This window comes from Arcobacter thermotolerans, from assembly GCF_983172305.1.
Genome location: NZ_CFAFZJ010000006.1, coordinates 57672 through 115342, shown reverse-complemented (window position 1 = coordinate 115342; position 57671 = coordinate 57672). Strand labels below are relative to the sequence as shown.

Annotated in this window: 58 protein-coding genes (2 of these 58 cut by a window edge); 20 read left to right on the top strand and 38 right to left on the bottom strand. The window is 26.6% G+C overall.

All coding sequences use genetic code 11. From position 1 onward, the window contains the following. The 5 genes from yidC to AC5LG6_RS06565 form a co-directional block, all read right to left on the bottom strand. On the bottom strand, window positions 1–663 hold the start of the coding sequence (gene yidC, locus AC5LG6_RS06585; RefSeq protein ID WP_498586021.1) for a membrane protein insertase YidC. It extends 918 nt beyond the left edge of the window; only the first 663 of its 1581 coding nucleotides appear in the window; its start codon is at window positions 661–663; the stop codon falls past the left edge of the window. A gap of 1 nt (window position 664) precedes the next feature. Then, window positions 665–991 (bottom strand): membrane protein insertion efficiency factor YidD, encoded by a 327-nt coding sequence (gene yidD / locus AC5LG6_RS06580; protein ID WP_066219336.1) that lies wholly within the window; start codon window positions 989–991, stop codon window positions 665–667. Continuing rightward, window positions 988–1323 carry a ribonuclease P protein component gene (gene rnpA, locus AC5LG6_RS06575; RefSeq protein WP_082746786.1) on the bottom strand — a complete coding sequence of 112 codons (336 nt, stop codon included), beginning with the start codon at window positions 1321–1323 and terminating at the stop codon, window positions 988–990. Before rnpA ends, yidD begins: the two co-directional genes overlap by 4 nt. Beyond that, a complete protein-coding gene (rpmH, locus tag AC5LG6_RS06570) occupies window positions 1311–1445 on the bottom strand; it encodes a 50S ribosomal protein L34 (protein ID WP_024775877.1) in 135 nt (44 codons plus the stop codon). Before rpmH ends, rnpA begins: the two co-directional genes overlap by 13 nt. A gap of 76 nt (window positions 1446–1521) precedes the next feature. Further along, on the bottom strand, window positions 1522–4101 hold the full coding sequence (locus tag AC5LG6_RS06565) for an ATP-dependent Clp protease ATP-binding subunit (RefSeq protein WP_498586020.1): 2580 nt from the start codon (window positions 4099–4101) through the stop codon (window positions 1522–1524). A 121-nt stretch (window positions 4102–4222) separates the two neighbouring features. On the opposite strand from AC5LG6_RS06565, the gene rnhB reads away from it, so the two are divergent. Next, on the top strand, window positions 4223–4801 hold the full coding sequence (rnhB, locus tag AC5LG6_RS06560) for a ribonuclease HII (RefSeq protein WP_498586019.1): 579 nt from the start codon (window positions 4223–4225) through the stop codon (window positions 4799–4801). A 7-nt stretch (window positions 4802–4808) separates the two neighbouring features. On the opposite strand, the gene AC5LG6_RS06555 is transcribed toward rnhB, so the two are convergent. The 4 genes from AC5LG6_RS06555 to AC5LG6_RS06540 are packed head-to-tail and all read right to left on the bottom strand — an operon-like array spanning window position 4809 to window position 9230. Further along, a complete protein-coding gene (locus AC5LG6_RS06555) occupies window positions 4809–6020 on the bottom strand; it encodes an ABC transporter permease (RefSeq protein WP_434242327.1) in 1212 nt (403 codons plus the stop codon). After that, window positions 6020–6724, bottom strand: coding sequence for an ABC transporter ATP-binding protein (locus tag AC5LG6_RS06550; protein WP_066404911.1), 705 nt, complete (start codon window positions 6722–6724; stop codon window positions 6020–6022). Before AC5LG6_RS06550 ends, AC5LG6_RS06555 begins: the two co-directional genes overlap by 1 nt. A 6-nt stretch (window positions 6725–6730) precedes the next feature. Then, window positions 6731–7984, bottom strand: a complete 1254-nt coding sequence (locus AC5LG6_RS06545; protein ID WP_498586018.1) for an efflux RND transporter periplasmic adaptor subunit — start codon at window positions 7982–7984, stop codon at window positions 6731–6733. A 13-nt stretch (window positions 7985–7997) separates the two neighbouring features. Further along, window positions 7998–9230 carry a TolC family protein gene (locus tag AC5LG6_RS06540; RefSeq protein ID WP_498586017.1) on the bottom strand — a complete coding sequence of 411 codons (1233 nt, stop codon included), beginning with the start codon at window positions 9228–9230 and terminating at the stop codon, window positions 7998–8000. A gap of 145 nt (window positions 9231–9375) precedes the next feature. Between AC5LG6_RS06540 and exbB the strand changes: the two genes are divergently transcribed. The 3 genes from exbB to AC5LG6_RS06525 are packed head-to-tail and all read left to right on the top strand — an operon-like array spanning window position 9376 to window position 10906. Next, window positions 9376–9807, top strand: a complete 432-nt coding sequence (gene exbB / locus AC5LG6_RS06535) for a TonB-system energizer ExbB (protein ID WP_066219319.1) — start codon at window positions 9376–9378, stop codon at window positions 9805–9807. Next, the gene (exbD, locus tag AC5LG6_RS06530) at window positions 9788–10165 is read left to right on the top strand and encodes a TonB system transport protein ExbD (RefSeq protein ID WP_066156159.1); all 378 of its coding nucleotides are present in this window, start codon (window positions 9788–9790) and stop codon (window positions 10163–10165) included. Before exbB ends, exbD begins: the two co-directional genes overlap by 20 nt. Window positions 10166–10174: 9 nt before the next feature. Next, window positions 10175–10906 (top strand): energy transducer TonB, encoded by a 732-nt coding sequence (locus AC5LG6_RS06525; protein WP_187472178.1) that lies wholly within the window; start codon window positions 10175–10177, stop codon window positions 10904–10906. Here AC5LG6_RS06525 and AC5LG6_RS06520 read toward each other — a convergent pair. From AC5LG6_RS06520 to panD, 7 genes are all read right to left on the bottom strand, one after another. After that, entirely contained in the window at window positions 10903–13164 is a 2262-nt protein-coding gene (locus AC5LG6_RS06520) for a diguanylate cyclase (protein WP_498586016.1), read from the bottom strand. The genes AC5LG6_RS06525 and AC5LG6_RS06520 overlap by 4 nt on opposite strands. A 36-nt stretch (window positions 13165–13200) precedes the next feature. Then, complete coding sequence (locus AC5LG6_RS06515; RefSeq protein ID WP_498586015.1) at window positions 13201–13965, bottom strand: D-alanyl-D-alanine carboxypeptidase family protein; 765 nt, start codon at window positions 13963–13965, stop codon at window positions 13201–13203. A gap of 272 nt (window positions 13966–14237) precedes the next feature. Beyond that, window positions 14238–15875 carry a chaperonin GroEL gene (gene groL / locus AC5LG6_RS06510; protein ID WP_498586014.1) on the bottom strand — a complete coding sequence of 546 codons (1638 nt, stop codon included), beginning with the start codon at window positions 15873–15875 and terminating at the stop codon, window positions 14238–14240. 70 nt (window positions 15876–15945) lie between these two features. Next, window positions 15946–16203 carry a co-chaperone GroES gene (gene groES, locus AC5LG6_RS06505; RefSeq protein WP_066219304.1) on the bottom strand — a complete coding sequence of 86 codons (258 nt, stop codon included), beginning with the start codon at window positions 16201–16203 and terminating at the stop codon, window positions 15946–15948. A 124-nt stretch (window positions 16204–16327) separates the two neighbouring features. Next, window positions 16328–17200 (bottom strand): polyprenyl synthetase family protein, encoded by an 873-nt coding sequence (locus tag AC5LG6_RS06500; protein ID WP_498586013.1) that lies wholly within the window; start codon window positions 17198–17200, stop codon window positions 16328–16330. After that, on the bottom strand, window positions 17201–17530 hold the full coding sequence (locus tag AC5LG6_RS06495; RefSeq protein ID WP_066156179.1) for a YbaB/EbfC family nucleoid-associated protein: 330 nt from the start codon (window positions 17528–17530) through the stop codon (window positions 17201–17203). After that, the gene (gene panD, locus AC5LG6_RS06490; RefSeq protein WP_066156182.1) at window positions 17523–17906 is read right to left on the bottom strand and encodes an aspartate 1-decarboxylase; all 384 of its coding nucleotides are present in this window, start codon (window positions 17904–17906) and stop codon (window positions 17523–17525) included. The genes AC5LG6_RS06495 and panD overlap by 8 nt, the downstream gene beginning before the upstream one ends. 78 nt (window positions 17907–17984) lie before the next feature. On the opposite strand from panD, the gene AC5LG6_RS06485 reads away from it, so the two are divergent. Then, window positions 17985–18533, top strand: a complete 549-nt coding sequence (locus AC5LG6_RS06485; protein WP_498586012.1) for a peptidylprolyl isomerase — start codon at window positions 17985–17987, stop codon at window positions 18531–18533. Between the two features lie 25 nt (window positions 18534–18558). Here AC5LG6_RS06485 and AC5LG6_RS06480 read toward each other — a convergent pair whose 3' ends face one another. The 14 genes from AC5LG6_RS06480 to AC5LG6_RS06415 are packed head-to-tail and all read right to left on the bottom strand — an operon-like array spanning window position 18559 to window position 32662. Further along, entirely contained in the window at window positions 18559–19035 is a 477-nt protein-coding gene (locus AC5LG6_RS06480; RefSeq protein WP_066156187.1) for a chemotaxis protein CheW, read from the bottom strand. A 42-nt stretch (window positions 19036–19077) separates the two neighbouring features. After that, window positions 19078–20271, bottom strand: coding sequence for an exodeoxyribonuclease VII large subunit (xseA, locus tag AC5LG6_RS06475; RefSeq protein ID WP_498586011.1), 1194 nt, complete (start codon window positions 20269–20271; stop codon window positions 19078–19080). Beyond that, window positions 20272–20982, bottom strand: a complete 711-nt coding sequence (gene ubiE, locus AC5LG6_RS06470; RefSeq protein ID WP_066219286.1) for a bifunctional demethylmenaquinone methyltransferase/2-methoxy-6-polyprenyl-1,4-benzoquinol methylase UbiE — start codon at window positions 20980–20982, stop codon at window positions 20272–20274. Between the two features lie 39 nt (window positions 20983–21021). Continuing rightward, a complete protein-coding gene (locus AC5LG6_RS06465; protein ID WP_105912941.1) occupies window positions 21022–21270 on the bottom strand; it encodes a hypothetical protein in 249 nt (82 codons plus the stop codon). Further along, entirely contained in the window at window positions 21267–22058 is a 792-nt protein-coding gene (locus AC5LG6_RS06460) for a P-loop NTPase family protein (RefSeq protein ID WP_066219283.1), read from the bottom strand. Before AC5LG6_RS06460 ends, AC5LG6_RS06465 begins: the two co-directional genes overlap by 4 nt. Window positions 22059–22108: 50 nt before the next feature. Next, window positions 22109–22933: a TIGR00282 family metallophosphoesterase gene (locus AC5LG6_RS06455; protein ID WP_498586010.1), complete on the bottom strand. Its 825-nt coding sequence runs from the start codon at window positions 22931–22933 to the stop codon at window positions 22109–22111. Further along, window positions 22930–25353: a PAS domain-containing sensor histidine kinase gene (locus AC5LG6_RS06450; RefSeq protein ID WP_498586009.1), complete on the bottom strand. Its 2424-nt coding sequence runs from the start codon at window positions 25351–25353 to the stop codon at window positions 22930–22932. The genes AC5LG6_RS06455 and AC5LG6_RS06450 overlap by 4 nt, the downstream gene beginning before the upstream one ends. Beyond that, window positions 25350–27284 (bottom strand): PAS domain-containing protein, encoded by a 1935-nt coding sequence (locus AC5LG6_RS06445; protein WP_498586008.1) that lies wholly within the window; start codon window positions 27282–27284, stop codon window positions 25350–25352. Before AC5LG6_RS06445 ends, AC5LG6_RS06450 begins: the two co-directional genes overlap by 4 nt. Window positions 27285–27286: 2 nt before the next feature. Further along, window positions 27287–27664: a response regulator gene (locus AC5LG6_RS06440; RefSeq protein WP_066156214.1), complete on the bottom strand. Its 378-nt coding sequence runs from the start codon at window positions 27662–27664 to the stop codon at window positions 27287–27289. A 1-nt stretch (window position 27665) separates the two neighbouring features. Then, window positions 27666–29069, bottom strand: a complete 1404-nt coding sequence (locus AC5LG6_RS06435) for a methyl-accepting chemotaxis protein (RefSeq protein WP_498586007.1) — start codon at window positions 29067–29069, stop codon at window positions 27666–27668. A 51-nt stretch (window positions 29070–29120) separates the two neighbouring features. Further along, window positions 29121–30263 carry a BaiN/RdsA family NAD(P)/FAD-dependent oxidoreductase gene (locus AC5LG6_RS06430; RefSeq protein ID WP_498586032.1) on the bottom strand — a complete coding sequence of 381 codons (1143 nt, stop codon included), beginning with the start codon at window positions 30261–30263 and terminating at the stop codon, window positions 29121–29123. Window positions 30264–30284: 21 nt separating this feature from the next. After that, complete coding sequence (locus AC5LG6_RS06425; protein ID WP_498586006.1) at window positions 30285–31505, bottom strand: ArsS family sensor histidine kinase; 1221 nt, start codon at window positions 31503–31505, stop codon at window positions 30285–30287. Continuing rightward, on the bottom strand, window positions 31502–32182 hold the full coding sequence (locus tag AC5LG6_RS06420) for a response regulator transcription factor (RefSeq protein WP_141055018.1): 681 nt from the start codon (window positions 32180–32182) through the stop codon (window positions 31502–31504). The genes AC5LG6_RS06425 and AC5LG6_RS06420 overlap by 4 nt, the downstream gene beginning before the upstream one ends. Window positions 32183–32212: 30 nt before the next feature. After that, window positions 32213–32662 carry a Spy/CpxP family protein refolding chaperone gene (locus tag AC5LG6_RS06415; protein ID WP_260925100.1) on the bottom strand — a complete coding sequence of 150 codons (450 nt, stop codon included), beginning with the start codon at window positions 32660–32662 and terminating at the stop codon, window positions 32213–32215. 148 nt (window positions 32663–32810) lie between these two features. Between AC5LG6_RS06415 and AC5LG6_RS06410 the strand changes: the two genes are divergently transcribed. Together AC5LG6_RS06410 and AC5LG6_RS06405 are read left to right on the top strand one after the other, a co-directional pair. Continuing rightward, window positions 32811–34916, top strand: a complete 2106-nt coding sequence (locus tag AC5LG6_RS06410) for a cache domain-containing protein (protein ID WP_498586005.1) — start codon at window positions 32811–32813, stop codon at window positions 34914–34916. Continuing rightward, window positions 34917–35861, top strand: a complete 945-nt coding sequence (locus tag AC5LG6_RS06405; protein ID WP_498586004.1) for an endonuclease/exonuclease/phosphatase family protein — start codon at window positions 34917–34919, stop codon at window positions 35859–35861. It begins immediately after the preceding gene. Window positions 35862–35866: 5 nt separating this feature from the next. Here the strand turns inward: AC5LG6_RS06405 and AC5LG6_RS06400 are convergent, their stop codons facing one another. Then, a complete protein-coding gene (locus AC5LG6_RS06400; RefSeq protein WP_498586003.1) occupies window positions 35867–36547 on the bottom strand; it encodes a response regulator transcription factor in 681 nt (226 codons plus the stop codon). 67 nt (window positions 36548–36614) lie between these two features. Here AC5LG6_RS06400 and AC5LG6_RS06395 point away from each other — a divergent pair, with 67 nt between their 5' ends. Further along, window positions 36615–38081 (top strand): cache domain-containing protein, encoded by a 1467-nt coding sequence (locus AC5LG6_RS06395; RefSeq protein WP_141048579.1) that lies wholly within the window; start codon window positions 36615–36617, stop codon window positions 38079–38081. Window positions 38082–38140: 59 nt separating this feature from the next. On the opposite strand, the gene AC5LG6_RS06390 is transcribed toward AC5LG6_RS06395, so the two are convergent. The 3 genes from AC5LG6_RS06390 to AC5LG6_RS06380 are packed head-to-tail and all read right to left on the bottom strand — an operon-like array spanning window position 38141 to window position 40978. Further along, window positions 38141–39424: a TRAP transporter large permease gene (locus AC5LG6_RS06390; RefSeq protein WP_066156241.1), complete on the bottom strand. Its 1284-nt coding sequence runs from the start codon at window positions 39422–39424 to the stop codon at window positions 38141–38143. Then, entirely contained in the window at window positions 39424–39972 is a 549-nt protein-coding gene (locus AC5LG6_RS06385; RefSeq protein ID WP_066220119.1) for a TRAP transporter small permease, read from the bottom strand. The genes AC5LG6_RS06390 and AC5LG6_RS06385 overlap by 1 nt, the downstream gene beginning before the upstream one ends. Before the next feature lie 13 nt (window positions 39973–39985). After that, complete coding sequence (locus AC5LG6_RS06380; RefSeq protein WP_066220122.1) at window positions 39986–40978, bottom strand: DctP family TRAP transporter solute-binding subunit; 993 nt, start codon at window positions 40976–40978, stop codon at window positions 39986–39988. Between the two features lie 210 nt (window positions 40979–41188). Between AC5LG6_RS06380 and AC5LG6_RS06375 the strand changes: the two genes are divergently transcribed. The 4 genes from AC5LG6_RS06375 to AC5LG6_RS06360 are packed head-to-tail and all read left to right on the top strand — an operon-like array spanning window position 41189 to window position 44929. After that, a complete protein-coding gene (locus tag AC5LG6_RS06375; protein WP_066347731.1) occupies window positions 41189–41971 on the top strand; it encodes an ABC transporter permease in 783 nt (260 codons plus the stop codon). After that, on the top strand, window positions 41959–42726 hold the full coding sequence (locus AC5LG6_RS06370) for an ABC transporter ATP-binding protein (RefSeq protein ID WP_498586002.1): 768 nt from the start codon (window positions 41959–41961) through the stop codon (window positions 42724–42726). The genes AC5LG6_RS06375 and AC5LG6_RS06370 overlap by 13 nt, the downstream gene beginning before the upstream one ends. Further along, on the top strand, window positions 42723–43934 hold the full coding sequence (locus AC5LG6_RS06365) for an NnrS family protein (protein WP_498586001.1): 1212 nt from the start codon (window positions 42723–42725) through the stop codon (window positions 43932–43934). Before AC5LG6_RS06370 ends, AC5LG6_RS06365 begins: the two co-directional genes overlap by 4 nt. A 26-nt stretch (window positions 43935–43960) precedes the next feature. Beyond that, window positions 43961–44929, top strand: coding sequence for an ABC transporter substrate-binding protein (locus AC5LG6_RS06360; protein WP_260953511.1), 969 nt, complete (start codon window positions 43961–43963; stop codon window positions 44927–44929). A 63-nt stretch (window positions 44930–44992) separates the two neighbouring features. On the opposite strand, the gene AC5LG6_RS06355 is transcribed toward AC5LG6_RS06360, so the two are convergent. Further along, window positions 44993–45307: a F0F1 ATP synthase subunit C gene (locus tag AC5LG6_RS06355; RefSeq protein WP_066156262.1), complete on the bottom strand. Its 315-nt coding sequence runs from the start codon at window positions 45305–45307 to the stop codon at window positions 44993–44995. Between the two features lie 130 nt (window positions 45308–45437). On the opposite strand from AC5LG6_RS06355, the gene AC5LG6_RS06350 reads away from it, so the two are divergent. From AC5LG6_RS06350 to AC5LG6_RS06325, 6 genes are all read left to right on the top strand, one after another. After that, on the top strand, window positions 45438–46952 hold the full coding sequence (locus AC5LG6_RS06350) for a hypothetical protein (RefSeq protein WP_498586000.1): 1515 nt from the start codon (window positions 45438–45440) through the stop codon (window positions 46950–46952). 88 nt (window positions 46953–47040) lie between these two features. Next, window positions 47041–48390 carry an imelysin family protein gene (locus tag AC5LG6_RS06345; RefSeq protein WP_498585999.1) on the top strand — a complete coding sequence of 450 codons (1350 nt, stop codon included), beginning with the start codon at window positions 47041–47043 and terminating at the stop codon, window positions 48388–48390. Continuing rightward, a complete protein-coding gene (locus tag AC5LG6_RS06340) occupies window positions 48391–49761 on the top strand; it encodes a di-heme oxidoredictase family protein (protein WP_498585998.1) in 1371 nt (456 codons plus the stop codon). It begins immediately after the preceding gene. Then, a complete protein-coding gene (locus tag AC5LG6_RS06335; protein ID WP_498585997.1) occupies window positions 49761–50699 on the top strand; it encodes an imelysin family protein in 939 nt (312 codons plus the stop codon). The genes AC5LG6_RS06340 and AC5LG6_RS06335 overlap by 1 nt, the downstream gene beginning before the upstream one ends. A 3-nt stretch (window positions 50700–50702) precedes the next feature. Continuing rightward, window positions 50703–51659 carry a sterol desaturase family protein gene (locus tag AC5LG6_RS06330; protein ID WP_498585996.1) on the top strand — a complete coding sequence of 319 codons (957 nt, stop codon included), beginning with the start codon at window positions 50703–50705 and terminating at the stop codon, window positions 51657–51659. Continuing rightward, the gene (locus AC5LG6_RS06325; RefSeq protein WP_498585995.1) at window positions 51604–52719 is read left to right on the top strand and encodes a cytochrome-c peroxidase; all 1116 of its coding nucleotides are present in this window, start codon (window positions 51604–51606) and stop codon (window positions 52717–52719) included. Before AC5LG6_RS06330 ends, AC5LG6_RS06325 begins: the two co-directional genes overlap by 56 nt. 42 nt (window positions 52720–52761) lie before the next feature. On the opposite strand, the gene AC5LG6_RS06320 is transcribed toward AC5LG6_RS06325, so the two are convergent. Further along, complete coding sequence (locus AC5LG6_RS06320; protein WP_066347705.1) at window positions 52762–53274, bottom strand: peptidylprolyl isomerase; 513 nt, start codon at window positions 53272–53274, stop codon at window positions 52762–52764. Window positions 53275–53288: 14 nt separating this feature from the next. Further along, entirely contained in the window at window positions 53289–55142 is a 1854-nt protein-coding gene (locus AC5LG6_RS06315) for a peptidoglycan D,D-transpeptidase FtsI family protein (protein WP_498585994.1), read from the bottom strand. Window positions 55143–55184: 42 nt separating this feature from the next. Here AC5LG6_RS06315 and AC5LG6_RS06310 point away from each other — a divergent pair, with 42 nt between their 5' ends. Together AC5LG6_RS06310 and AC5LG6_RS06305 are read left to right on the top strand one after the other, a co-directional pair. Beyond that, a complete protein-coding gene (locus tag AC5LG6_RS06310) occupies window positions 55185–56453 on the top strand; it encodes an FtsW/RodA/SpoVE family cell cycle protein (RefSeq protein ID WP_141047083.1) in 1269 nt (422 codons plus the stop codon). Continuing rightward, complete coding sequence (locus AC5LG6_RS06305) at window positions 56450–57472, top strand: UDP-N-acetylglucosamine--N-acetylmuramyl-(pentapeptide) pyrophosphoryl-undecaprenol N-acetylglucosamine transferase (protein ID WP_498585993.1); 1023 nt, start codon at window positions 56450–56452, stop codon at window positions 57470–57472. Before AC5LG6_RS06310 ends, AC5LG6_RS06305 begins: the two co-directional genes overlap by 4 nt. Here AC5LG6_RS06305 and AC5LG6_RS06300 read toward each other — a convergent pair. After that, on the bottom strand, window positions 57469–57671 hold the end of the coding sequence (locus AC5LG6_RS06300; RefSeq protein ID WP_141047085.1) for an undecaprenyl-diphosphate phosphatase. It continues 565 nt past the right edge of the window; 203 of the gene's 768 nt are visible here — the last part of the coding sequence; its start codon lies beyond the right edge, outside the window; its stop codon occupies window positions 57469–57471. The genes AC5LG6_RS06305 and AC5LG6_RS06300 overlap by 4 nt on opposite strands.

The window sequence follows — 57671 nt, the reverse complement described above, 5'->3', positions numbered from 1 at the left end:
ATTTAATTTTGCAATAAAACCATGAACAGCGTACATATCTGCAATTACATTTGGTCTAAATCCATTTGTAATAAAAAACTGCTCATTGTTTGTAGAGCTAACAGATAAATCATAGTGTCCATCTGGATAGAATGTAAACTTTTTTGTTAAAGTTGTACCGCTTAAAGTTTGAGTTAAAGTTAATTCTTGATTATTTGTTGTAGCATCAATATTTGAAGAACTAGCTACTACATCAACTTTAAAAGCTTCATCATTTAAAACTCTATTTGAAAATCTAACTTCTAATGGTCTCAACTGATTTGCAGCAAAAAGTTTAATTCGATTATTTTTATCATCTTTATACTTCTCTTCAAGCAAAGTAACTTGATATATTCGACCTAGATTATCTATTTCTATTATATTTTTCTCAGTTTTGATTGTAGCAACAATATTTTTACTCTCATTTACTACTGGTGCTAAAGAGCTTGTATTAGAATTTATCTGCTCTTTTATCTCTGGAGCAGCATTTGCTTTTTGCTCTTGCTCAATTTTTTGTTGTTCCATTTTCTCAATCTGTTTTGGCTTTAATACCAAAAATTCATAAGCTATAAAAAATACAAAAACCAATACTGTCATTATTATGAGTCGTTTTTGTAAACCATTGTTTTGATTATTACTATTCATCCTACTTCTTCCACTCCCTGTTTTTAACTACTAAAAATTTTCCATTTTTTAAAGGCACATACCAATATACTATTTTGATTTTATTATATTTGATATTTTGATTTTTTTTTAACCTATTTATTACTGGATAGTCAAAACCACCATCAAAAAGTTGGTTACACTTTAAAATGCGTACTATTGTATAAAAAATAGCCTTAAAAAAACCATTATTATCAAGTTGCCAAAGTGCATATTGTGAACATGTTGGATAGTATCTACACGAACCATATGATAAAACTGTTAAATATTTTTGATAAAACCTTATAAAAAGTTTCGAGATGGCTTTCATTTAAAAACTTCTAGCCTTTTAAAAGCAAAGTTAAAATCTCTTTTTAAATCTTGAAAATTCTTATCATGTATAAGATTTTTAGCTACAAAAATATAACTTCCTTCTTTTAATCTATCTTCATAGTCCAAAATACAAGCTCTTAATCTTCTTTTTGCCTTTGCTCTTAAAACTGCATTTCCAATCTTTTTTGAAGCAACAAAAGCCAATTTTAAATCATTTTTTGGCATAAAAAAAGCGACAAAAGTCGGCGTATGCCAACTTTTACCGCTTTTATAAAGTTTGTTGAACTCTTTTTGGCTATTAAGCCTAAAGTCCTTACTTAAACAGCTAATCTTTTTCTACCTTTAGCTCTTCTTGCATTAATTACTCTTCTACCATTTTTTGTAGCCATTCTTACTCTAAACCCGTGAGTTCTTTTCTTAGGAGTGTTATGTGGTTGATATGTTCTTTTCATCTTACTCTTACCCTTTTATATTTTTCAAAATTAAGTTGTGGATTATAGGTAAATTTTACTTAAACTATTCTTTTCTTTAAGATACGTTTACAACTATCTCATCATTTTTAATATCAAATTCAACACTACTTCCATCACCTATACTATCTTCTAGTATCAACTCAGCAAGCTTATCTTCAACTATCTCATAAATAGCTCTTTTAAGCGGTCTAGCTCCATATACAGGATCAAAACCAACTTTTGCAATATAATCTTTTGCTTCATTTGTTAAAGATATTTTTATACCTTTTTCTTCAACTTTTTTCTTAATATTATTAAATAGTATATCAACAATATTTGAAATTGCATCAATTCCTAATTGTTCAAAGATAACAATATCATCAAGTCGATTTAAAAATTCAGGTCTAAAATGAGATTTTAGCTCATCTAAAACAGCTTTTCTTCTTTGCTCTTTATCATTTATTTCAATAATTCTAGCACTTCCAATATTTGAAGTTAAAATAATAATTGTATTTTTAAAATCGACTGTAACACCTTTATTATCAGTTAATCTTCCATCATCTAAAACTTGTAAAAGTATATTAAATACATCTGGATGTGCTTTTTCAACCTCATCAAAAAGTATTACACTATAAGGTTTTCTTCGCACAGCTTCTGTTAATTGACCACCCTCTTCATATCCAACATAACCAGGTGCAGCTCCAACTAATCTGGAAACAGCGTGTTTCTCCATATATTCACTCATATCAAATCTAATTAGTGATTTTGGATCATCAAATAAAAATTTAGCTAAAGTTTTTGCACTCTCAGTTTTTCCAACTCCTGTTGGTCCTAAGAATAAGAAGCTTCCTATTGGTCTTGAAGTTTCACTTAATCCTGCTTTATTTCTTTTAATTGCTCTACTAATTGCTTTTATTGCTTCATCTTGACCTATTACATCTTTTTTTAAAACCTCTTCAACTTTTAGAACCTTTTGTTTTTCACTATCCATCATCTTATTTACAGGAATTCCAGTCCACTTTGAAACTATGGAAGCAATACTCTCTTCATCTACACTATTTCGTAAAAGTGTTCCCTCTTTTTGCATTCTATCCCATTTTTCACTATTTTCTTTTATTTTTGCTTCAAGTGCAGGTATTTCACCATACTCTATTTTTGCAGCTTCTTCAAATTTTGACTCACGTTTAGCTATATTTGCTTTCGTTTTTAGTTCATCAATTTTTATTTTTAGCTCACTTGTAGCATTAAAAGTTTGCTTCTCATTTTCAAATCTAGCTTCTAAGTTTTGTTTTTCCTCTTTTTTGTTTGCCAACTCCTTTTCTATCTCTTTAATTCTATCTTCGTTTTTTTGGCTTTTTTCCATCTTTAAAGCCTCTTTTTCTACATTTAGAGTTTGAATCTCTCTTTTAATAGTTGAAAGAGCTATTGGTTCTGACTCAATTTGCATTTTAAGCTCTGCTGCTGCTTCATCTATTAAATCTATTGCTTTATCAGGTAAGAACCTATCAGTTATATATCTATTTGAAAGTTTTGCAGCAGCAACCAATGCACTATCATTTATAGTAACATTATGATGAGTTTCAAGCTTCTCTTTTATACCTCTTAAAATATGTAAAGCTTCATTTACTGTTGGTTCATCTACTTTTATAGGCTGAAATCTTCTTTGCATTGCAGCATCTTTTTCAAAATATTTTCTATACTCTTTTAGTGTTGTTGCACCAATTGTATGAAGTTCACCTCTTGCAAGACTAGGTTTTAAAATATTTGCAGCATCCATACTTCCTTCAGATGCGCCTGCACCAATTATTGTATGAATTTCATCTATAAATAAGATTATATTTCCAGCTTGTTTAACTTCATCAATTACAGATTTTAATCTATCTTCAAACTCTCCTCTATATTTTGCACCTGCTATTAAAGCACTCATATCAAGAGTTACAACTCTTTTATTAAGCAAACTTGTAGGTACATCTTTATTTACAATTCTTTGAGCTAAACCTTCTGCAATTGCTGTTTTTCCAGTTCCTGGTTCTCCTATTAAAATAGGATTGTTTTTTGTTTTTCTAATTAAGATTTGCATCATTCTGTTTATCTGCTCATCTCTTCCAATAACAGGATCAAGCTCTCCATCAATAGCTTTTTTATTTAAATCTATCCCATATTTATTTAAAGCTTCAAGATTATCATCTCCACTTTGGCTATCTATTTGTTTTCCTGCTCTTATAGTTTCTAGCTCTTTTTTTGCTTCTTTTAAATCTATATATTTACCTAAAATATCTTTTATTACTTTATTATCAAAATTTGAAATAAGCCAAGTATCAATAGCTATAAATTTATCTCCATTGCTTGCCATTTGCCCTTGAGCTTTTTGAAAACTTTCATAAAGTTCACGTGAAAGTTTTATACTCTCTTTTGTAACACTACTTACACTTGGAAGTTTACTTGCATTTGATTTTGCTTCAAGCTCAATTGCAGCTTTATTTACATTCATTTTATTTAATAATTGATTTAAAACTGAATTAGTATTTGTAAGTAATGCCCAAATCAAGTGAACTATCTGCACCTCTTGATTTTTATTATGTAAAGCTAAAGCTACACTACTATCTATTGTCTCTCTTAGTTGATTTGTCATTTTTTCAAAAATATTGTCATTCATATTAGCACTCCTAGTATTTAATTGCTAATGTTATTATATAACTTTAGTCAAGTCTTGTCAAGTTTTATATAAAATATATTTTTTATTATAATACTTTTCTAAGAAAAATAAAAGGTTTTTTGTGAAAAATTTATGTGGAATAGATGAAGCAGGACGTGGTCCACTTGCTGGTCCTTTGGTTGTTGCTGGAGTTATTTTGGAAAAAGAGATTTTAGGATTAAATGATTCAAAAGTATTGAGTGAAAAAAAAAGAGAGAAACTTTTTGATGAAATAAAAGAGAAATCAAAATATCATATAGTTTTCAAAAGTGCAAAAGAGATAGATGATTTTGGTATTAGTTTTTGTCTTAAATCTTCAATTTTAGAAATAATGGAAAAATTACAAGAATTTAGCGATAATTTTTTGATGGATGGAAATACAAATTTTGGTATAGAAAATCTTCAAAAAGAGATAAAAGCAGATGCAAAATATGCTAGTGTTAGTGCTGCTTCAATTTTAGCAAAAGTTAGCCGAGATAGATTTATGGATGAGATTTCACCACTTTATGCGAACTATAACTTTCATAAACATAAAGGATATGGAACAAAAGCTCATATTGAAGCTATAAGAGAGTTTGGAAGAAGTGATATTCATAGATTTAGTTTTAAATTAAAAACTTTAGGAGAAACAGAGTCTTTATTACAAAAAACTCTGTTTTGATTCTATTTTACTCATATCTTAAAGCATCTATTGGATTTAATCTTGCTGCTTTTCTTGCAGGAAAATATCCAAAAACAACTCCAATCAAAGTTGAGAATATAAACGATATTAAAATTATTTGAGTATTTATAATATATGGTAATTCAAATATCTGTACAACTCCATAACCAACACCAAGCCCAAGTAAAATTCCAATAATTCCGCCCCAAGTTGAAAGAACTATTGCTTCAATTAGAAATTGCAGTAAAACTTCACTTTGCATAGCACCAATAGCAAGTCTTATTCCAATCTCTCTAGTTCTTTCAGTTACAGAAACAAGCATAATATTCATAATCCCAATTCCACCAACAAGTAAAGAGATAGCAGCAATTGAACCTAGCAAATATGTTAGCATTTTTGTTGTACTTGTCATAGTATTTAATATATCTTTCATATCTCGTATATGAAAATTATCCGCTTCTCCTAATTTTATAGCTCTTCTATCTTGCATTAATGAAATTATTTGTGCTTTTGCATCTTCAATATATTTTTCTTCCATAACTGATACGATTATTGTAGATACATCTAAATTTCCTTGAATCTTTCTTTGATACATTTTAAGAGGTGTTATTACAACCTCATCTTGGTCTCTTCCAAAACTACTAGCTCCTTTTGAAGCTAAAACCCCAATTACACTACAAGGGAAGTTTTTTATTCTAATAGTTGCACCTATTGGATTTTCATCTCCAAAAAGATTTTTAACAACTGTTGTCCCCAAAATACAAACACTTTTTCCACTTGAAAGTTCACCTTCTTCAAAAATTCTTCCTTGTTCAACTTCCCAATCTTTTATAATAAAATAATCATTTGTAGTTCCAACAATTAAAGATGAATTACTTTTATTTCCAAAAACAACATTTGCCATACTAGAGTTTTCTGCTGTTACTCCTTTTAAATTTGCAACTTCATTTTTTATAGCTGTTATATCTTCAATTTTAAAAGGTTTTGCACTATTATCATCTCTTGGAGCTCCTCTTTTTTCTTGTCCAACTCGAACATTTAGCATATTGCTTCCAAGTTTTTCTATATTTGCTGTTACATTTGCTGTTGTTCCATCTCCAATCATAACCATAGCAATAACAGAAGCAACACCAATTACAATTCCCAAAATAGTAAGAATTGATCTTAATATATTTCTTCTTATCTCTTTTATTGCTATTAATAAAGCATTTAACAACATTATTTAAATCCTTTTTTTAAAGAATCTTCTATATTTCCATCTCTAAAATATATAACTCTTGAAGCATAAGCAGCCATCTCTTCTTCATGTGTCACCATAATAATAGTAATATTTAACTCTTCATTTAATTTTTTTAGTAACTCCATAACCTCAATACTTTTAATACTATCAAGATTTCCAGTAGGTTCATCTGCCAAAAGTAAAAGTGGATCTGTAACAATAGCACGTGCTATTGCAACACGTTGTTGCTGACCTCCACTAAGCTCTGCTGGAGTATGTTTAATAACACTTTCAAGCCCAACTTTTTTTAGAGCCTCAACTGCTAGTTCATATCTTTTCTCTTTTGGAACTTTTCTATAAATTAAAGGCAACTCAACATTTTCTAAAGCAGTTGTTCTTCCTAGTAGATTAAATCCTTGAAAAACAAAACCTATATAGTTTCTTCTTAAAATTGCCATTTGATTTAGATTTAAATTCTCTACATTCACACCATCAAACAAATACTCTCCACTACTTGGCTTATCCAAACATCCAATAATATTCATAGAGGTAGATTTTCCACTTCCACTAGCTCCCATAATAGCTACAAATTCACCTTTATGAATCTTTAAATCCACTCCATTTAAGGCAAAAGTCTCATTCGCACCTTTACCATAAATTTTTTTTATATTTTTAAATTCAATTAAAACTTCACTATTTTTCATAAATTTCTAATTTCCAGATTTTTGTGAAATAATTACTTCATCACCAATATTTAAAGTTTCAGAAAAAATAGATGACTGTTTTGAATCACTATCTATAACTTTAACTTTTAACTCTTTTGGTTTTCCAGATTCAAGAATATAAATAGTTGCAAAGCCATCTTTTGCTTTATTATCTTTTGTAACACTTCCTTGAGGTCTAAAATTTGGTGGTGTTCCAAAACTAGCTGGTTTTGTACCTGCTTTTTCAGTACTATTTTTTGGAGTAAATCTTAATGCACTATTTGGAATTAAAACCTGATTTTTTATATTTTTTGTAATAATTTTTGCATTTGCTGTCATTCCTGGTTTTAAAAGAAGTTCACTATTATCAACACTTACAACAGTTTCATAAGTTACTACTCCATTTGTAGTAATTGGGTTTAACCTTACTTGCTTTATTTTCCCTTTGAACTCTTTATTTGGATACGCATCAACTGTAAAAGTTACATCTAAGTTATCTTTAATATCAGCAACATCTGCTTCATCAATACTTACAACCAAATCCATATTTGTCAAATCTTTTGCAAGAGTAAAAAGCTTTGGAGCTTGCATTGTAGCTGCGAGTGTCTGCCCTATTTCTACCTCTTTATTTAAAACTATCCCATCAATAGAAGATTTAACACTAGCTTTTTCTAAATTTTGTAAATCATTTTTTAAATTTGATGAAGCTTGAGCTACTTTTGATTTTGATGCTTCTAAAACTGCAATCGCTGATTCATAAGCAAATTTTGTATCATCAAACTCATTTTGTGATGGATACTTTCCACCAGAATTATCAAACATCTTTTTTGTTCTATCATATAACAATTTTTTATTTTTAAGAGCTACTTCACTCTCTTTTTGATTTGCTTTTGCAATAGCTAAAGCTGCTCTTGAACTTTCAACTTGAGCTTCTAGTTTTGTTGTATCAATTTTTGCTAAAACTTGACCAACCTTAACCTCATCATTAAAATCTACAAAAATCTCTTTTATAGTTCCTGATACCTCAATTCCTATTTCAACACTATTTGTAGGTTTTATATTTCCACTAGCACTAACAACAACCATCAAATCACCAGTTTTTACTTTTGAAGTTATATAATCTACTTTTTGGCTATCACTTTTTGGAAAAAACATATAAATTAAAATAGCAATAACAAAAACAATAATTAACAAACCTATATATTTGTAAGAACTTTTCTTATCTTTATAATTATTTAACTCTTCTTTTAAATTACTCATAATTTTTTAACCTTTAATTTTTTATCTTAAAATATAATTTTGCATATTGTTGCAAAATATTTATCTTATTTATCAAAATATCAAACTCATTTATAGTTTTTGTATTTTCTAAAATCTCTAAATCATACTTTGATGTCATTCCAGCTTCACTTGAAATTTGATTTGCACCTATTAACTCTTCATAAAGTTTTATATTTTTATTTATTGTCTCATTTTGTTTTAAATATGTATCAATTTTTGTAAAAATCTGTTCATACTCAAATGCTGTTTCATTTTTCAAATCATTTACCAGGGCTTTTTGTTTTAAAACCTCTATTTTCGACTCTTGAATTTTTGAAGATTTTGTATAATCATATAAAGGCATAGATAAAATTAAACTTCCGCTAGAAGTTGCATCATCTTTATTTGTATCATTGATCATACTATTAAACTTCTCATCTTGATTTGAGTAACTAGCTTTTGCACTTAAACTTAATTTTGGAAGATATTGACTCTTTTTTATTTTATATTCACTATTTAACATCTCAACTTTTGCATCTGCTTCTAAAATTGAGTAGTTTTTATCCAAAAAAATATCTTTGTTAGTTTCTTGAAAATCTAAAATTTCAATCTCATCATACTTCAAATCTGTATATTTTGCTAACTCTTGCTCTTTCTCTTTTAAGCTATTTTTTAAAGCTATCTCCTCTTTTTGTATTAAATTTTTACTCATAATTGCATTATTGAGTTCTATAATATCAGTTTTTCCAGCTTCATATTGAATTTTTTTAATTATTAACTCAATATCTTTATTTACAATTCTATAATCATTTTGATTTATCTCTAACTTCAATTTTTTAATATCTAATAAAGTATTATAAATTGTATAAATAAGTTGTGAATTTTGATTCTCCCATGACAACATCTCATATTTAAATCTATTATCAGCATAGTCAATTTTAAAACCTATTCCACCTGATTCAAAAATAGATTGAGTAAATCCAATAGATGCACTCTTTGTATTTTTATTATTTAAATTACGACTATTTTCATCAGAAAAAGAGTGATTTCTTCCAATATTTCCACTTAAATCAATAGGACTTATCCAATCATATTTTTGACTTTGTTGTCTTGTTTGTATAGACTCTTTTTCCAAAAGTCTATACTCTTTTTTATCTTTTTGAATAATTTGTAAATCTTTCTCATTCGCATTTAAATGATTTATAAATAGACTCAAAATTAATAAAACTAATAGTAGCTTTTTCAATTCTCTTTCCTTTAAAGTTTATGCAAAATTATATATAATATATTTTAATACTATTTTAACAAAAATTAATTTTATTACAAAATTAAGATAATTATTATCAATATTGTAATATAATTCTAAAAATTTTTAAAAAAGGTTTAATTTTATGGATGATATTGAAACATTAAAACATTTAGTTGATTATGGAGTAATAGCTTTATTAGTAATTATGAGTTTTATTGCTGTTTTTTTCTTTATAGAAAGAGTTTTGTTTTATAAAAAAATTGATGTAAAAAGCTACAAAACAAAAAAAGCTTTAGATGTTGCACTTACAAAACATCTTACAATAATTGGAACTATTGCTTCAAACTCTCCATATATTGGACTTTTAGGAACTGTTTTAGCGATTATGCTTACATTTATGACAATGGGAAATGCAGGAGATATTGATGCTTCAAAAATTATGGAGAGTTTAGCACTAGCTCTTAAAGCAACTGCTGCTGGATTAGTTGTTGCAATTATATCTATGGTTTTTTACAATATATTAAGTAGATTTGCAGAAGTTTTGGAAAGTGATTATGAAGCTACAGAAATATGATTCAATAAATGTTATCCCATTTATAGATGTTTTATTAGTACTTCTAGCAATTGTTCTATTAACTTCTACATTTATAACAAAAGGGATAATTCCTGTAAATTTACCAGATTCTAAAAATGCTAGTAAATTAAAAAGTGATAAAGAGGTAGTAATAGTTATAAATAATCAAGGTGAACTATTTTTAGAAGATATAAACATATCTTTGGAAAATATTGAATTTGAACTTTTAGAAAAATCTAAAGATACACCAATTCATTTAAATACTGATAAAGAGACAAAATTTGAACATTTTGTAAATGTTTTAGATATGTTGAAGAAAAATGAATTCTCGAATGTATCAATAGTAACAAAGAAGTAAAGGTTTAAAATGAAACGATATTTAAACTCTTTTTTTATAACTAGTTTTATATATTTAATTCTTGCCATAATGTTCATTAATGTTATTAGTGAAATAAGCCTTGAAACAAAAAAAGAAGAAGAGAGTATTACAAAAATATCATTAAATAGTGTTGCAATTCAAAAAGTGGAAGAAGTTACAAAAGAGATAGAAAAAGAGATTGTTACTGAACCAATTATTGAAAAAATTGTTGAAAAACCTGCACCAAAAATTATAGAAAAGCCAAAAAAAGTTGAAAAAAAGATTGTAAAACAAGAGAAACAAATTGAAAAAGTTGTTGAAAAAACTCCAGAAAAAATAGTTGAACAAGCAACTGAAAATATTGAAAAAATGCATGTAGCTGAACAAAATGAAACTTCACAAAAGCAACAATCTTCTATTCAAGAAAATTCAAACAACGAAAAAAATAAAAATCTAGAGAGTGAATATTTAGCAAAAGTAAAAAATAAGATAGAGAAGAATAAAGTCTATCCAAAAGTTGCAAAACGATTAAATCAAACTGGAAAGGTGATAGTATCTTTTGATATTTTAAAAGATGGAAAAGTTACAAATATAAAAATTATTAATAAATCAAAATTTGAAAAATTGGATGAAGCAAGCATTGAACTTCTTACAAATATAGGATTTTTTGAAGCCATTCCAAATGAATTAAATAAAACAGTTTGGAATATTCAAATTCCTATAAACTACCAAATAAATTAAGACTCTTCTACCCTATTTCTTCCATTTTCTTTAGCTTTATAAAGTAGATTATCTACGAGTAAAAGAGTATCTTCTACACTTTTACTCTTTGAAAACTCTGTTACTCCTATGCTAATTGTTATTTTTCTATTCATCTTATAAGAAAAATTATTCTCTTCAATAAGAGCTCTTAAATTTTCAGCAATTTTTTTTGCAATATCTTTTGAAGTGAATGGAAGAATAATCAAAAACTCTTCTCCTCCCCATCTTCCAATAATATCTGTTTTTCTAAGATTATTTTTTAGTAACTTTGAAATATCTTTTAAAATACAATCTCCTACTAAATGACCTAAAGTATCATTTATACTTTTAAAATAATCAATATCAATAAGTATTAAACCACAAGAGTAACTATCATTTCTATCTATATTATCTTTTTGTGAAGAGAGCTCTTTATCTATTTTAAATCTATTATAAAGTCCTGTTAACTTATCTGTTAAATACAATTTTTTAAGTTTTTTATTTAGTATTTTCAACTTTCTTTGATAAAAAATCAATCCACCAAAAATAGTGGTTGTAAATATAACTAAAAATATAATCTCTTTTAAACTAAACCAACCAACTTGTTCCGTAATAATGGTCCAGTTATTTAAAAACTCTTGTTTTTTTGTTTCATCTAAATCATCTACAAGTCTTGAAAATATATCATTTAAAATAGGTTCATCATTTCTAGTCCCTATTGAGAGCTCATCTAAAATATCAAATCTAAAGCCAATTTTTAAACTATTTGAAAACTCTTTTTGTATTGTTGAAGATAAAACAAGCGCATTATCAATATATCCATAAACTTCTCCTTGTTCTACTAAATAAAGCCCTTCATTCATAGATGCAACTTCAACTATTTTTAAATATGGAAGATAATCTTTAATATATTCAGCAATAAAATGTCCTTTTAAAATAGCTATTTTTTCATTTTTAAGAAGTGAAATATCTCTTAAAAAAGGTTTGTCTTTTTGTGTTGTAACTACAATAGGAAGAGTTAATATTGGTTTTGTAAAATTTAAGTAGCTCATTCTATCATAGCTAGGAGAAATTGAAGATATAATATCACACTTTTTATCTTTTATAAAATCAAGAGATTCATTCCAGTTGTTTGTAGGTACTACATCTATATTTATTTGAATTTTTTCCTCAAAATATCTTTTTAAATCAGATGTTATTCCAGAAATTTTTCCATTTTTGATAAACTCTATTGGATACCAATAAGGATCAATACACATCTTTAAACTATGTTTACTATTTAAATACTCTTTTTCACTTTTAGTTAAAGAAAAATCACTAGGAATTTTATCTACTATATTTTCAAAAAAGATATGATTTATTTTTTGGTTTGGTTCTATCATACCAGAATAACTTAGCTGTTTTACTAATCTTTGTGTTAATTCAGGACTTACTTTTCCAATAGGATAAAAATCTCTCATCATAACTTGATTGACAACATCTGTCTCATAAAGAAGCGCTTCTTTTGACTTATTAACTCTATATTTCTTTATTAAAATATCTATAATCTCTTCTTTATTTTTTAAAGCATACTCCCAACCACGATTTGTTGCTTCAATAAATTTCTGAGTTCTAGCTTTATTGTTAAAAGCTTCCTCTTTTGAAGTATATAAATTTACAGCACTCATAACAAATCCATAATCAGCCGGATCTATTATGTTGTAATCTATTTTTCTTTTATCTAATTCATATAATTGATTTGACCTAAAAGCACTCATTATTTCAACTTTACCATTAATAAAATCATCTATTTTAAAATTATGTGGTATAAATTTTGTATTTGAAAAATTTATATTAAAATGTGAAAGAAAAAGTGCTAAAGAGCTATTTTTTAACTCATCTTTATTTCCCATAATAGTTTTTCCCAAAAATTGTGAAGGGGTTTTTATATCTGGTTTTGTTATAAAAACTAAAGGTGATTTTTGTAAATAAGTTGCCAAAAGAACTATTGAAGCTATCTTCTTATTTTCTAAAACTATATTTGAACTTGATATTCCATATGTAACTTTATTATTTAAAACATCAAAAAGTATATCTACTTCTGGATTATACTCTTTAAGTTCAACATCCAAACCGACATTCTCATAAAATCCTTTCTCTTTTGCAGCAATAAATCCAGCAACTTCAAACTGATATTTCCAATTAAATTGAATAGATACTTTTTCTAAACTTGATGAATACAAAAATGTGCTTACTAACAGTAACAAAAATAATTTCATAAACACCCCATAATTTATATACATTTTAAACTAGTTTTATTTCATAAAAATTTTTTGAGCCAAAAATTTATGCACTTTCCAATCATCTTTTTCATTTAAAGTAACTACTATAAATGATTTAGAACTTTTTTCATCATAAAAAGCAGTAGCTAAAGTTCTTCCACTTTGTTTTGTATATCCTGTTTTGCCTGCAAAAGCCTTACTATTTTCTACAACTAGTTTATGCTTATTTTTCCAAATTTGACCATCTAAACTATTTTTATATGAAGATTGACCTGATATATCTTTAAATTTGCTATTTTTTAAAGCCAATTCAAACATAACTGCTACATCTTTTGCAGTTGATATATTGTTTCCAAGTCCTGTAACATCTACAAATTTTGTATTTTTTATACCAAACTCTTTTGCTCTTTTATTCATAAGTTTTACAAATTTTTCTTCACTTCCAGCAATATGTTCTGCCAAAGTAACTGAAGCATCATTACCAGAGCGAAGCAACATTCCATGAACAAAATCTTTTATAGTACAAATTTGATTCTCTTTTAAATATATAGATGAACCTTGCTGTAAAGTTGCTCTCTTTGAAACTACCACTTCATCATCTAAGTTACTATTTTCTAAAACAATTAAAGCAGTCCAAATTTTTGTAAGACTTGCTATTTTATGTTTTTTATTTGATTTTTCTTCTATTAAAACCTTATTTGTATTAGCATCTATTACTACAAATGATCTATCACTTTGTGCAAATAAATAAATATTAAAAATAAAAAACAATACTATTAAATAGTAAAATCTTCTCATCTAATACCTTTTTTATTCTAAAATTATGGATTCTAACCTAGTGTATAAAATCACTTTTTTTATTATATCTAAATTATTTGAATTTTATTTTACTAGAAAAAATAATTTTATTTATGTTGAAAAATAATTATTATTTGACTAAAAAGAGTTTTAAAAAATAGTTTATTTAGAGTAAATTTAATGATTTTTTTATTTTAAATAATAAAAAAGAGAGTAAAAATTACTCTCTTTTAAAAAATATTTTAGTTTTTTAATTTATAAAAACTAACTTATTACATCATTCCAGGCATTCCGCCCATTCCACCCATACCGCTCATATCAGGCATACTAGGTCTATCTTCTTTAATATCTGTAACAGTTGCTTCTGTTGTTAAAAGTAGTGATGCTACTGAAACAGCATTTTGCATTGCAACTCTTTCAACTTTTGCAGGATCTACAATTCCAGCTTCAAACATATCTACATACTCACCACTTGCAGCATTAAATCCTAAGTTCTCATTTGAAGATTTTTCAACCTCATTTGCAACAACTCCAGCATCATATCCAGCATTTAAAGCAATCTGCTTTAATGGTGCTTTAATAGCTCTTAAAACAATAGCAGCTCCGATTTGCTCATCACCACAAAGATCAAGTTTTACTTTAGCAGCTGCTCTAATTAATGCAGCTCCTCCACCAATTACAATTCCCTCTTCAACAGCAGCTCTTGTAGCACTTAAAGCATCATCAACTCTATCTTTTTTCTCTTTCATTTCAGTCTCTGTTGCTGCTCCAACTTTAATTACAGCAACTCCACCACTTAATTTTGCAAGTCTCTCTTGTAATTTTTCTCTATCATAATCGCTTGTTGTATTTGCAATTTCTGCTTTAATTTGGTTTACTCTTGCAAGAACTGCGTCTTTACTTCCACTTCCATCAACAATAGTTGTATTATCTTTATCAATTACAATTTTTGAAGCAGTTCCAAGTGCACTTAAATCTGTAGTTTCAAGTTTCATTCCCATCTCTTCAGATACAACAGTTGCTCCTGTTAACACAGCAATATCTTCAAGCATAGCTTTTCTTCTATCACCAAATCCTGGAGCTTTAACAGCTGCAATTTGTAATGCACCTCTTAATCTATTTACAACCAAAGTAGCTAATGCTTCACCATCAACATCTTCTGCGATTATTAAAAGAGGTCTTCCAGATTTATTAACACCTTCTAAAATAGGCAACATCTCTTTTAATGAAGAGATTTTTTTATCATATAGTAGAATAAATGGATTATTAAACTCTGTTGTCATTTTTTCAGGATTTGTAACAAAATATGGACTTAAATATCCTCTATCAAACTGCATTCCTTCTACAACATCTAGCTCATCAGAAATTCCTTTTGCCTCTTCAACAGTAATAACACCATCTTTTCCAACTTTTTCCATAGCTTCAGCAATCATTTTTCCAATTGCACTATCTGAGTTTGCTGAAATTGTTGCAACTTGCTCTATCTCTGTTTTATTTGCAACAACTTTTGAAGATTTTTTAAGCTCTGCTAAAATAGCTTCACAAGCCTTATCCATTCCTCTTTTTAAAGAGATTGGGTTTGCTCCAGCTGTTACATTTCTAAGACCCTCTTTGAAAATTGAGTGAGCTAAAACAGTTGCTGTTGTTGTTCCATCTCCAGCTTCATCAGCAGTTTTGCTAGCAACCTCTTTTACAAGTTGGGCTCCCATGTTTTCTAAAGTATCAGCAAGTTCAATCTCTTTTGCAACACTTACTCCATCTTTTGTAATTGTTGGCGCACCAAAAGATTTTTGAAGTAAAACATTTCTTCCTCTTGGACCCATCGTAACTTTAACTGCATCTGCTAATTTTTCAACTCCAGCAAACAGTCTATTTCTTGCATTATCACTAAATATAATCTCTTTTGCCATAATATTTTCCTTTTTATTTTATATAAATCTTAATTTATCAAATCTCTAAAATTATTTACGTAAATTTTAATTACATAACACCAATTATATTTTCAACATTTAAAACTAAATAATCTTTTCCTTCAAGTTTTATTTCAGTTCCTCTATATTGTTCAAATACAATTGTATCTCCAACTTTTACATCTTCAACTTTACTTCCAACTGCAATAACTTTAGCAGTTTGAGGTTTCTCTTTTGCATTATCTGGAATTATAATTCCACTTGCAGTTTTGTTCTCAACCTCAGTTCTCTCAACTAGAACTCTCTCACCTAGTGGTTTAAAATTCATTTTCTTTCCTTTATTTGTTGTAATTATTTTTCTTTTGTAGCTTAGAATTTAGCACTTACAAATTCTAAGTGCCAAATTTTATACAATTTTTTCTTTTTTGTCAATAAACCTTTAGTCAAATCTACTAAGAGTTGTATTTTTTATGTCTATTTATATAATTTATTAGAAGTTCAAAAAGTGAATCTTTTAAATTCTTATCAAAACTATTCATAGTTTCTAAACACTTTTTAGACAATTTATCTGCACTTTTTAAAGCATCTTCAAGTCCTAATAAATTTACAAAAGAGTTTTTAAAACTATCATTTTTTGTAGTTTTTCCAGCAATTTCACTGCTTTCAAGTTCATCTATAATATCATCTTGAATTTGGAAAAGAAGACCTAAATCTAAGCCAAAATTATATAAATCTTCTTGTATATTTTCATCATAATTTGAAATAATAGCACCCATTTTTAAACTTGCAGCTATTAACTTTGCCGTTTTATGAATATGTAAAAACTCTAATTTTTCAAGTTCCAATTTTTGCTTTTCAAATTGGCAATCTATTGCTTGACCAATTATCATACCATTTAATCCACCATTTTCGCCCAAAAGTTTAATAAGTTCTATTTTTACATCATTATGCAGTGCTGAATTTGCTATTAGATTAAAGCTTTCGCTATTTAGAGCATCTCCAACTAAAATAGCTGTTACTTCATCATATTTTTTATGTAAAGTAGTAAAACCTCTTCGTAAATCAGAATTATCCATAGATGGTAAATCATCATGAATTAAAGAGTATGTATGCAAAAATTCAACAGCAAGTGCCACTTTTAAAGCATTTTCTATAAGCAAAGGTTTCTTTGATTTTACAACACTCAAAAGTAACATCGGTCTAAATCTTTTTCCACCAGCTTTTAACATATCTTGCATAGCATTTTCAAAATGTGGGTGAAAAGTATCTATTTTTGGTAGATTATTAAGTAAATAATCCTCAAATTTTTCTAAAAGTTCTTTCATCTATTTTTGACCTAAATTCCCTAATCCACCTAAATTTCCCATCAAATTCATAGCCATTCTTTTTTTATTCTCTTCACTTTGTTTTATAATATCATTCATACAAGAGATTAAAAGTATTTGTAATGAGTCTTTATCTTCAAGAAGTGAGTCATCAATTTTTAAATCAACAACTTCAGAATTACCATTGATTGAAATTTCAACCATTCCACCACCAGCTTTTGCTGTAAAAAGGTTTTGAGCACTTTTTTCTTGTTGCTCTTTAGCCATATCTTGGAATTTATTTATCATATCCCCAAGATTTAAATTTTTTAAATCAATACCATCAAACATAGTTACCACCTACTAAATCATTTGTAATAAGTTCAATATTGTTTTTATCATCTACTAACACAACAGTTGGTTTATAATTTTTCAACTCTTCTTCATTATATGTTGCATAAGCTATTACAATTATCTTATCTCCAACAGATACTTTTCTAGCAGCTGCACCATTTAGACACATATCTTTTTTACCAAACTCACCTTTTATTACATAAGTTTGAAATCTCTCACCATTATTAATATTTACAATATCAACTTTTTGCCCAACTCTAAGATTACTAGCTTTCATCAACTCTTCATCAATAGTAATTGAACCAACATAGTTTAAATTTGCATCGCTAACAGTTGCTCTATGAATTTTGCTGTATAACATTTCAAAAGTCATTTAGAAAATCCTTTATTATTTTTTCAAAGCTATTATACTATACTAATTTATTATAAAACTAAATTAAAGGAAAGAACTATGAAAAAGATTATATTTCTCTTTTTATCTTTTGCACTTTTTTTATTTGCAAATGAAGATACAAAAAAAGATCCTATTGCTATTTTTGATACATCTAAAGGTATTGTAAAAATAGAATTAAAACCAAAGATAGCTCCAAAAGCTGTTGAAAATTTTATTGGTTTAGCAAAAAAAGGCTACTATGATGGGCAAATCTTTCACAGAGTTATAAAAGGATTTATGATTCAAAGTGGTGATCCTACTGGAACTGGTGCTGGTGGAGAGTCTATTTGGAACAAAAGTTTTGAAGATGAGTTTGCACCAAATGCAGTTTTTGATAAACCATTTATTTTAGCTATGGCAAATAGAGGTAAAAATACAAATGGAAGTCAATTTTTTATAACAACAGCTCCAACATACTGGTTAAATGGAATGCACACAATTTTTGGATATGTAATTAGTGGAAAAGATGTTGTAAAAGAGATTGAAAATGTAAAAACAAATGGAAGAAGTGGTGGTGATAAACCTTTAGAAGATGTTAAAATAAATAAAATTACAATAGAAGAGTAAAAAATAAAAATAGAGGATTATAAAATTAATCCTCTAGCTCTTCTTTACAAACAACTTTTTCGATATCCATAATAACTAGCATTTTATTATCTTCTACTCTTACATAACCTTTTAAATACCTAGCAGGAATTCCAGAACCCATCTCAGAAACTGAAGCTAACATTGAAGTATCTATTTTTTGTGTATCATCAACTAAATCAACTACAATTCCAACCATTCTTTTATCTTCTGTAATTACTATAATAATAGAAGTATTAACATCATAAAGAGCTGGACCTGTATTAAACTTAATTCTAATATCTAAAATAGGAACAACTTCTCCTCTTGAATTAATTAAACCTTTTACCCAATCAGAAGTATTTGGTAAAATAGTAATATTATCTGGATAAGTCAATATCTCTTTTATTTTTGGTAACTCAATAGCATATTTCATTTTCCCCAATTCGAATGTCATAAACTCAGTTATATTTGGAGTAGCGCTTTTTTCATGATTATGTTCCATTTTAATCCCCTTATTTCAATATTTTCGTAAGCAAAATTGCTGTTATTTTACCTTTTGTTTACTTAAACTAATTATTTTACACTCTGCAATTATATCAATGGATTGTAGCTCTACAATATCATCTACTTTTACTAAATCCAAATTTATAAGCTTCTTATTTTTACTCAATTCAACTAAACCATCTTTTTGTCTATTTTCTGGATTATTTAAAAGATAATTTGATTTTAAACTCTCCAAAATATTAGAAGCAATTTGAAACTTTTGATTTAAAGTTTGAAAAAACTGCTCTTTTAAAAGTTTTATTTGTGACTCTACAAAAAATAGTTTAGAATTTATTGAATTTTGCTCAAAACTTGCTTTTAAGTTTTTAAGCTCTTGCTCTTTTTTTTCAAAAGTTGTTTTTAAAACTTTTTGAAAATTTTCAATTAAACTATCTATATATAAAAGATGTTCACTTTGACTAGGAAGTGCTATTTCCATAGCATTTGATGGAGTTGCAGCTCTTATATCAGCTACAAAATCACTTATTAAATAATCTATTTCATGTCCAACAGCAGAAATTATTGGTGTATTTGAGTTAAAAATTGCATCTGCTACAAGTTCACTATTAAAAGACCATAAATCTTCAATACTTCCTCCACCTCTTCCAACAATCATAATATCACAATTTAAACTATCAGCAAATTTTATATTTTTTGCAATATCTTCAATACTTCCATTTCCTTGAACAAGAGTTGGAATAAGTATTAACTCAACTAAATTCCATCTAGAACTTGCAACTTTTTTCATATCTTCTATAGCAGCACCTGTAGCACTTGTTACAATTGCAATTTTTTTTGGATATTTTGGAAGAGGCTTTTTTATACTTTGTTCAAAATAACCTTTTGCTTGAAGTTTTGTTTTAAGTTGCTCATATGCTAAAGCCAAACTTCCTATTCCATCTGGTTCAATTTTAGTACAAAGAAGTTGATAATTTCCTCTTGGAACAAAAACAGTTATATTTGCAGTAATTTGTACTTTTTGTCCATTTTCTAACTCAAATTTCAGATATTTTGTATTACCTTTAAACATTACGCAAGATATTGTTGAATTATCATCTTTGATCGAAAAATATATGTGCCCAGAGCTATGAATAACTAGGTTTGAAATCTCTCCAGAAACAAAAACTTGCATGAAAGTTGTCTCTAAAAGAGATTTTATTTGTGTATTTAAAGTAGTTACACTAATTGGATTCATCTATATTTTTTTTGCAATTATTAGTGTAGAAATTTTCATAGAAAAAGCTTTTGTGTATATTGGTTCTAATCCAGCATTTTTAAGCTCTTTTTGTAAATTTGATGTTGTTAAAAACTCATCAATAGAGTCTGGTAAATATCTATAAGCCTCTTTATTTTTTGATATTATTCCACCAACAACTGGTAAAATTTTATCCATATAAAATGCTGTTAAATAATCAATTGGTGTCTCTTTTTGATTTTTTGTAAATTCACTAATTACAACTAAACCACCTTTTTTAAGAACTCTTGCAAACTCTACAAAAGCCTCTTCTCTTTGTACTACATTTCTAATTCCATAAGAGATTGATACTATATCAACACTCTCATTTTCAAGTGGCATAGATGTTGCAAAAGCTTCTATAAATTGAACTTCTGGAAGTTTTTTCTTTCCAACTTCCATCATTCCAACACTTGGGTCTATTCCAACAATATTTTTTAGAGTAATTCCTTTTTTATTTGCATTTTGTTTCCAAAAAATTATCATATCACCAGTTCCACAAGCAACATCAACAATTTTTTCTATCTCTTTTTTACCATATAATTCAAAAGTTTTATTACAAGCTTTATCTCTCCAACTTTTATCTATTCCCATAGATAAAACTCTATTTGCTTTATCATAAGTTGGTGCAATATTATTAAACATTGATACTATTTTTTCTTGTTTTTCCATATAAATTTTTCCTATTTTATAAATGTTTTTTCTAATAAATTATAAAAGATATTTTCCTATAAAAATACCAATAATTAAACCAATATTTAAAGCAACTGCCACTTTCATAATTGACAATTTTTTATCAGAATAAGGAAGCCTATTTACAATATCTTCTTGAAGTTTTAAACTCTCTTGAAAACTAGAAGATGCTTTTTCTAAATTATCAATAGATTTTCTAATTGCAATTTCACTAAACTCCATTCTTTCAACAAGCTCTTTTGCTTGTTTAAAGCTCATTTCACTCATTTTTTAATCTCTATCCATTTATCTAAATCACAAAATACTTTATTTAAAGTATTTAAAACATAATCTTTTGCTTCAGTTTGTATTCTTCTAAAAAATAGATATTTTCTAGCAGCTTCAACATCTCCTAACTCTTTTGCTTCAATAGCTTTTTTAGCAAAGTCTGTGTTATTGTAAGCCATTTCCCAAACTGTACTTCCTAAATATCTGCTCATTGTAATAATCTTATCATTTTTAACAGGAAAATATTTTGGATTTTTTACAAAATCACAAATAACCGAGTTTGAGTCAAGATATTTATGCCCAAAGAAGTTTATAAACTGCTCGCTATAATAATCCTCTTCCATAGATATAGCACGTGTGAGTGCAAAAATAATATTATCTTCTGGATTTTTCTCTATTTTTCTAATTTTTTTCATAGTTGCAATTGCATTTTTCCCATCAAGTTCACCATCTCCCAAAGGAATAATCCACTTAACATTTCCAAAACTTCCAACTTTTTTTATCTCATCTAGAACCAAACTTGAAGTTTTATTTCCACCAACATCGACAATAACTTCATGTTTATCATCCATCAAGATAAGTTCATCTAAATCTGTAATTCTATTTGTTCCTAGCATTCTTTTGTTTACTATTTCAGTTCTTGTAAAAGATTGTGAATCATTATTTTCATCATCAATTTCTATATAAGTGATTTTTTTACCATGCTTTTTATACAAATATGGAGCAATAACCTGCATAGCAACAGTAGATTTACCTACTCCACCTTTTGTTTGAGGAATTATTATCATTTTATAAGCCTTTTTTAAACAAATATTTTTTGATTTTATCTAAACTATCATTAAATAATTATTGCATCACTAATATGCAATTTACTGCTATTGCAATATTTTTTTATCTTATAAGAGTTGATAGCTTTTCCATCTTCTATATCTACAACCATCATTTGAAGTATTGATTTACAAGAGTTTGGAACTTCAAAGTGACTACCTATTCCTGTTGTTGCTCTTTTAATTGGTGCTTTTTCATCCATTCCTATAACATTGTCATAACAACCAGTTAATCCAATATCTGTCAAATATGCAGTATTTTCAAAAATTTGTAAATCATCTGTTCCTACATGAGTATGTGTTCCACAAATTGCACTAACCCTGTTTTTAAACATCATAAGCATAACTCTTTTTTCACTAGTTGCTTCACCATGAAAATCTACAAAAATATTTTTAATATTTTGTTCCTCTAAATTTTTTATTAATTTAGTAGCCCAGTTAAATGGATTTTCAACTAAAGGCATTGCAAATTGTCCCATAAGATTTATAACTGCTAATTTTTCAACTCTTTCTTCAATTTTAATATCACATATTTTCAAACCACTACCAACTACACCTTCTGGATAATTATCTGGTCGTAAAACATTTCCACTTTCATGTAAGAATTGAACATCTTTTTTCTTATCAAAACTATGATTACCACCTGTAATTAAATCAATTCCACTAGAAAATAGCTCTTTTGAACTATCAATTGTAAGCCCAAAACCATGACTTGCATTTTCACCATTTGCTATTATAAAATCTATTTTATGCTCTTCTTTAATATTTTTTAAACTATCTTTTATAATCTTTCTTCCTGGACGACCTACTATATCACCTATAAATCCTATTCTCAAACCTTATCCTCTTTTATTTTTCTAAGCCTTACTTCAAAAAGTGCTCCATTATCTTCATTGTAAGCTTTTATACTACCATTATGCTCTTCTACTATTTTTTTGGCAATAGATAATCCTATTCCCATTCCACCTTGATTTTTAGAACTTGTAAATGGTTCAAACAATTTTTTTAGTATCTCTTTGCTTAAGCCACCAGCATTATCTTTAAATCTTACAAGAATATTATTTTTCTCTTCTAAAATATCAATTTTTAGCTCTCTATTTTCATAATCTTCAATTTTTACTAATTCATCAAGAGCATTATTTATAATAATAATCCAAATCTGCTCTATTCTTTGTTTTTGAATATTACTCATAAAAATAAATCTATTGTTATCAATGTTATTTATATCAAAAATTTCACCATTTAAATATATTTTACTAATATGTTTTGCTCTATTATGTGCCATAGTCAAAGCTGTAAGTATAGTGGCATATACATTAAATTCTCTTTTTTCTCCCTCATTTGAATGAGAAATTTCTCTCATACTTTCAACTATATTTGCAATTCTATTTAACCCCTCTTTTATTTTTTTACTATCTTGCAACATTCTATTTTTTATATCTGAATCATCAAGAGATTCAATATCATAATGCATAAGCTCTAAATTTCCTTTTACATATGTCAAAGGTGTATTTATTTCATGTGTAATTCCAGCAGATAAAACACCAATATAACTCAATTTTGCACTTTTTAACTGCTCTTGATAATGGATTTTATCTTTTGCTTTACTCTTTTCTATCTCTTTTTTTATTCTTTTTTCAAGATTTGAATTTAACTCTTGAAGCTCTTTTTTATCTTCTAGAGAGTTTATTATAAAAATAATTCTAGCTTTTTTTGGAAGTAAAATTAAAGATAACTCAAGATGTATAGGAGTGTTATCTTTTTTTATAAATATTATTTCAATTTTTAATATTTTTGTAAAATCAGCAATATCTCTTAACATATTTTCTAATAGTTTTTTTGAACTACTACTTATTATATCAATTGGTGATAATTTAAGTATTTCATCTTTTGAATATCCAAGAAGTTCTGATATTTTGTTATTAACTTTTACAAATTTATTTTCTAAATTTAATAATGCAATACCACTTTGAACATTTTCAAAAATGGCATCATACTCTTCAATTTTAAGATTTAAATCTTTATATAGCTTGTATATTCTTTTTTTATCGGTTACATCTTGACATATTATATTATAAGCAATTGTTTGTTCGTTTTCAATCTGCTCTTCAACAAAAATATCTACCCAAAAACTCTCTAGATTTTTTCTTTTTCCTTGTACATTTTTTAGTTCAAAAGTTGATTTATTTAACTCTTTTTTTACAGCTTTTTTGAAAACTTGTTTCATATCTTTAAATACAAAAAGTTTATAACTATGTCCCAAAAGTTCACTTCTTGAATATCCTAAGAAATCACTAAAAGCAATACTTACTTCATTTATTATCCCATCTTTATCAATTTGAATAAACATAATATGCTCATTCATAATTTTTTGATTTTCATTTAATACAAGAGAGTTTTCTACTATATCAAAATTTAATTTTTTGTTTTCATCTGCTATTTTTTTATTCTCTTTATTTATAATATATGCAAAAACCGATGCCAAAACTAAAGCTAAAACAAAAACTACAAAAACAATAGCTATATAATAATCCTTTATAAAATTACTTTTTTCATCAATAGTTTTATCCATCAAAAAAGTATAAAACTTATCATTTTTTATATAAACTTTTTTATAAATATATTCATCGAGCGAAATTTGAGACATCTCTTCATTCAAGAAATTGCCATTTATATCTTTAATTAATATTTTTTTATTATAAGAGTTTGAAATTTCATCTAAAATAGTTTTTAAATCAACCTTTAAGATATAAAACTTATTTTCACCTCTAATTGCAAAATTTAAAAAATTATTCTCTTCATCTTCACAATAACTAAAAATGTCAAACTTATTTAAAGATTGCAACTCTTTAAAATATGGCTCCATAAATATAGATTTTAATCTTTGAGAAAAGTAGTTATCCTCTTTATTTCTATTAACTAACTTTAAACTCTCTTTTGAATCAAAATCAACAACTCTAAAAGTTAAAATATTTAAATCTTTAAATAAACTATCATTTACAAAACTCTTTATCTCATTTTGATTATTCATTTTTGATAAAATTGGCTCTATTAATAGAAGTTTATCACTGTAATTTTTTATGTAATCTTCAAATTTTAGAGCTTGTGTATCTAAAATATACTCAATTTTTTTTACCTCAATTTTATTACTATACATTGAATAAAAACTATTAAAAGCAATATTTATAAGAAATAGAAGTATTAAAATAAAAAGAGTAAATGCACCAAAAAGTTTTATATAAAATGAACTCTTCAAAATATTTTTGCCTTTTTAAATTTTATATAATAACTTGTACTATTTTCTAATATATTACATAAAAATATAGCTTGATTTTTATCTGCCAAAAGTTTTGCTAAATATATTTTTGAATCAAACTTATTCTCATCTTCAAAATTCAAAAATTGTTCAAAAAACTCTTTTTTTCTTATATCTTTTATATTATCTTCTATTTTTAAAACTATTTCATCTGAATTTTCTTCTATTTGCAGTGAAATATTTACAATAACTCTCTCTAAAGAGTATTTTTTTGCAAACTCTACCATAGTAGAAAGAATATTTATAATAATATTTTTCAAATCATTATGTGCAAAATTAATTTTAATATTTTCATCAAAATCATATACTATCTCAAGTAATGAATTATCAAATTTATTTGATATACTTTTTACAATATCAAATAGATTTGAACTCATATTTTGTCTTGAAGAAAATAGTGTTTTTGTCTCATTTAACATATCCGATAACTCTTTTAACTCACTCTCTATATTATTTTTTACATCCTCTATTTTTAAGATGTCTAAATCTTTTTTAATATTTTCTAGTTTTAATAACTCAAAATATATTTTTGATATTGGTGTTTTCCATTGGTGTGAAAAGCTATCTAAAATTTTTGACATAAGTGCAACCTTTAAAGAGTTCAAAGCTGTTTCATCTTGAATTTTTAAATCATTTAATCTATTTGATAAATCTTCTTTTAAAAGTCTATTTGTTTTTTCAAGCTGTTTTGTTGCAGTTATATCTGTTCTAATAGATGAATATCCAATATGTTGTTTTTTATCATTATATTTTGGAAATAAAGATGTTTTAACCCAATATGTATTTCCAAATTTATCTATATTTTTTACTTCACCTTGCCATATTTTTTTTACTCTTAACTCTTTCCAAAGATTTTTATAGAAGTTTTGTGACATATCAGGGTGTCTTAAAATATTTGCATTTTTACCAACAATCTCATCTTTAGAATATCCTGACATTTCGCAAAAACTTTTTGTTACAAAAGTTATTTTTCCATCTAAATCAGTGTCAAGCTTCAATACATATCTATCTACTTGCGAAAATAGTTCATCATAACTATTTTTTAAAAGTTTATTTTTAATATCTTGATTTTTTGATTTATAAAGCAAAAAAATAATAAGTGCTAAACTTAAGCCAAAAAATATAGTTAAAAAGTTATAAAAATCATTTAATTTTTCTATTTTTATATTTTTTTCTAATAAGTTTGATTTTAAGTAAAAAGTTTTTGAATCTTCTAATTTAAAAATTGGAATTAAAATAAAAAGTCTATCTTTTTCAATATCAGAAGAGTTTGAAACAAATTTTTCAAATATTAAATCTGAATTTGAATTTAACTTATTTAAAATTTGATTAAAATTAAACTCAAAATTTACAACTGCCAATAAATTCAGCTTTTCATCAATTATTGGTTTTGAAAATATAATAGTACTATTTTTATCACCATATTTTATATCAACAAACTCTTTTTTTGAAGCGACAACTTTTTGAGTAATATTTAGATTAAAATTGTCATCAAAATTTATATCTTGAAAGTTTAATATTGGCTTACTATCTACAGTATAAAAACTAATATCATATATTCCTAAAGTTTTGTAATATGAAAACTCTGGCTCAAACTCAAGATAAAGCTCATCTTTTATCTTATTCTCATCGCTTTTTTGCAAAATAGATATTAATTTTTTGTTTTTGATAAATCCATTAAAGTATATAAAATCACTTGTTTTAATTAACTCATCATAATATCTATTGTACTTATTTAAACTCTCTTTTTTATAGTCATTTAAAACAGCTTCTAAACTAATATTTTTAAACCAATTTATTACAAAAATAGAGAGCGCAAAAGATAAAATAAAATATAAAAAATACCTAAAAATTAGGTTTTTATTTTCCATATTTATGCTTCTAGGACTTCAATTACCTTTTTTTCTAATGAATCAAGAGAACTAAAAGGTTTCATAACATAGTTTGTTGCACCTATTTTATGAGATTTTAAAACCTTATCCAAAGTTGAATAAGCAGTCATCATAATAACTTTTTGATCACTATTTATCTCTTTTAATTTTTCCAAAACATCCAAACCATTCATTTGAGGCATCATAATATCAAGTAAAACTAAATCATATTTTGTGTTATTATTTATTGAACTCAAAGCCGAAACTGGATTTGAAAATGTTTGAACACTAAAATTTGGATTTCTATTTAAAAATCTGCTTAACATATCTAAAATTTCTATTTCATCATCAATTACTAAAATTGAATACTTTTTACTCATTTTATTTCTCCTCATTAAATAGTTTATTTGCAGCTTCTTTCATAACTTGCTCATTTTTCTCTTCAAGAATTCTATCTAAGAATATAAATACCTGCTCACTTGCTTTTTCAACAAGTTCAATTTTATTTTCTATTAACTCTTTTGAACAAGATATTTCATGTCCAGAACACTCATTTGCAAGAATATTTGCCTCTTTGTGAACAATTGAGTGTGGATTATCTAAGCCTTTATAAGAGTGAGTGAAACTAAACTCTTGTTTTCCAAGTCCTGTATTATACCACTGCCCAAGTCTACACTGTGTATGATCAACTGGTTTAAAGTTATGTGAGTTACCAAAAATTAGTTGATATAAATTATTTTTATAAATAACATGGTCAAGTTTAGCAAGATTTATAAAGATTTTATTTGAGATACTTTCAACTTCAAAAACAGCTCTATTTGAATTTTTTTGGAATGTATTCATTAATTTACTTAAAGACTCAATTCTTCCTTTTGTCTCACTAATAACTGATGTAACAGTATCGGAACTCTCTTTTATCTTTTCAGTCTCTTTTTGAATTGTTGTAACAACATCTTTTATCTGTTTTGCAGCATCTGCACTTCTACTTGCAAGATTTCGCACCTCTTGAGCAACAACAGCAAATCCTTTTCCAGCTTCTCCAGCAGTTGCAGCTTCAACAGCAGCATTAAGTGAAAGAATATTTGTTTGGAACGCAATTTCTTGAATAATATTTATAACTTGAGCAATATCCTTACTTTTAGAAACCAAAGATTCTACAACTTCATTTTCACTTGCAATCTCTTTATATAAATTATCTGTATCAATTACAACCTCTTTTGTCAAAGTTAATCCTTGAGTTGAACCAAGTGCTGTCTCTTTTGACTCTTTTTGCATATCTTGAAGCTCTTTTAAAAGTTCTAAGTATGTATTTTGAGTATCACCCAAAGATCTTGTCATATTTTTATTATGTCGCTCTAGTAATCCACCCTCTTTATTGTCATGAATAGATGTTTTTACCAAAGATACGATATTGTAGTTATTATATTTTTTTACAGAGATTTTTGCTTCACACTCTTCAAGAATTACTTTATCTTCATTTGATTTAACAGCATTTATAATTGATGAGAAATCTTCTATATGCGATTTCGATAAGTCATTTACAAAAAAAAGTTTATCATTTTCGTCTAATACTACCAAGCCCTCTTCTTGAGAAAAAGATGAGATAGTTTTGTAAAGTTCAATCTCTTTATCTTTATTTTTAACAATATCATCTAGTTTTAAAGAGCTTGAATTAATGAAATCTTTTAATTCATTATCTTTTTCTTCAAGCTTCTTTTTAAGCTCTAAAATCTCATTTGTTAAATTCTCTATTAAACTATCATTTTTTTTGTTTCCAAAGAACATAAAACAATCCCCTTTTATATTATTATTGCTTGAAAAGTATCTAAAAATAACTTAATTCTTATTTAGGTGATTTGCACAAATAAATGCTTGTGAAAATACTATTTGGAAATTAAAGCCCCCAAGTTCTCCTGTTAAATCCAAACACTCTCCTATAAAATATAGATCTTTTTGTTTTAAACTTTCAAAAGAGTTATGATTTATCTCATTTGTATCAATTCCACCTTTTGTAACCTCAGCTTTTGTATATCCAAAATTTCCAGCAGGACTTAATTCATAATTTTTTAGAAGTTTTAATTTTTCTAAATCTTGCTGTGTTAGTTTTGAACAACTTTTATCTTCTAAATCAACAGAAGATAAAAACTCTTGAATAAATCTTTTGGGTAAAGGAAGTGCAGTTGAGATATTTCTATTTCCAATTAAAAACTTTTCTATTTTTTCTTTTGGTAAAAAATCTATTTGGATTTTCCCTTTTTCCCAATATAAAGAGGAGGTCAAAACAGCTGGTCCACTAAAACCTTTATGAGCAAAAAGAAGATTTCCTTCAATTGCCTTTTTACCATCTTTGCTATCTGTTAAAATATTTACAAATATAGATAATCCTGATAACTCTTTAAACCAAAACTGCTCTTTTTGAACTGTAAATCCTACAAGTGCTGAGTTTAATTTATTGATTGTGTGATCAAATTTTTTTGCTATATCAAATGCAAAACTAGAAGCACCTAAAGAGCTATAAGATAGTCCACCACTAGCAACTACAACTTTTTTTGACTCTATTATTCCATTTGATGTTTTAATTGTAAAAAAATTATTAAAATCAACATCTAAAACTTTTGTATCAAGATATTTTTTAATATGTGAAGTTTTTAAAGAAAACATATCAATAACATCTTGACTAGAGTTACAAAAATATGTTCCTTTTACAATTTTAGGGTTAATTTTTGGGAAAACTTGATTTTTATTTAAAAATTTTAATAAATCATCTTTTGAAAAATTCTTTAAAATCTCTTTTGCAAAAGTTCTATCTCCTAAATAGTTTTTATCACTTACAAACTCATTTGTAATATTACATTTAGCTCCACCTGAAACCTTTATTTTTTGCCCTATTTTGCTATTTGAATCTATTAGACAAATATTTTTAAATTTATTTTTATCCAAATTTGAAGCAAACATCAAACCACTTGCACCTGCTCCAATAATTGCTATATCGAAAATTTCTTATCCTTTTTTGACAATAAAAATATTTTTACCATCTTCATATTTATAAAGCAAATTATATCCATTTGCCTTTAAAATATTAAAAACAATATAAAGACCTAAACCAAAAGACTCATTTGAGGATTTACTATAAAAAGGTTCAAGGTATTTTTCAAAATCTCCTTCTAATTTTTTTCCACTATTTACAAATAAAATATCTTCATTTTGTGTTAAAACTTCAACTCTTTTATCATTTGAATACTTTATTGCATTATCAATTAAGTTTTTTATAGCTATTGAAAATAGTTTAAAATTTACATTTAACTTAATATTTTCGTATGAATTTTTAACACAATTATCATCTATCATCAAAATATCTTTTGCATTATCAAGTAAATCTTCTAAAAAATAACTCTTCTTTTCTAAAACTCTATTTTGAGAAATAAGCTCTTCGATTGTTGCAAATTCGTTTATTAAGCTTTCTAAGCGGTTAAAAACCATCTTTAATTTTTCTATATTTTCATCGCTTTTTTCAAGCTGCAAAAGAAACTTTCCTTTTGTAATTGGAGTTTTAAGCTCATGCATAATATTTCTTATAAAAATATTTCTTGACTCTTTTATATTTTTAAGCTTTTGGGCACTTTTTTTGAACTCGTTTGCCAAAAGAGTAACCTCATCTTTACTGCTACTATTTGATAATTCAAAATCAAACTTCTCATCACCAAAATTTATAACCTTATCTTTTAATTCTTTTAGTGGAAGTAGTTTTTTTAAAGTATTTATATACAAAATTGTTATTACAATTAAAAGAGAAACAAATACAAAAATAGTATAAAAACTATTTGTAAGATTCTGGCTCTCTAAATCTTTTATTAAAATTTGAGTATCAAATTTTTCAAAAAATAGATAAATTTTTCCATCTATTTCAAATATTTTAAAAGTTTCATTATGTTTGTTTGATCTTGAAAAAATCATTTTTTTGTTGTTACTTAAAATATTTTTTATCTCTTCTTTGCTTTCAAATAGTTCATAATTCATATCTAGTAAATTTTTATGAAAATCTTTATCAAAATAAAATTTCTTACCACTTACCATTTTTATTATTGGTTTATATCTTTCAAATATTTGTTCATTTTTTTTGAAGTTTTCATGACTTAATAAAAATATAAAAGATACTATCAATAAAAGAGAGGTTATAAGAAAATTTAGTGTTGTAGAAAATATTATTGAATTTTTATTCATTGTACAAATTTATATCCCATTCCTCTTATTGTTTGAAGATATTTCGGCTCTTTTTGATTATCTTCTATTTTATGCCTTATTCTATTTATAATAACTGCTAAAGAGCCACTACTTTCATAATCGCTATTTAAAATATCAGAGTTTTCAAAAATATCATCACGACTTACAATAAATCCTTCTCTTTTTATAAATAGACTTAAAATCTCAAACTCTGCTGCTGTTAATTTTATAGAGATACCATCTTTTGTGATATCTTTTTTCTCTTCATCCAAAATAAAAGTTTTTTTAAGATTTGGCTCTTCTTTTTCATAGGATTTATTAAATCTTCGTAAAATTGTTCTTATTCTTACTTCCAACTCTCTTGGGTCATAAGGCTTTGGTAAATAATCATCAGCACCAAGTTTCAAAGCTGTAACTTTATCACTTATATCACTTCTTGCACTTGAAATTATTATTGGAATATTAAACTCATCAACAACTCTTTTACAAACATCTAATCCATCCATTCCAGGAAGAGTTAAATCTAAAATTAGTAAATCAAACTTTTGTAGTTTCAAACTAGAAAGAGCCAAAAATGGCTCTTCAAAATTTACTACTTCAATATTAAACTGCTTTAGATACAAAGATAAAACCTCTGCTAACTCTAAATCATCTTCTATCATTGCAATTTTTATCAAAGAAACTCCTTATTTTCTAGTTTTTAATTTTTAGTCTTCAAATCTTTGTTTCATCTTCTCTTTTCTTAAATCAAGTAGAGTTCTTAATTGCTCTTTTTGTTTTGAATCTAAAACTTTATAAGCTTTATCAATCACATCTGCATGTAACTCTTGATTTTTCTCTCTTTTATCTTTCATAATTTTAATAAATTTATCTTTATCAAAACTATCTTTAGTAAATGCATCACAAGGAAGCTCTTGATTTTTTTTACTTTCATTAATTATGTTATCAATTTTTGTTTTTTGATCTGCTGTTAAATTTAGTTCATAAAACATTCCTAAAATACCATAATTTTGTTTTGACATTTTTTTACCATCTTTTTGATTTATAGGAGAATTTTTACCATCTTTTCTAAAATCACAATTAGGTCCACCTTGTTGTGCGTACAAACCACTTACTAATATTGAAGCTAATGCTAAACTTGAAACAATTTTTTTCATTTTCTATCCTTTTTTTTGATATATGAAATTATTACACAAATTTCTTAATGATATTTAAATTTTATATTAACACAAACTTAATAGATAAACCAAACCATAATATCTATTATGTTAAAATTTATTTATTCAATAAATTAAAAGGTCTAATTTGAAATTATCAAAATTTATAAAAAAATTTATATTTATTACTGCATTTTCATCTATTATAGCAGCATTCTTAATCTCTATTTTTTTTCAATATCAAAATTTTAAAAATGAGTTTAACCACTACAAAAAAGAGTTTACAGAACAAAAAAAAGAAGAAGTTAAAAATGAAGTTTTAATGATTTATGGATTAATAAAATATAAAGAAGAGTTATTAAAAAAAACAGTAGAAGATAGATTAATAGATAGAGTAAATCAAGCTTATAATTTAGCAATGAATATTTACGAAACTAATAAAAAAACAAAAACTGAAAATGAGATAAAATATTTAATTGCTACTTCTATAAATGATTTAAAGTTTAAAGACAACGATAGTTATTTTTTTATAAATAGCAACAAAGGTCAAGCTATTTTGTTTGATAATAAAATAACTCTTGATAAATATGTTGATGTTTGGGATTTAAAAGATTCAAACGATGATTATATAATACAAATTCAAGTAAAAATAGCAAAAGAGCAAAAAGAGGGATTTACAACAAATAAATTTGTAAAACCAAACTCAAAAGATGAAGTTCAATATTTAAAATTATCTTATGTAAAACTCTTTGAGCCTTTTGATTGGAATATTGGAATAGGTGAATATATAGATGATTTAACAAAAAATACTCAAGAAGAGATACTAGATTGGTTAAATACCATAAAATATAAAAATAGTAGTTACTCTTTTTTAAATACAATAGATGGACAGACTTTGATTTTTGAAGGAAAAAGAGTTGAACCAAAACCTCATCCATATCCAGAGACTTTCAAAAGACAAGTGGAAACTGCAAAAAATCCAAATGGGGATTTTTATAAATATGAATTTAAAAAACCAAATAGCGATGAAATAGCTGAAAAAATTTCTTTTATCAAACAATATGAAAATTATAATTGGATTATTGGTTGTGGAGTATATTTGGATGAAATTGAAAAAGAATTACAAAGAAAAAATGAAATTTTTAAAAAAAATATAACTCAACAAATAGTTTCTATGTTTATTATCTTTTTATTTATTTTAGTAGCTATCTATTTTATCTCAAAATATATAGCAGATTTTATAAATAAAAATATAAAAAATCTAATTTACTCATTTAGCAAAGCATCTTTAAAAAATGAAAAAGTAGATACAAATCAACTTAACTTTAAAGAGTTTATAATTCTTGCAAATAGTTTAAATAAGACTCTTGAAAATAAAAATATGGTTGAAAAAAAACTTCAAGATTATATAAATATTGTTAATCAAAATGTAATAATTTCATCTACAAATATACAAGGAGTTATAACTGAAGTTAGTGAAGCATTTTGTGAAATTTCAGGATATAAAAAAGATGAACTTATAGGAAAATCGCACAATATCGTAAGACATCCTAATACTCCTACTAGTTTTTATAAAGAGATGTGGAATACTCTTTTAAGTAAAAAAGAGTGGAGAGGTGAAATTAAAAATCTTGCTAAAAATGGTGATATTTATTGGATTTATGCCATCATAACTCCTATTTTAAAAAATAGTGAAATTATAGGTTTTACATCAATAAAATCAAATATAACAAACAAAAAACATATAGAAGAGCTTTCAATAACAGATGATTTAACAAAAATATACAATAGAAGATTTTTTAATATAAAAATCGAAGAGGAGATAAATAGAGCAAAAAGAGATAATAAAGAGCTTTGTTTAATTATTTTAGATATTGACTTTTTTAAACAGTACAATGACACTTATGGTCACCAAGAAGGCGATATTGTAATAAAAAGTGTAGCAAATGTTTTAAAAAATAGAACAAATAGAGCTGATGATTTTGCATTTAGAGTTGGTGGTGAAGAGTTTGTAATAATTACGCATATTGAAAAAGATAAAGTTTTGAACTATACAAACTCTATTAAAGATGATATAGAAAATCTAAAAATAGAGCATAGAGGAAATAAAGCCTCAAAATATGTAACAATTTCTCTAGGAGTAGTTTGTAAAAATGCAATTGAGATAAATAGTAGTGAAGAGTTATACAAAGAAGCTGATGATAATCTGTATGAAGCTAAAAGAAGTGGAAGAAACTGTGTGGTTATAAAATAGATGATAATAAAAACTGCTACTTTTAATCTTTTTCAATTTTGTTCACCTGAGTTTTCATTTTACACAAAAAAAGAGAAGTTTAAAAAAGATGATTGGGAAGAGAAAAAAAATTGGATAAAAGAGCAACTACAAAAAATGGATTGCGATATAGTGGGTTTTCAAGAGGTTTTTTCACAAGAAGAGTTAAAAGAGTTAGTTTTAGAGTGTGGATTTAAAGAGTTTGTTGTAACCCAAAATCCAAAACTAGATGATAAAAATAGAGTTTATAAAACAACAACAGTAGCCTTAGCAAGTAAATTCCCTATAAAAGAGATTAAAAAAGTTTCAAAAAATGAGAATTTTACTTTTGCTAGAGAACCTATAAAAGCAATAATATCTTTAAAAAATGATTTAGATATAAATGTATATGTAGCTCACTTAAAATCAAATAGATTAAATGAGTTTGAGTATAAATTTACAAAAGATTCTACTCTTGAAGAAAAAAAAGAGAAACTAAATATCGCTTTTAAAAACAACTACTCGCTATCGCTTAAACAAAGACTTAATGAAGCAAAAGCACTTCACTTTGATATAAAAAAGCAAATACTTCCTTCAATTTTACTTTGTGACTTAAATGATAGAGAGTTTTCAATAACTATTGATGCTTTAACAAATAAGAGATTTTATAAAAATGAGTTAAAAAAAGATGATTTTATACTTTTTGATAGCTATGATATTGCTCCAAAAAAAGTTTACAATCCTCACCCTGAGTTTAAAGGTTTAAAAAGAGTACCTACAAGCTATTTTGTAGGACATGGAAATACCCTTGATTTTATCTTTGTATCAAAAGATTTAGAAAATTGTGTAAAAAATCATAAAGTTTTTGATGAACATTTACAAAAAAACAGAAATGGAACTCTAAAACAAAGTGATCATGCTCAAGTTGTTTGTGAATTAAAGATTTAAAAGTTTTAAGTTTCTATATAATAACCAACCCCTTGAATATTTTTTAAATAGTTCAAAGGTAATTTCTTTCTAAAATTTTTTATAAATTGCCTCATTGCATTTTGGCTCATTAGAATATTATCATCACATATATGATTAAAAATCTCCTCATATGAAATAACTGACTTTTTTGATATTAAAAGTTCTAAAAATAAAATCTCTTTTTTGGTTAAAACAAACTCTTCTTTATCATTTGAGATAATAGATTTTTGAGTATTAAAATACCAATTATCTTTTAGCATATATATTTTCTGATTAGTATTTGATTTTAAAAAAGATTCAAATGCCTCAATTAATTTTGCATTTGTAATAGGTTTGACTATATATTTTATTAAATTAAGTTCAGTTGCCTCTAAAAGATAATCCAAATTTGTATATGCAGAAGTTATTACTACTTTTATATCTTTATCATTTTCTCTAATCTTTTTTATTAAATCAATACCTGATTCATTTTCCATCTTTATGTCAGTCATTAATAAATCTGGTTTTTCTAAAAGATACTTTTCATAGGCCTCTTTAGAACTTTTTGCAACAAAAACTTCTTTGAAATAGTGTTTTAAAATCTCTTCAAAATTTTCTCTTATTCCTCTATCATCTTCAACATATAAGATTGTAAATGCTTTAAGTTTTTTTAGTAAATTATTCATATTTGATAAAAATCCATATTAGTAAAGATATGATATTATAGCAAACTGTTTAATTAAAGAGGTAATTTTGAATAATAATATAGAAAAAAATCTACTAAAAACTATACTATTTATATATATTGCAATAAGTTCATCTATGATTTTGGCAATATCATTTTTTTATGTAAAAAATACGCAAGATAATTTTGAAAAACAACTATTAAAATATAAGAGTGATTATTATATTGAGATAGAAAATTCATTAAAGATGAAAATAACAATGGTAATGGATATTCTAGACTACAATATTAAAAACTTGAACCTAAGTCAAGACGAAATAAAAAAATATACAATTAATTTTTTAAATAATCTTACATTTGAAGAAAATAGTAGTAACTATATATTTGTTTACGAAGTTTTAAATTTTGAGGGTGGAGATAATTTTGCAAAGATGTTAGTAAATCCAAATAGACCTGATTTATTTGGTAAAGATATTTCAACAAATGAAGAAGATGGAAATGGGAAAAAATTTAGAGAAGAGTTTTTAGAGAATATTAAAAAATATGGAGAGTCTTATACAAGATATTCATATAAAAAACCTGATAGTAAAGCTCTTCAATATAAGCTATCATATTTTAAATATTACCCACATTTCAACTGGATAATAGCAGCTGGAGTTTATATAGATGATATAGAAAATGAGTTAAACTTAAAAAAAGATGAGTTAAAAGAGGAGATAAGAAAACAAATTATTCAAAATATTATTCTGTTTGTGATTTTTTTGATTATTGCTATTATAACTCTAGCTCTTATTTCAAATAAAATTTATAAAATTTTAAAAAACTACAAAAAACAAGTTATTGAAAACGAAAAAGAGTTAAAAGTTTTAAATAAATCTCTTGAAGAGATGATTTCAAATATAGCTCATCAATGGAGACAACCATTAACAGAGTTATCTTCTATCCTAATGTTTATAAAATTAAAATTCGATACAAAAACTCTAGATAGTAAAATTATGGAGAATAAAATAGAGGATGCAACACAAGTTTTAGAATATATGTCTCATACTATTGATGATTTTAGAGGATTTTTTTCACCAAAAAAAGAGAAAGAGAGATTTTATCTTCATGAACTTATAGAAAATATATTATTAATTAGTTCAAATATGTTTAAAAATAATAATATAGAAATAGTGTGTGATATTGATAAAAATATAGTTTTAAATAGCTATTTGAATGAACTTCAACAAGTAATTTTAAATATTTTAAAAAATGCAAAAGATGCTTTAGTAGAAAACAATATAAAGAGTCCATATATCAAAATTGAAGCAAAAGTTGATGAGCAAAATATATATTTGTCTATAACTGATAATGCAGGTGGAATTAAAACAGAACCAATAAATAAAATATTTGAAGCATATTTTACCACTAAACCTCAAAGCCAAGGTACTGGAATTGGGCTTTATATGTCAAAAATGATTTTAGAAAAAAGTATGAAAGGTAAATTATTTGTAGAAAATATAGAAGATAAAGCTAGGTTTACAATAAAATTATAAGAAAACTGAAAAATTTATTTTCAGTTTTCTATTTTCAATTTTAATATTTTCTAAACTTTTTAGTAACCAAACATCAAATTTGGAAGCCATAGAGATATAGCTGGTATATAAGTAATTAAAACCAATCCAAAAAGTAAAACTAAAGTCATAGGAATAGAAGCTTTTATAACTTGTCCCATGGATAATCCAGTTATTCCACTTGCGACAAATAAATTAAGTCCAACAGGTGGAGTAAGCATTCCTATCTCCATGTTTACAACCATTATAACTCCCAAGTGAATTGGATCAATTCCAAGAGCCATTCCAATAGGAAGAAGAAGTGGAACTGTAATCATAACAACTGAGCTTGGCTCCATAAATTGTCCCATAATTAGAAGTAAAATATTTACAATCAGTAGGAACATTAAAGGGCTTACATTTGCATCTATTATCATTTGAGTAATTTGTTGAGGAATTTGCTCATCTGTTAAGAAGTGTGCAAAAATCATAGCATTTGCAATGATAAAGAAAATCATCGAGCTTGTTTGTGCAGAATCTAATGTAATTTTATATAAATCTTTTAGTTTTATATCTTTATAAACAAAAAATGATATAAAAAATGCATACATAACACTAACTGCTCCAGCTTCTGTTGGAGTAAAAATACCACCGTAAATTCCACCAATAACTACAAAAATAATTAATAATGCCCAAAAAGAGTCTTTAAAGGCTTTAAATATTTCAGACAAACTAGCCATCTTTTCAGCTTTAAACCCACTTCTTTTAGCTAGTATATATGTAGCTAGCATCATCATACCACCTATCATAAGTCCAGGAATTACCCCAGCCATGAATAGTTTTCCAATAGATTGATCAGCACTAACACCATATACAATAAACACAACAGATGGTGGAATTAAAATTCCTAATGTTCCAGAAGTTGTAATTGTACCAATAGCAAATTGCTCATTATATCCAGCACTTTTAATAGCACCATACATAACAGAACCAATAGCAGCAACAGTAGCAGGAGAACTTCCACTAATAGCAGCAAAAATAATAGAAGCTAAAATAGCAGCAATTGGAAGTCCTCCTGGAAGATGACCAACTAAACTTTTAGCAAAATTTATAATTCTTGTAGCAGCACTTCCTCTTGAAAGTAAAGAACCAGCTAAAACGAACATAGGAATTGCCATAAGTGTATATTTATTTAATCCATCAAAAATATATGATGAAATTCCCATTAAATCGTTGTTTGTAAATAAAAATGCAGAAACTAATGTACTAGCACCTAAAGCAACAGCTACAGGAACTCCTACTAACATCAAACCAAAAAGTAAAATAAAAAGTGTTGCAATAACCATTATTTATTTTCTCCTTTAATCTCTTCTATTATAGCTTCATGTTCACTAAATAGTTTGATATTCTGAGCATCTGTTTTATAAAGTTCTACAAGTTTTTCAGCAACTCTATATGCAGCTAAAAAAAATGCAATAGGAATAACTAATTGAGGAATCCAAAGTGGAACTTGTAAATCTACGTTGATTTCTCCAAAATCCATTAACATCAAAATTAATTTATATCCAAAATATGAAATCAGAAGAAGATAAATAATAGAAAGTAGATTTGCAAAAAGCAAAAACATTTTCATAACAGAAGGTGAAAACTTCTCTATTAATAAAGTAATAGAGATGTGAGCACCTTGCTTAAACCCATAGGCAGCACCAAAAAGTGCCGACCATATAAATAAATAGTTTGTAAGTTCAGCTGCCCAAGGAAGACTCATATCAAAGACATATCTTAGAACAACATTAACAAATGCCAATAAAACACCCAATACCATTCCATAGACTGCTATTGTTTGATTTATTGTACCAACTATTAAATCAATAATTTTAAAAAATTTACTCATTTTTCCGCTTTACTTATTTTGTATCAATTGCTTTTTTGATTAAATCTTCACCAATTACATCATAAAATTGTGGATAAATACCTTCCATAACTTTTCTCCATTCAGCTTTTTGTGCATCATTTAATTCAAAAATCTCAAGTTTTTTTGACTCAGCTGCATATTTTTTTAAATCAGCCATAATTTTTGCATCATCTTCTGCAGTTGCTTTTCTTTCAAACTCTGTTGCCTCTTTCATAGCTTGTGATACTTTATCTTGTAAATCTTTTGGTAATTTATCCCAGAATTGTTGATTCATCACAACTAAATAACCTAAATATCCATGGCTACTTAAAGTAAGACTAGATTGAACTTCATTAAATTTTTTTGTATAAAAATTTGATAGAGGATTTTCAGTTGCATCAACAACACCTTGTTGAAGTGCTGAATAAACTTCAGAGAATGGTAAAATTTGTGGATTTCCACCAACAGCTTTAAACTGAGCTTCTAAAACTTTTGAAGATTGAATTCTAAATTTTTGACCTTTAGCATCTTCAGGATTTATAATAGCTTTTTTGCTACTTGAGAAGTGTTTAAATCCAGCATCCCAATAATCAAATGCTATCATCTGTTTTTTTGCATCTACATAAGATTTAAGTTTTGCACCAACTTCTCCATCCATAACTTTATATAAGTGCTCTTTGTCTCTAAATAAAAATGGTAAATCAAAAAGTTGAATTTGTGGAACAATCGATGGGAATTTTGATAAACTTGGCATAATTAATTGAACATTGTTCATAGCCAAAGCTTTCATCTCATCTGAATCACCATAAAGTTGTGAGTTTGGGAAAACTTGAACATCAATTTTTCCAGCAGTTAACTCCTCAATTCTTTTTTCTAAGAAATCAGCAGCCATACCTTTTGGCGTACTAGAACTTACAACGTGACTAATCTTCATAACATAGTCAGCACCAAAGCTTGAAGTTGCAAGTATTGCAGCTGCAGCTATTCCAAATATACTTTTTTTCATAAATACTCCTAAAATTGAAAGTTTGATTTCAAGTTTATCCAAAAATTATGTAAATGTTGTGTCACTATAGATAAATTTTCGATAAATTACTATTTTATTTAAAAAAAATTAAGCTATTTTAAAGAAACTAGCTATTCTCTTGACCAAACTCAATGATAATTAATATCATTTTATAATATAATTCTATTTATATTAAATTATGGAAATAAAATGAAATTCTTTATAAAAATATTAAAAGATTTTCCATCTTATCTTTGGGGAGGATGGGCATCTATTGCTTCGATATTTCTTTTTTTTGCTTTGTGGGATTTTGGACACCAAATTTATGGAGATTTAATTCTTCCTAGTCCAAAAGATACATTTATAGCAATGAGCTCTATATTACAGGATAGCTCTATGCAAAATGAGATTATGATAACTCTAAAAAGAGCATTAAGTGGTTTTGGTTTAGCAATTTTGATTGGCTCTATTTTAGGACTTCTTGCAGGACTTTTTATAACTGCATCTATTATGAGCCGTCCAATAGTCACAATTCTTTTTGGAATGCCACCAATTGCTTGGATAGTTCTAGCCATGATTTGGTTTGGTATGGGTGATACAACAGTTATTTTTACAGTATTTATTGCATCTTTTCCTATTGTATTCGTAGGTGCTTTACAAGGAACTAGAACTATTGAAGGTGATTTAAAGCAGATGGCTGATAGCTTTAATTTACCATTTTCTATGAAACTTTTTGATATATATTTTCCTCATATTTTTTCATACATCTTTCCAGCATATATAAGTGCATTAGGAATGTCTTGGAAAATAGTAATTATGGCAGAACTATTAGCAACAAGTGATGGATTAGGTTCAAGTTTAGCAATAGCAAGAAGCCAGCTTGAAACATCAACAGCTTTGGCTATTGTTGCTATTATGATAGGGGCTCTACTTTTAATAGAATATATAGTTTTAGAACCAATTAAAAAGGAGCTTGAACTATGGAGAAAATAAGTAATAAAAACTTTATAGAAGAGCTTATTGTAGAAAATGTTAATTTCTCTTTTGGTTTTAAAGAGATTTTAAAAGATATAAACTTTACTTTAAAAAAAGGGGAAGTGGTATCTATAGTTGGACCTAGTGGTGGTGGTAAAACTACCCTGCTTCATCTTTGTTCAAAACTTTTAAAACTTGATACAGGAAAGATAAAAAATAGTTTTTTATCTTCTACTTTTGCTTTTCAAGAACCGCGACTTTTGCCTTGGAAGAATGTGATTGATAATATTGCTTTAGCTCTTAAAGCAAAAGGTGAAAAAACAAACATAGCAGAACAAAAAGCAAAAGATATTGCAATTTTATTTGGCTTACAAGAGAGTGATTTTTCTAAATTTCCAAAAGATTTAAGTGGTGGAATGAAACAAAGAGTATCATTTGCTAGAGCTTTGGTTGTAAATCCTAGTTTGCTTTTTTTAGATGAACCATTTTCAGCTTTAGATATAGGTCTTAAAAAAGAGCTTCAAAATTTATTAATAAAAAATATAGAAAATAATAATTTGAGTATCCTTTTTATTACGCACGATTTGATGGAGGCTATAAAACTGAGTGATAAAATAATTGTTCTAAAAGCACAGCCAATTGGTCATATCAAAAAAATATTTACTATAAATGAAGCAAGAGAAAAAAGAGATGATGAATTTGTATATAGTAAAACTGCAGAGATTTTAAAAGATAAAGATATTATCTCTAGCTTTGAATTGGAGTTAAGATGAGCAGTTCTCACTATTTAAACTATCCAAAAGGTGATTTCCCAATATATTTGGCATATGGATTTCGCCCTATTTTTCTTCTTCTTGCTCCATATATTGTATTAAGCATTATTTTATGGGCTTTTGTTTTCGCAGGGTATATAAATCTTCCAATTGAAAATAGTTTAAATTGGCATATTTATGAGATGATTTTCGGAGTTGGAACTGCTATGATAGTGGCATTTTTTCTAACAGGTTTACCTGAACTTTTTCCTGGAGTTATTCCAATAGTTGGAAGACATTTAGCTTTTATAGTTTTTTGGTGGATTTTGGGAAGATTTAGTTTTTGGTTTATAGACTATTTTGGAATATTTTTTACAGGATTTATAAATATTAGTTTAACGGCATATATATCATATCTTGCAGCAATTCCAGCTTTTCGTGATAGAAATAAAAGGCATACTTCTCTTGCATACTCTATGGTTTCAATAGTTATTATTCAAGCTATCTTTTTTTTAAGCGAATCAAAAATTTTAAATATAGATTCATATAAGATTCTTCTTTTATCTATGATTTTATTTTTGGTTTTAATTTTATTGGCTTTAAGAAGAGTTAGCATGGAGTCAATAAATGAGTTATTAAATCAAGAAAATATAAATGAAATATTTTTAGCAAAATCTTTTAGATACAACCTTGCTATATTTTGTCTTCTTTTATATGGTTTTGTTGAACTCTTTTTTCCAAATAATTCAACTTTAGCTTATATTTGTTTTGCTTGTGGTTCAGCTACTTTTGCTCTTTTAAACGATTTTGTTTTAAAAGATAATAATATTTTATTTAAACCTTTCGTTTTATACATAATCTCTACAATTTCTATAACTGCTATTGGATTTTTCTTTTTAGGTTTTAACTACCTTTTTGAGTTAAATATCACAAACCACTTTAGACATTTTTTAACAACAGGAAGTTTTGGAATGGTTTTTTATGTAATTATGATTATAGTATCAACGATTCATACAGGAAGAAAAATTTTCACAAATTGGGCTTTAACTTTGGGTTTAATTTTAATAATTATTGCAACATTTATGAGAGCTTTTATTCCATTTTACATTGAATATAGTATGACTTTATATATTCTATCTTCAATTATTTGGGCAATACCTTTTATAATATATATAAAAATATTTTTCCCATTTCTACTACAAGTTCGAGCTGATGGAATAAAAGGTTAAAAATAATAAAGAAAAAGGATTTATTTATGAAAAAAATAGTTTTAGTGTTTACACTTTTATTAAACTTATTTGCAAAAGATGAGAATACAATAGTAATAGCAGGACCAATAGCAAGTGTATCTCATCCAATACTTTATATGATAGAACAAAATGCTTTAAAAGATATTGGAAAAAAAATAGAGTTTAAACTTTGGAATAATCCTGATGAACTAAGAGCCTTAATACTTAAAAAAGAGGTTGATTTTATAGCTCTTCCTACAAATGTAGCTGCAAATTTATACAACAAAGGTATAGATTTGAAGTTATTAAATGTTTCAACTTGGGGAATTTTAGGAGTTGTTAGTCGTGATAAAAATTTAAAAAACATAGAAGATTTTAAAAATAAAGAAATTATTGTTCCATTTAGAGCTGATATGCCTGATATTATTTTTCAAGCACTTATAAAAAAAGCAAATCTTAATATAAAAAAAGATTTTAAATTAACATATGTTGCAACTCCTATTGATGCTATGCAAATGTTAATTTTAAGAAGAGCAGATCATGCACTTTTAGCAGAACCTGCAATTTCTATTGCATTGAGAAAAACAGGCTCTTTTCCTGTTAAGTTAATAGCCCCTGATTTATATAGAAGTGTTGATTTACAAAAAGATTGGGGAAGATTATTTGAAGTTGAACCAAAAATTCCACAAGCAGGATTAGCAATCATTGGTGAAACAAAAGGAAAAGAGCAGTTGATTACTAAAATATTAGAAGAGTATGAAAAAGCTATAAACTGGTATAAATCAAATCAAAAAGATGCTAGTGAACTTGTAGTTAAAACACTACCTATGTTGGAGGTTAATGGTTTAGCTGATTCAATTGATTATATTAAATTTGAAAATATAAATGCTCAAAATAGTAAAAAAGATTTAGAGTTTTTCTTTAGTGTATTACTTGAAAATGATAGTAAAATAATTGGTGGGAAGTTACCAGATGATAATTTTTACTACAAATAAAAAAGGCTTGAGATAAAATCTCAAGCCTTTTTATTTTTATTAAATCTGGTTAGATTTAAAAGCTTACCCTAAAAATGGATTTGCATAAAGTGCGATCATAGCAATAACAAGTGCATAAATAACTTGTGCTTCAATCATAGCTAATGCAATAAACATTGTAGTCATTAATTTTCCACCAAGACCTGGGTTTCTAGCAGTTCCAGCAATAGTTGCAGCAGCAGTATTACCCATACCAATAGCTCCACCAAGAGCAGCTAATCCAAGTCCAATTCCAGCAGCAACTACAGAGTATGCTTTTAAAGTCTCATTTGCAACTGCAGCATCTGCAGCAAATGCAAAACCAGCGAATGCTAGTACTAAAAGAACGATTTTTTTCATCTTAAATCCTTATAAATATTTTCAAAGTCTGTTCGGCTTGCGTATCCCTACAAAGTACTTTGATGGCTGAGATTATATTTTAAGTAAACTAAAAGTAAGATAAAGCAATTTAAACTTTGGGAAGTGATTTATGAAAAAATTTATATTAATTATATTTATTTTTGTTATTTCTATATTTGGAATATTTTATATGCTTTTTTTTACGAAGATTGGAAACAGCACTATTTCTAAATATATCGAAAATAGTTTTAATGAAAAACAAAATGATTTCAAACTAAAATTTGATACTTTTATAATAGATACAAATAATATAAATTTAGTTGCAAATATAAATGATAGTTCTAAAGTAAAAATAGATGGAAAAATAAACTCTTTATTTGATTTAAAAGCAGAATTTATCTATAAAATAGATATAAAAGATTTATCGATTTTTAATAATATTGTACAAAAAGAGTTAAAAGGCTCTTTAGAAGCAAATGGTGATTTAATTACAAAAAATGGATTAAGTACAATAATAGGAACTTCAAATATAGCAAACAGCTCAACAAAATATGAGATAAATCTAAATAAAAGAGATATAAAAAGCTTAGATTTAGATATTAAAAATGCAAATATAGATGAACTTTTAGCACTTTTAAGTGAGCCTATTTATAGTTTTGGGAAACTAAATCTAAATGCTAAACTTATAAAAAATAGTAGTAATTTTTTTAATGGTGATTTTTTATTTGATATAAATGATGGAAAAATAAACAATGAAATAGTTCAAAAAGAGTTTAATTTCCCTATAAAGCAGACTATAACTTATAATTTAAAAAGCTTAAATAAACTAGAAAATACAAATGTTTTAAGTGATATAAAACTAATTTCAAGTTTAGCAAATTTAGATATGAAAAATTTGATTATTGATTTAGTTACAAAAGATATAAGCTCTAACTATTTTTTAGATATTTTAAATTTAAGACAAATTGAAGAGTTTATAAATATTGCATTAAACGGAGATTTAAAAGTAGTTGGTAACATAAATAAAAATCAAAAAACTCTAAAAATAGATGGAAATTCAAATATTGCTGATGGGGTTGCAAACTTTGTACTTTTGGATGATAATTTAGATTTAAAGTTAAAAGATGCAAACTCTTTAAAACTTTTATATATTTTAAATAAAGATCAGTTTTTTAACTCAAATTTATCTTTAGATTCAAATTATAATATTATCTCAAAGATCGGAAATATAAATATTGAAGTTAAAAATGGTAATTTTATAAAAAATGACTTTATTCAAAAAATAGAAGATTTTACAAAAATAGATTTAAGTAAAGAGATATTTGAATCTGGAACTATAAATAGCAAGATTGATAACAAAAAAATATACTCAAATCTTCATTTAACATCTAAAAAAAGTGATATTAAATCAAAAGATAGTTTTATAGATTTTAATAAAAATATAATAGATACGAAACTAGATATAAATCTAAATAAAAATATATTTTCTGTAAAACTTGAAGATGATTTAAATAAACCTAAAATAATAGTAGATGTACAAGATTTAATAAAAAATATTTTAGAAAAAAAATTAGATAAGTATATAAATAAAGAGGATGATGCACAAAAAATTGAGCTTTTAAAAGGAATCAAATCTCTTTTTTAATATCTTGATAATTATTATCATTTTAAGTAAACTCAAAGTTTTTTTTAGATTTAATTTTAAAAAAATTTAATATTACAAGGATTTTAAAATGAGATTTACTAATAAGCTTTTAGTCTCTTTATCAATTGCTGCTTCTTTAGCAATAAGTTCAGGTGCTGTTACTTCAAAAAACGAGACAACTTCTAATGTTTCAAAAAACTTATCATTTCTAGAAAGCTATTCAAATATAGCTCTTGACAATTACACAGATGCACTAAAAGATGCAAAGAATTTAAAAATTTCTATTGATAAATTTGTTTCAAATCCAACTCAAGAAAATCTTGATAGTGCAAAAAAAGCTTGGTTACAAGCAAGAGAGTCATATGGAAGTACTGAAATTTTTAGGCTTTCAAATGGTCCAATTGATGCTGAAGATGGTTGGATAGCAGAAACTTATGGTGCTTTAGAGGGACAAATTAATGCTTGGCCACTTGATGAAAATATGATTGATTATACTATTGATGCAGATGGAAAAAGAACATCTGGAAATATTATTGACACTATTGGAAAGTTTAATCCAGGTGGTGAAGAATCAAAAGAAGTTGATGTTACAAAAATTACAGTTGAAGCTTTAACAGAACTTAATGAAAATGGTGGAGAAGCAAATGTTTCAACTGGTTACCATGCTATTGAGTTCTTGCTTTGGGGACAAGATCAAGATTATAACAACTTCTTAGAAGATAAAATTACAAACGGCTCAATGGTAGCTGGTTTAAGACCAATTAGTGATTTTACAACAGACAAAGATGCAAAAAGAAGATTAGAGTATTTAAGTGTTGTTACACAAAAATTAGTTGAAGATTTAAGTGTTGTTACAAGTGCTTGGGAAAAAGATATTAAAGGTAATGCTGGACTTTATAGAGCGGCTCTTTTAGGTAAATTAAAAGGTAAAGAAAAAGATAAAAATTTAGATAAAAAAGAGACAATGAAACAAATTATTGCTGGAATGGGTGTATTTATAAAATCTGAACTTGCAAACGAAAGAGTTGCTGTTGCTGTTTTAACTCCTAGCGAAGAAGATGAGCACTCTTGCTTCTCTGATAATACTCATAGAGATTTAGTAAAAAACTATGAAGGATTTAAAAATATTTTAACTTCTACATATAATGGTAAAAAATATGGAGAATCTCTACTTGATTCACTAAATAAAGATGATAAAAACAGAGTTTTAAAACTTATGAGTGATATTGAAGAAAAAATAGATAGTGTAGATAAAATTGCAAAAACGCAAGCTCACTTTGACTACCAAATCAAACCAGAGCATCCACAAGCAAAAGTTTTAGTAAAACTTAAAAATGAGCTAAGAAAATTAGGTGATGAGATGATAACTGTTGCAAAAGCAAATAATATCAAACTATCAACAGATGATGTTACAGATCCAGAAGAGACAAAACTGTAAATGAAATCTATAAAAAAGATTATATTTTTAAAAAGCCTTACTGCAATATTTTGCATAGGGCTTTTTGCATTTAATCTTGAAAATAATTATATATCAAATGAAAAACATAGTAAGCTACTTTTAAAACCAATTGATGGTTTAAATAATGAACAAACTGATATTTTTATGTTAGGAAGAAGCTTTTTTAATATTCCTTGGGTAAAAGCACCTAGTGTTACAACTGCACGAGATGGATTAGGACCACTTTTTAATGCAAATAGTTGTATCTCTTGTCACCCAAAAAATGGTCGTGGAGAACTTTTTACTAAAGATAATTTAACTTCAAGAGCTTTAATTGCAAGATTGTCAATAAAATCAGATGATAGTTTTCAGCACAAAGATATTTTAAAGAAAAAAGGATTTATTCCAGAGCCTGTTTATGGAGAACAATTAGCCATTAATGGTAATTTGAAAGTTCCTTTTGAAGGAAATATTAAAATAGATTTTGAAGATTTTGAAGTTAAATTCCCAGATGGTGAAACAGTGATTTTACAAAAACCAAAATATAGTTTAGAAAATCTAAATTATGGAGAGCTCAAAGAAAATAGTGTAATTTCATATAGGCTAGCTCAAAGTTTAAATGGTATAGCTTTGATAGATTTAATAGATGAAAAAGAGATTTTAAAAAACCAAGATATTGATGATAAAAATGGTGATGGAATAAGTGGAAAAGCAAATTTTGTATATTCACCAATTTCAAAAAAATATGAGCTAGGAAGATATACTCACAAAGCTAGTGTTGCAAAACTAAAAGAGCAAGTTGCATTTGCAGCTTCAAATGATATAGGACTTACAACAACAATTGAACCAAACAAAAAATGTACAAGCTTCCAAAAAGAGTGCCTAGAAGCTTCTAAAGCAAAAGAGATAATCGATCTTCCAGATGAAAGATTAGAAGCGATAACTTATTATTTAAGAAATCTAAAAACTTATAGTGCAAATAAAAACCGAAAGGAGTATAAAGAGGGATTTGCTATTTTTGAAGCTATTAGTTGTTCAAAGTGCCATATAAGTAGCTTTACGACAAAATTAGGTTTTGAAATATCTCCATTTTCAGACTTTTTACTTCATTATATGGGTGAAGATTTAGCAGATGGAAGAGTTGAATTTGAAGCAAATGAAAAAGAGTGGAGAACTGCACCACTATGGGGAATATCTTTGCATGAAAAAATAACAAAAAACAAACCTAGACTGCTTCATGATGGAAGAGCTAGAAATTTTGAAGAAGCTATTTTATGGCATGGTGGAGAGGCAAAACAAAGCCGTGAATCATATATGAATTTAGATAAAAACCAAAGAGAAAAACTAATTAAATTTTTAGAGGAGTTATAGTGAAAAAAATATTTTTAATAATATTTTTAACAGGAGTTCTTTTTGCAAATGAAACAATTTTTCAAAGTGTTATAAAAAATGTAGCACTAAAAGATACACAAAGTGCTATAAATAGTGCAAAAAAACTACAAAAAGAGTTAAATGATGAAAACTTTACAAAGTTTTTAAAAGATTGGAAAAGAGTTGAAGCAAACTATCTTGCTGGGGAAATAAATAGCGATTATTTAGATACTCCAAGATATATTGATGTTTTTAACAATTTAAAAGAGGATTTAAATTCTCAAATGCAAAGAGTTATAGATGGCAATTTGGATATAAAAAAAGCACTATTTAAAAACTCATTTAAAACTATAAATGCTTTGGAATATCTGCTTTACTCTTCAAAAGAGTTAAATGATAGAAAAAAAGAGATAGGAAGAGAGATTTTAAACTCAATTATAAAAAATCTTGAAGATATAAAAACTGTTTATGAAACTTATCTAAAAAATCCAATAATAAAAGATGATGACAATGCAAAACTTATAAATACACTTGTTGCATCTTCTTATAGACTAAAAGAGTGGAGAATTGGAAATCCAGCAGGATTTTCAACAAAATATAAAAATGATGCAAAAAATAGTAGAGCTGAGTATTTCTTAAGCCAAAACTCTTTTGAAGCTATAGATTCAATTTTAGATGCTCAAAAAGAGATGATTGCAAAGGAAGGTTATATAAATCTTCTTAATTTAGCAAAAGATAAAAATGCAACAAATGAGCTAGAAGCTGTTATTGCAAAAATAGATGAAGCAAAAAAAGAGTTAAAATCTCTTCCTAAAGATGATTTTACAAATGCAAAAAAACTTTTTGATTTGGCTTCACAAATTCATGATTTATACTATATTACAATTATTGATAAATTGGGACTTAAAGCTGAAATTTTAGATGCAGATGGAGATTAAACCTTGGACTATTTTGCCTTTGATTTTTTAACAAATCCAAACAAAAGAGTCTATTGGCTCTATTTGCTGGCTTCAAGTTTTTTGGCATTTATCTACTACTATTTTTTAAAAAAAAATAGAAAAGTTATATTATCTTCAAAATTGTGGTTACATCCTAGTGCAAAACTTGATTATATTTACTTTTTTTTAGCAAATTTAGTAAATATTTTTTTGCTTGTTCCTTTTATTTTAAGTGCAAAAAATGTGGCACTTTTTACAAATAAATTTTTATATCAAAATTTTGGATTTATAGAGTTTAACTCTTTTTCATATTTTGAAATTACAATATTTTATACAATAGCTATTTTTATTTTTAGTGATTTTACTAGATATTGGTTACATAGATTTTTACATACCATTCCATTTTTATGGGAGTTTCATAAAGTTCATCATAGTGCAAAAGTTTTAACACCTATTACATTTTATAGAGTTCATTTTGTTGAAAATTTTCTTTTTGGGCTTAGATATTCGCTAAGTGTTGGTTTTGTAACAGGAATTTTTATATATTTATTTGGTGCAAAAATAAATATATATATGATTTTTGGAGTAAATGCTTTAGTATTTATATCTTCAATTTTTGGTTCAAATTTAAGACACTCACATGTTCCATTTTCATATTTTTCCTTTATAGAAAAATGGTTTTTATCTCCAAAACAGCATCAAATCCATCATGATAAAAAGCATTTTAATAAAAATTATGGTGGTTATATAGCTATTTGGGATAGAGTTTTTGGAACACTAGCTCTTTCAAAAGATGTAAATGTTCTAAAATTCGGACTTAGAAAAAATCAGATGAGTGAATATATAAGCATAAAAGATTTATATTTTAGACCATTTATAAATTTATTAAAAAAAGGAGGATTTTATGAAAAAATTAGTTTTAATAACAATATTTTTAGGAATAGAGTTACTAGCAAATAATATATCAAAAGAGGATTTAGGTAAAGCACTTTTTTTTGATGTTAATTTATCAAAAAATAGAACTCAAAGTTGTGCAACTTGTCACAATCCAGAAGCAGCATTTATAGATGATAGGGATAATGGTGTTTCAAAAATGGCATCTTTAGGTGATGATTTAAAATCTTTAGGTGATCGTCAAGCTCCAACAGCTTCTTATGCAAAATTTTCTCCAGATTTTCATTTTAATGCAAAAAAAGGGTTTTATGTAGGTGGTCAATTTTGGGATGGAAGAGAGGCAACTTTGGAAGGACAAGCTGGTGGTCCACCACTAAATCCTATTGAAATGGGAATAAAGAGTAAAAAAGAGGTAGTTGATAGATTAAAAGAGAATAGTTTTTATGTAGAGAGTTTTAAATCTCTATTTGGAAAAGATATTTTTAAAAATGATGAAAATGCTTATATAGCAATGACACAAGCGATTGCTAGTTTTGAAAGAAGTGATGAATTTTCTACTTTTGACTCAAAGTATGATAGATATTTAAAAGGAGAGTATGATTTAACTCCTCTTGAAGATTTAGGAATGTCAATATTCTTCTCAAACAACAATAACTCTTGTGCTTCATGTCATGTTTTAAAAGGAGAAGGAAAAGCTGGTGAAATATTTACAAACTATGAGTTTCATAATATTGGAGTTCCCGTAAATAATGAATTAAGAGAGAAAAATGGTATAAATGAAAAAGATTTAGGTTTAGCAGCAAATCCAAATATTAAAAATAAAGATGAAAATTTAGGAAAATACAAAACTCCAACTCTAAGAAATGTTGCAGTTACTGCTCCGTATATGCATAATGGTGTATTTAAAGATTTAAGAACGGTTGTTGAATTTTATGATAAATACAATAATAAAGAGAGAACTTTAAATCCTGAAACAAAAAAACCTTGGGATGAGCCTGAACATAAAGATACAATTTCATTAAAAGAGCTAAAAGCAAATGCTCAAACTGATAGAAAAATAGATGCTTTAGTAGCATTTATGAAACTTTTAACAGATAAAAGATATGAACATCTAATAAAAGATTGAAAAAAAGGTGAGTTAGCCCTCACCTTTTTTAAATTTTTAATATTATATAGATTCTAAAATCTCAATTTTGATTATTTCATCACCTTGTTTTATAGCATCTAAAGTTTTAAAACTACTATTTTGAGTTACTTCAATTTCTCCAAAAACAGTATGGTTACCATCTAAATGTGGACAAGGTACAAAACATATGAAAAATTGACTACCACCTGTATCTCTTCCTGCATGTGCCATTGAAAGGCTTCCTCTTTTATGATTTTGTTTAGGAGCATTCACTTCACATTTTATAGCCCACTCTGGTCCACCCATACCTGATTTTTGTGGACATCCACCTTGTGCCATAAAACCAGCTATTACTCTATGAAAATTTAATCCATCATAAAACCCATCATTTGCCAAAGTTACAAAATTTGCAACTGTATTTGGTGTCTCTTGGTTAAAAAGTTTTATTAAAATCTCTCCATTTTTTGTAGTGATTTTTGCATAATTAAATTTTGCAAGTTCCTCTTTTGTATAGTTATACTCTTTTAACTCTTTTCCAAATCTATTTGTACTCATAAATATCCTTTTTTTTAATTTTCTAAATTTATATCCTCTTTAGGGGATAAGTAGTTCAGTTTTATAAGATTTTGAATAATCTCTTTAAAAACTGGAACTGCTGATTGTGCTGCATAATAGTGTGGTCTGATTGGATTTGGGTTTATTACAGTAACTCCAATAGTATATGAATTACCTTTATCATCATTTACAAAACCAACAAAAGATGATATATATTTTTTCAAATACCCAGCTCCACCTGCAATTTGAGCTGTTCCTGTTTTTCCACCAATTTCAAGTCCCTCTATTCTAGCGCTTCTTCCTGTTCCTTCTTGAACAGTTTTTATAAGCATTCTTTTCATCTCAGCTGCTGTCTCTTTTGAAATAACCTGTTCTGGTTCGTGAAAAAATGGAGATTGATATTTAACATTATTTCTAGTTAAATAAGATACTATTTGTGGTGTAACCATAGCTCCATCATTATTAAAAACACTATATGCTTTTATTAATTGAATAAAAGTTGAAGTCATACCTTGACCAAAAGATACTGTTGCTTTATAAATATTTGGTCTTTTTTGTTTATCTCCAACAGAAAATTGCCAAAGTTTTGGCATAACACCTCTTTTTTCATAGGGTAAATCTATTCCTGTTTTTCTCGTAAATCCAAATTTTTTCATACCTTCATAAAACTCTGGTCCTGTCAATCTTTGTGCAATTTGAAGTGTTCCTATATTTGATGAAAAGATTACAATATCATCAATAGAAAGGTTCCCTTTTGGAAATGCATGGTCATCTTTTATTGTAAATTTTCCAAAAGGATAAGCACCTTTTGCGTGAGTTTGATTATAAGCTGAAAAATACTCATTTTTTCTAACAACACCTTTATCCAAAGCTAAAGATATTGACAAAGGTTTCACAACAGAACCTGGTTCAAACTGATACTCAATAGCATTTACATTTAGATATGGAATATCACTTTGTTTTATATTTTCAGGATTAAATCTATTTGAACTAGCCATTGAAATTATTTTTCCAGTACGACTCTCCATAATTGTAAGCAAAATCTCATCTGCTTTTGTTCTAATTTTATGATTATCTAGCGTTGTTTCATTGTTTTTTTGAAGTTTCAAAGGTATATTTAGATTTAAACTATAACCATCAATTCTATGTTCCATTATTGAATTTTTATCAAAATATATATAAGAGATTACATCTCTATAACCTTTTAAAATACCATCTTTTGCTTCATTTAGCTTTTGATCATAAGATCTCTCTAAGCCTTTTACTCCATCAACTTTTGTTTTACCTGTTTGCGACTCTATTTTTTTAATATAACCTAAAACAGGAGTTAAAGTATCATCATAAGAAAATGTTCTTTTTTCTCCACTCTCACTAACTTCTAATCTTCTAATTAAACTTAAACTACCACCTTTTCGTGGTACAAAAACGTTTAGTTGATTTAATTTTATATCAAGCTCTCGTAAGTTTTTTGCTGCTCTTGAATCTATATTATATGAAAGTACTAAAAGTCCAGGGTTTTTCTCTACTTCTTTAAATTTTTCACTCAAAGTTTTATAATCTATTCCACTATAAATGGAAAAAAGTATCATAAAAAGCTCTTTTTTGTCTGGATTTAAATATCTTGTATCAACAGATGCTTTATATATTTTTTTAGAGCTAACTAAATTAAAGCCATCTTCACTAATAATATTTCCACGAACAGCTAATTCACTCTTTTCACCAGTTAAAGTAGGAAGGGTTCTTTTTTCATGAATAGTTCTATATATAGAGAAAAGTACAATAAAAATTCCAAAAGAAAGTAGTAAAAGCAAAATTAAGATTTTCTTTGTTTTTTGTTTAATTTCTAAAAGTTTATAATCTATTTGCATTTTTTTGAAGACATCTTTATCCATAATGTTATATAATAAAGCATGGATTATATCAAAAATAAGATTAAATTATTAACTACAGGCGAAAACCTAAGAGAGCCAGATTACTTTTTGTTTATTTTGGTTTCTATGCTTATTATTGTAAGCATAGTTTTTTCATATTCGCTTACTATTTATACTGTTGAATTTTTAGGTTATGGACAGTTTCACTATATTTTAAGACAAGGTTTAGTTGGGATATTTTGTATATACCTAATGTGGTGGATGGCAAGATTAAATCCTAATAAAATAATGCATAGAACAGGAATGACACTATTTGGTGTTGGACTTTTTCTAATGGTTATTATGCCTTTTCTACCAGCTTCTTTAGTTACTGCTTCAGGTGGAGCTAATAGATGGATTAGGCTTCCTGGAATATCTTTATCTCCTGTTGAGATATTTAAAATAGGTTTTATATATTTTTTATCTTGGTCATTTTTTAGAAAAGTTATTCATCAACCAAAGAAAGGTCTTTTTGGCGATTTATTACTACTTTCTCCATACTTTTTAGTATTTATTTTTATTGTTTTTTTAATTGCTGTTTTACAAAAAGATTTGGGACAAGTTGCACTACTAACTATTATTATGCTTACTTTAATTATATTTGCAAATAGATCTTTAAAAATTATCTTTGCATTAATTCTTATAGCTATTGTAGGAATGATAGTTCTAATAGCAGCAGCACCTCATAGAATAAATAGAATTCACTCTTGGTGGTCTATGGTTCAAGATGGTATTTTATCAGTTCTTCCATCAACATTTGAGCAGTATTTGAGAATAAAAAACTTACCAGAACCATATCAAGTATCACACTCTTTAAATGCTATTCACAATGGTGGATTTTTTGGACAAGGTATCTCTTTGGGAGATTTAAAAGTTGGATTTTTAAGTGAAGTTCACACGGACTTCGTTCTTGCTGGAATAACTGAAGAGATAGGTTGGCTTGGAATATTTGTTATAACTACTATTTTAATGCTAGTTATTTTAAGAATTTTAGCAATTAGTAGAAAAGTTGATAGTAAAATTTTCCATCTTTTTACGACAGGAATTGCTCTTATGATTATTGTTGCATTTTTAATAAATGGTGCTGGAATTTCAGGAATAATACCTATAAAAGGTATTGCCGTTCCATTTTTATCATATGGAGGTTCATCTTTAATTACAAGCTCATTTGCTATAGGATTAGTTCTTTCAATTAGTAGAACTGTAAAAAAATATGAACCACAAAAAAGTGTTATAAAAGAAAAACCTAAAAGGATAATTATTAGATGAGTAAAGTTGTTGTAATAACAGGTGGAGGAACTGGAGGTCATCTAAAAATTGCTGATGTTTTTATATCTGAATTTAAAAAAAGAGGTTTTGAAGTTGTTTTTATAGGTTCAAGCTATGGGCAAGATAAATTTTGGTTTGAAAATGATGATAGATTAAAAGAGAAGATTTTTTTAAATACAAGTGGAGTTGTAAATAAAAGAGGAATAGCTAAGATTTTTTCACTTTTAAATATATTTTACAAAGCTATCTTTTGTTTTAAGATTTTAAAAAAATATAGAGTACAAAAGCTTGTATCTGTTGGTGGATTTAGTGCAGCAGCAGCTTCACTTGCAACTATATTTAAAAAAGATTGCAATCTATATTTACATGAACAAAACTCAAAAATTGGGGCTTTAAATAAAATCACTTTAAAATATACAAAAAGAGCTTACTCGTCTTTTCATGATTTTTCACCAATAAAAGATTATCCAGTTGATAGCAAATTCTTTGAAAACTCAAGGGTGAGAAAAGAGGTAAAAACTATTGCATTTTTTGGTGGTTCTCAAGGAGCAGTTGCAATTAATAACTTTGCTTTAAAAGTTGCACCAAAATTAAATGAAATGGGTATAAAAATAGTTCATCAAGCTGGAAAAAATGACTTTTTAAGAGTAAAAAGTGAGTATGAGAAAATAGGAATAAATGCAGATGTTTTTGATTTTTCAAAAGATATTTTAGCAAAAATGAGTGAAGCAGATTTTTGTGTAAGCCGAGCTGGTGCTTCAACACTTTTTGAACTTTGTGCAAACAATCTTCCAACTTTTTTTATACCATTTAAATATGCAGCACAAAATCATCAATACTACAATGCAAAAGCTTTGTTTGAGAAAAATCTATGTTTTTTGCAAAGTGAAGATGAGCTAGATGAGAACTACTTTTTTGAGTGTTTAAATAGCAATATAGAGAAAATTAGCACTGGTTTAAAAGAGTTTATTAAACCAAATGCTGTAGAAAAAATTGTAGATGATATTTTAAATAATTAAAATATCATCAATATTAATATTCCAAAAATAATTCTATAAATTCCAAAAGCTACAAAGGTAAATCTCTCTAAAAACTTTAAAAACAGTTTTATTACCAAATACGCAACAACAAAAGATGTAACAAAACCAACAGCTAGGTTTATAAAATTTCCATCTTGAAGTATCTGCGCGTGGTGTTTATAAACATCATAAAAAGTTG

What these genes read in the sequence shown, in the direction of transcription:
- yidD (WP_066219336.1), bottom strand. Translation starts at nt 991, where the DNA reads ATGAAAGCCATCTCGAAACTTTTTATAAGGTTTTATCAAAAATATTTA.
- rpmH (WP_024775877.1), bottom strand. Translation starts at nt 1,445, where the DNA reads ATGAAAAGAACATATCAACCACATAACACTCCTAAGAAAAGAACTCAC.
- AC5LG6_RS06565 (WP_498586020.1), bottom strand. Translation starts at nt 4,101, where the DNA reads ATGAATGACAATATTTTTGAAAAAATGACAAATCAACTAAGAGAGACA.
- AC5LG6_RS06555 (WP_434242327.1), bottom strand. Translation starts at nt 6,020, where the DNA reads ATGTTGTTAAATGCTTTATTAATAGCAATAAAAGAGATAAGAAGAAAT.
- AC5LG6_RS06550 (WP_066404911.1), bottom strand. Translation starts at nt 6,724, where the DNA reads ATGAAAAATAGTGAAGTTTTAATTGAATTTAAAAATATAAAAAAAATT.
- AC5LG6_RS06545 (WP_498586018.1), bottom strand. Translation starts at nt 7,984, where the DNA reads ATGAGTAATTTAAAAGAAGAGTTAAATAATTATAAAGATAAGAAAAGT.
- exbB (WP_066219319.1), top strand. Translation starts at nt 9,376, where the DNA reads ATGGATGATATTGAAACATTAAAACATTTAGTTGATTATGGAGTAATA.
- exbD (WP_066156159.1), top strand. Translation starts at nt 9,788, where the DNA reads ATGAAGCTACAGAAATATGATTCAATAAATGTTATCCCATTTATAGAT.
- AC5LG6_RS06525 (WP_187472178.1), top strand. Translation starts at nt 10,175, where the DNA reads ATGAAACGATATTTAAACTCTTTTTTTATAACTAGTTTTATATATTTA.
- AC5LG6_RS06520 (WP_498586016.1), bottom strand. Translation starts at nt 13,164, where the DNA reads ATGAAATTATTTTTGTTACTGTTAGTAAGCACATTTTTGTATTCATCA.
- AC5LG6_RS06515 (WP_498586015.1), bottom strand. Translation starts at nt 13,965, where the DNA reads ATGAGAAGATTTTACTATTTAATAGTATTGTTTTTTATTTTTAATATT.
- groL (WP_498586014.1), bottom strand. Translation starts at nt 15,875, where the DNA reads ATGGCAAAAGAGATTATATTTAGTGATAATGCAAGAAATAGACTGTTT.
- groES (WP_066219304.1), bottom strand. Translation starts at nt 16,203, where the DNA reads ATGAATTTTAAACCACTAGGTGAGAGAGTTCTAGTTGAGAGAACTGAG.
- AC5LG6_RS06500 (WP_498586013.1), bottom strand. Translation starts at nt 17,200, where the DNA reads ATGAAAGAACTTTTAGAAAAATTTGAGGATTATTTACTTAATAATCTA.
- AC5LG6_RS06495 (WP_066156179.1), bottom strand. Translation starts at nt 17,530, where the DNA reads ATGTTTGATGGTATTGATTTAAAAAATTTAAATCTTGGGGATATGATA.
- panD (WP_066156182.1), bottom strand. Translation starts at nt 17,906, where the DNA reads ATGACTTTTGAAATGTTATACAGCAAAATTCATAGAGCAACTGTTAGC.
- AC5LG6_RS06485 (WP_498586012.1), top strand. Translation starts at nt 17,985, where the DNA reads ATGAAAAAGATTATATTTCTCTTTTTATCTTTTGCACTTTTTTTATTT.
- AC5LG6_RS06480 (WP_066156187.1), bottom strand. Translation starts at nt 19,035, where the DNA reads ATGGAACATAATCATGAAAAAAGCGCTACTCCAAATATAACTGAGTTT.
- xseA (WP_498586011.1), bottom strand. Translation starts at nt 20,271, where the DNA reads ATGAATCCAATTAGTGTAACTACTTTAAATACACAAATAAAATCTCTT.
- ubiE (WP_066219286.1), bottom strand. Translation starts at nt 20,982, where the DNA reads ATGGAAAAACAAGAAAAAATAGTATCAATGTTTAATAATATTGCACCA.
- AC5LG6_RS06465 (WP_105912941.1), bottom strand. Translation starts at nt 21,270, where the DNA reads ATGAGTGAAATGAGCTTTAAACAAGCAAAAGAGCTTGTTGAAAGAATG.
- AC5LG6_RS06460 (WP_066219283.1), bottom strand. Translation starts at nt 22,058, where the DNA reads ATGATAATAATTCCTCAAACAAAAGGTGGAGTAGGTAAATCTACTGTT.
- AC5LG6_RS06445 (WP_498586008.1), bottom strand. Translation starts at nt 27,284, where the DNA reads ATGGAAAATAAAAACCTAATTTTTAGGTATTTTTTATATTTTATTTTA.
- AC5LG6_RS06440 (WP_066156214.1), bottom strand. Translation starts at nt 27,664, where the DNA reads ATGAGTAAAAAGTATTCAATTTTAGTAATTGATGATGAAATAGAAATT.
- AC5LG6_RS06435 (WP_498586007.1), bottom strand. Translation starts at nt 29,069, where the DNA reads ATGTTCTTTGGAAACAAAAAAAATGATAGTTTAATAGAGAATTTAACA.
- AC5LG6_RS06425 (WP_498586006.1), bottom strand. Translation starts at nt 31,505, where the DNA reads ATGAATAAAAATTCAATAATATTTTCTACAACACTAAATTTTCTTATA.
- AC5LG6_RS06415 (WP_260925100.1), bottom strand. Translation starts at nt 32,662, where the DNA reads ATGAAAAAAATTGTTTCAAGTTTAGCATTAGCTTCAATATTAGTAAGT.
- AC5LG6_RS06405 (WP_498586004.1), top strand. Translation starts at nt 34,917, where the DNA reads ATGATAATAAAAACTGCTACTTTTAATCTTTTTCAATTTTGTTCACCT.
- AC5LG6_RS06400 (WP_498586003.1), bottom strand. Translation starts at nt 36,547, where the DNA reads ATGAATAATTTACTAAAAAAACTTAAAGCATTTACAATCTTATATGTT.
- AC5LG6_RS06390 (WP_066156241.1), bottom strand. Translation starts at nt 39,424, where the DNA reads ATGGTTATTGCAACACTTTTTATTTTACTTTTTGGTTTGATGTTAGTA.
- AC5LG6_RS06385 (WP_066220119.1), bottom strand. Translation starts at nt 39,972, where the DNA reads ATGAGTAAATTTTTTAAAATTATTGATTTAATAGTTGGTACAATAAAT.
- AC5LG6_RS06380 (WP_066220122.1), bottom strand. Translation starts at nt 40,978, where the DNA reads ATGAAAAAAAGTATATTTGGAATAGCTGCAGCTGCAATACTTGCAACT.
- AC5LG6_RS06375 (WP_066347731.1), top strand. Translation starts at nt 41,189, where the DNA reads ATGAAATTCTTTATAAAAATATTAAAAGATTTTCCATCTTATCTTTGG.
- AC5LG6_RS06370 (WP_498586002.1), top strand. Translation starts at nt 41,959, where the DNA reads ATGGAGAAAATAAGTAATAAAAACTTTATAGAAGAGCTTATTGTAGAA.
- AC5LG6_RS06365 (WP_498586001.1), top strand. Translation starts at nt 42,723, where the DNA reads ATGAGCAGTTCTCACTATTTAAACTATCCAAAAGGTGATTTCCCAATA.
- AC5LG6_RS06360 (WP_260953511.1), top strand. Translation starts at nt 43,961, where the DNA reads ATGAAAAAAATAGTTTTAGTGTTTACACTTTTATTAAACTTATTTGCA.
- AC5LG6_RS06355 (WP_066156262.1), bottom strand. Translation starts at nt 45,307, where the DNA reads ATGAAAAAAATCGTTCTTTTAGTACTAGCATTCGCTGGTTTTGCATTT.
- AC5LG6_RS06350 (WP_498586000.1), top strand. Translation starts at nt 45,438, where the DNA reads ATGAAAAAATTTATATTAATTATATTTATTTTTGTTATTTCTATATTT.
- AC5LG6_RS06345 (WP_498585999.1), top strand. Translation starts at nt 47,041, where the DNA reads ATGAGATTTACTAATAAGCTTTTAGTCTCTTTATCAATTGCTGCTTCT.
- AC5LG6_RS06340 (WP_498585998.1), top strand. Translation starts at nt 48,391, where the DNA reads ATGAAATCTATAAAAAAGATTATATTTTTAAAAAGCCTTACTGCAATA.
- AC5LG6_RS06325 (WP_498585995.1), top strand. Translation starts at nt 51,604, where the DNA reads ATGAAAAAATTAGTTTTAATAACAATATTTTTAGGAATAGAGTTACTA.
- AC5LG6_RS06320 (WP_066347705.1), bottom strand. Translation starts at nt 53,274, where the DNA reads ATGAGTACAAATAGATTTGGAAAAGAGTTAAAAGAGTATAACTATACA.
- AC5LG6_RS06315 (WP_498585994.1), bottom strand. Translation starts at nt 55,142, where the DNA reads ATGCAAATAGATTATAAACTTTTAGAAATTAAACAAAAAACAAAGAAA.
- AC5LG6_RS06310 (WP_141047083.1), top strand. Translation starts at nt 55,185, where the DNA reads ATGGATTATATCAAAAATAAGATTAAATTATTAACTACAGGCGAAAAC.
- AC5LG6_RS06305 (WP_498585993.1), top strand. Translation starts at nt 56,450, where the DNA reads ATGAGTAAAGTTGTTGTAATAACAGGTGGAGGAACTGGAGGTCATCTA.